Origin of the sequence: Corynebacterium sp. MSK008, from assembly GCF_030232585.1 — a bacterium.
GTDB lineage: Bacteria > Actinomycetota > Actinomycetes > Mycobacteriales > Mycobacteriaceae > Corynebacterium.
In genome coordinates this window covers 228022-284585 of sequence record NZ_JASPJX010000001.1, presented here as the reverse complement: position 1 = coordinate 284585, position 56564 = coordinate 228022, and the positions used below count along the sequence as shown (strand labels likewise).

Genomic DNA, 56564 nt, shown 5'->3' with positions numbered 1-56564 from the left:
GGGAGTGGTGGTCGTGCTGGTGGTCCTTGAGGTGCTCGGTCAGGTTGTTGATGCGCTCGGTCAGCAGCGCAACCTGAGCCTCCGGGGAACCGGTGTCGGTCTCGTGCAGGCCGTAGGCCTTGAGGATCTCAGCCTTCTTCTCAGTGGACAGTGCCATGAGGTACTCCTTGGTTGTTTCAGTTCGCGTTCTACGGAAAAAGTCTTCGCTGCGCCGCAACTGCCGCGAACCACAGTCAATTGGCGCAAGACCTTGGGAGACGTTACACGACCGGGGTCTCGCGGGCCAAACCGGTCAACCGGCGCATGAACTCCTCCAAGAAGCCGGCAGTATCCACCCGCACGGCGACGGCGGCGTGCTTGTCTTGGTCGTTGAGACGGGTCTCGTCGCCGATGGTGCGCCCGCGTGTTTCACCCTCCACATCCACCTTCATGTTGATGCCCAAGGTGTCCACCAGCCCCGGGTTGATCGCCACGGCCACCGCAAGCGGGTCGTGCAGGCCGCAGCCGCCCAGGTGCGGCGAGGTGGTCTTGTACGCGTCGATGTAGTAGTTCGTGATGTCCGCGAGGAAGTTGCCGCCGGTGGTGCCCAGCGCGGACCACTTCGCGGTCTCAGCCGTGGTCAGCAGCGTCTTCAGGGTGACATCCAGGCCGATCATGGTGACGTAGCGCAGGCTGCGGAACATCAGGTCCGTCGCCTCCGGATCCTGGTGGATGTTCGCCTCCGACCACGCCGTGACGTTGCCTGGCACGGTCAGCGCACCGCCCATCATTACAATCTGCGCGCCGTCGCGGAACACGTTGGACGCCTCGATCGCGGCGGCGATTGTGGTGGACGGGCCGGTGGGCACGATCAGCAGATCGTTGCCGTACTGCGCCACCGACTCAACCAAGAAGTCGACGGCGGAGGTCTCCTCCACCTGGCGGGCGGCGTCCGGGATCTCCGCCTCGCCAATACCGTTTTTGCCGTGGATGAACGCGGAGATTTCCTGGACCTCGAAGGAGTCCTTGGCGCGCGCGTGCCCAGGACCTGCAAACACCGGCACATCCGTGCGGCCGAACAGTTCCAGAATTGCCAGGGTGTTGCGCACGGATTGCTCCACCACGACGTTGCCGTAGGTGCAGGTCACGCCGATAAGTTCAACTTCCGGCGAAGCGAGCGCGTACGCGAGAGCCAGGGCATCGTCGATGCCGGTGTCCAAATCCAGGATCAGCTTGGTGGTCATGCCCCGAGAATATCGCGGGTACGAGAAACGTCGCGGGACATGTGTTCCAAAAGCTCGTCCACGGAGTTGAACTTGAGCATGTCGCGGACCTTCTCCACGAACTCCACGCGGGCCATCCGTCCGTAGAGGTCCGCGTCGCGGTCCAGCACGAAAGACTCCACGCTGCGCCGGGCGTCGCCGAACGTGGGGTTGGTGCCCACGGAAATAGCCGCCGGGTAGCGCACGCCGGGTTGCATGTCGCCGTCGATCTCGCCGTCATCGATGATGGTCAGCCACCCCGCGTACACGCCGTCCGCGGGCACCGCGGAGGTGTCGGAGGCGTACTGGTTCGCCGTCGGGTAGCCCAGCTCCTTGCCGCCGCGGCCCGCGCCGCGCTCAATCGGCGCGATGACGGAGAACGGCCGGCCCATAAAATCCGTGGCCAAGGCGACGTCGCCGCCGGAGAGGTGGTCGCGGATGGCAGTCGAGCAAATCCGCACCTCGCCCTCACCCAGCAGCTTGACGATGGTCACGTCCACGCCCGCCTGCTCCCCCAGCTGCGCCATGTCGGTGGCGGTGCCGGCGGCGTCGCGGCCGAAGGTGAAGTTCTCCCCCACCAGCACATGCTTCGCGCCCAGGGTGGAAACCAGCACGTCGTCCATGTACTGCGCGGGCGTCAGGCCCGCCAGCTCTTCGCGGAAGTCGATGACCAGCAGTGCGTCCACGCCGAGGTCGGCGATGTGGCGGGCGCGCTCGTCGAGAGGCATCAGCGCCCTAGGCGCGCGTTCCGGGGCGAAAATGGTTACGGGGTGCGGGTCGAAGGTCATCACCACGCACGGCACGCCGAGCTCGCGCGCGGTCTCCACCGCTTTGGAAATGAGCAGCTGGTGGCCCCGGTGCACTCCGTCGAACACACCGATAGTGACCACCGTGCCGGTTTCCGCGAAGGAATCCGGCGCACTCGAAAGCCCGCGCAGAATATCCACGGCGAACACAGTACGGCATAATCGCGTGGCATGAACGATCCCCTCGCCACTTCCGGAATCGTCGTCGTGGACAAGCCTGCTGGCATGACCAGCCACGACGTTGTCGCACGCCTGCGCCGCTTCTTCGGCACCCGCAAAGTCGGCCACGCGGGCACGCTCGACCCCATGGCGACCGGGGTGCTGGTGGCGGGCATCGAGCGCGGCACGAAGCTGCTAGCCCACCTGGTGGCGGAGGACAAGGTGTACGAAACCACCATCCGTCTGGGCGCGTCGACGACGACGGATGATGCCGAGGGCGCGATCGTCGAAAAGCATGATGCCTCTGGCGTGACTGATGAGGCGATCCGCGCCGAGGTGGCGAAGCTGACCGGCACGATCATGCAGGTGCCGTCGAAGGTGTCCGCGATCAAGATCGGCGGGCGGCGCGCGCACGAGCTGGTGCGCGCCGGCGAGGAGGTGGACATCCCCGCGCGCGAAGTGACCATCCACGCGTTTGAGCTGGGCGAGATCCGCCGCGACGGAGAGTTCGTGGACGTCGATGCGCGCGTGCACTGCTCCTCCGGCACCTACATCCGCTCGCTCGGGCGCGACCTCGGCGCCGCCCTCGGTGTCGGGGGGCATTTGATTGCCTTACGACGCTCACGCGTCGGCTCCTTCTCCCTCACCGACGCACGCACCCTCGACCAGCTCGAGGACGCCGCCGAGCTGTCCCTGAGCCTGGACGAGGCGCTAGTTCGCGCGTGGCCGGTGCTCGACGTGACGACCGAAGAGTACGACGCGCTGGCCATGGGCAAGTGGCTGGAGCCGCGCGGGCTCAAAGGCGTCCACGCGGCGGTGGGCCCGGACGGACGCGCGGTGGCGCTGGTCAAGGAGAAGGGCAAACGCCTGGCCACAGTGTTCGTGGCGCGCCCCTCGACGCTGTAGGGGCGCGGTCTGGGCGGCTGCGCGCCCTCGCTCGGTCTCAATCCCGGTCTCCATCCGGTCCCCCCTCGCTTGGCCCCCAGCCCGCGCCGACCTCCGCGCCCCGATCTCCCGCGCCTGCCCCCCCCAATCCCGCGGATCCAGCTAGTAAGACCCAGCTATCGTCCAAAATATAGCGATTAGCTGGATCCTTGTAGCTGGAAACAGACGCCGGGGCCGGCTGGGGGCAGCGCTCGGGGCTGGCTGGGGCGGTCGGGGCCGGCTGGGGGCAGCGCTCGGGGCTGGCTGGGGCGGTCGGGGCCGGTGCCGAGAGACGCCCCCGCCCCTCCCGCGCTACCGCACGTAGGTGGAGGTGACCACGTAGCCGCAGCGCTCAACCCAGCGGCCCTCGAACAGCGGCACCGGGGCTGGGCGGGCCAAAAGCCGGGAGGTGAAGGACCCGTCGGTGCGCAGCTCGATTTCGGCTTCGTCGAAGTCCAGCCAGCGCCGGGTCATCGGGTACCAGCACTTGTAGGTGGCTTCTTTGGCGCAAAACAGCAGGCGGTCGGCCCATGTGTAGCCGTCGGCCTGGAGGCGCTGCACCATCGATATCTCGGAAGCACTGGCGATGGACCGCAGCACTCCGTCCGGGAGCGGCTCGGCTGGCTCGGCGTCCAGGCCCATGGAGTGCACGTGCCGGGTGGAGGCGGCTACGGCGGCGCGCAACCCGTCGGTGTGCGTGAGGGAGCCGGTGAACCCCTCCGGCCACAGCGGCATGCCCCTCTCCCCTCGCAGGATGGCCCCGGCTGATTCCACGCCGAGTTCGCGCAGCGCTTGGTGCGCGCACCAGCGGGCATCGCCGAATTCGCCTTTGCGCACGTCCACTGCGGCGCTGACCTCGTTGCGCTCGTCGGGGTGGAGGTCCTCGTAGCGGGTCAGGTCGACAGCATCAGTCGAATCACCGGTCAGGTAGAACACGCAGCGTGCCTCGGGAGGGAACAGCGCGACGTCTTGCATCACTGCTCAACCTCCATGACCGGGTACGGGAACGGCTGCGCGGATGGGAATCGCTCCCATTCGCGCGGATAGCCGAGAGACGCTTCGATGTGCTCGATTCCGTCGACAGTTGTCACCCCCGGCATATGCAGGTGACCGTACACGACCGCTTTCGCGTTGTAGCGCTGGGCCCAGGTTCGCGTGTGTCGGGTGCCGCACCACAGTGCGATATCGGACCACTGCATGCGCTGCACCGGTTCCTGCACCAGTGGCCAGTGGTTGATCAGGATTGTGGGTCCGTTGATACGGGAAAGCCGCTTGGTGGTGTACGCCAGCCGGTCCCAGCACCAGGCGCGGATGTCCACGAAGGGGGCGATGGCGACCTCGTCGGTCATCACCACGTTGTTTTCGTGCGCGGCGGCGAGCGCTTCTTCCACGGTGAGGTTGCGGGCGCGGAACGAGTAGTCGTAGAGGGTAAAAAGCGGGCAGATGGTTACCCCGCCGAAGACCGGGTAGCGGTCCTCCGGGGTGATCACACCGATTGCGCGCATGGCCTGCACCAGCATCGTGTACTTCTCGCGGCCCCGGTGCCTGTCCGCGGAACGGCAGAACAGCTCGTGGTTGCCGGGCACCCACACCACGGTGTCGAAGCGGTTGGCCAGCTCTTTCATCACTTGGATGATCAGCTCCGGGCGCTCGGCGACGTCACCCGCGACGATGAGCCAGTCTGAGGGGTCCGTCGGCTGGATTGCGTCTATTTTCGGGCCGTTGCGCTTCACCGCCGCGTGCAGGTCGCTGACGGCCCAGAGCGTGGTGGTCATTCCTCATTTTTACCATCCACACCAGACACGGCCCATCGCATTGAGCGGAATCTCCACACCACGCCAATCAATCGCGCGACGACCTGGGCGAGCTGCCCGACCCAGATGCCGGTCAGCCCCCAGCCGAACGCCCCGGAGGCCAGGATGATCGGCAGCGCCACCCCGAGCAGCGAAAACAGCGTGAGGTTACGCAGGAATGCGGCGTCGGCGGCACCGAGCAGCACGCCATCGAGGGCGAAGACCGCCCCGCCAACCAGGATCATCCCGATGAGCAGGAACCAGGGAACCCGCAGCGTCTCGACGACCTCCGGGTCCGACGTAAAAATGCTCTGGATCGGCACAGCGAACACCGCGAACACGGCTGACAGCGCCACCGCGAACACCATCGAGTACTTCAGCGCCTGCAGGCCCACGGCACGGGCCTGCTGCGCCCCTCCGCGGCCCAGCGCGGAGCCGGTCAGCGTCTGCGCCGCGATCGCCAACGAGTCCAGCACGAGCGTGAGGAAGTTCCACAGCTGCAGCATGAGCTGGTGCGCCGCCAGCGCCACCACCCCGATCCGGCCGGCCACAGCCGCGGCGGCGAGAAGCGAGACCTGGAAAGACAGCGAGCGCAAAATCAGGTCCCGGCCCAGCACCAGCTGGCGCTTGATCACGCTCCACCGTGGCGCCCAGCTGCCGCCGTACCTGGCATTCTCACGCACCAGCACCACCACGAACAGCGCGGCGGTAATCCCCATGCCAATCACGTTGGACACCGCCGAGCCGACGAGCCCGTAGCGCCCCACCAGGATCGGCAGCAGAATCGCGCCTGGGATCAACCCGCACAGTGTCAGGTAAAACGGCAGCTTGGTGTTTTGCACCCCGCGCATCCAGCCGTTGCCGGCCATGATCGCAAGCGTCAACGGCACGGCGAAAACGGCCACGCGCATCCACTGGGCCGCGCGCACGCTCGTCTCATAGTCGCCGGCAAGCGCTTGGGCGAGAGGTTGCGCGAACAGCCCGACGATGACCGCAAGCAGCGTGCCGACGCCTAGCGCCACCCACGTGGCCTGCACCCCCTCCGCCACCGCCTTGTCGCGCTGGCCCGCGCCGAAAAACCGCGAGCTACGCGCTGTGGTGCCGTAGGACAAAAACGTCAGCTGCGTCGTCACCGTGGACTGGATCGCCGCACCCGCCGCAAGCGCTGCGAGCTCGGCGGTGCCGAGCCGGCCCACCACCGCGGTATCCAGAAGCAGATACAGCGGGTTAGCCGCCAGGACGCCGAGCGCGGGCAGGGCGAGCATCAGGATCTCGCGGCCCATCGAACGTGGTTTTGCTGGTTGCCAGTTACTCATCGGGCTCCGGGAACGCGTCGAGAAGCTTGCGGATGACCTCGTTGCGGGTGCCGGTGGCGGAGTAGCCGGCGGCGGCCCAGTGGCCACCGCCGCCGAGCTGCTGCGCGACGGCGGAAACATCCACCACCACCGAGCGCAGCGACATCGCCCAGTGCTTCGGCGCCTGCTCTTTCAGCACCACACCGACGTCGGTGCCCTCCAGCGAGCGGGAGTAATCGATAATCGACTCAACCGCCGTCTGGCTCATACGCGAGTGGATGCCGACTGGGATAGTCAGCACCGCCACGGACAGTCCCTTGGTGGGCACGATCTGGGTTTTCGCCAGCACCTCGCCCATCAGCTGCATGTCCACCGGGCCCATCGTGTCCATCAGGTCGAGCGCGATCTGACGGGTATTCAGCCCGTACTCCATGAGCTCGGCGGCGAAGACGTGCATGCGGGGCGTGCCCCAGCGGAAGCTGCCCGTGTCCGTGACCAGGCCGGCGTACAAGCAGTAGGCGATGTCCGGGTCCAGTTCCGCGTCGAGGCAGCCCAGCAGTTCGCGGACCATCACAGTGGTGGATTCGCTCTCCACGATCAGGTTCATCCCGCCGAAGCCGGGGTTGGTGTTGTGGTGGTCGATCACAATCACCCGCGAGGGGTCTTCCATAATCGCCGGCATGAGCGAGCCGGTGCGGTCGGCGGAGGCGCAGTCCACGGTGACCACGAGGCCGTCGTCAGGCAGTGACGCTCCGTAGTGGATGCGGTCCACGCCCGGGATGGTGCGCATGTTCGCCGAGTGCGGCAACGGCTGGCCGATGTAGACCTGCACATCCTTGCCCAGCTTCTCCAGACCAAACGCCAGCGCGCAGGCGGAGCCGATCGCGTCCGCGTCCGGCTTGATATGCGCGACCACCGAGATTTTCTCGGCTGCGCGCACACGGGAGGCGGCGGCCTCGAACTGCGCCGCCGCCTCCGGGAGGTACACCGGTGCCTGGCTAGACATCGTCACCTGTGCGCTTGTAGGGGTCGCTCTCGCCCGCCGGCTTCGCGTTCGCGCGCAGCTTCGCCAGCTCCTCATCGCGGGCACGGGCCCGGTTGAGCAGCTCCTCCATGTGGGCGGACGACTCCGGGACGGTGTCGCGCTCAAAGGAGATCGTCGGGGTGAAGCGCACGCTGAGCTGGTCGCCCACGATCTTGCGGATCTGGCCGCGGGCGCGGTTAAGCGCCTCGGCGGCCTGGTCGTAATCCGGCTCGTCGTTGATGCCGCGCCCGCGGACGGTGTAGTAAATGGTCGCGTCGTGCAGGTCGCCGGTGACGCGGGTGTCAGTGACGGTGACCAGCTCCAAGCGAGGATCCTTCACTTCCCGCTCGATGGCGGATGCGACGATCGTCTGAATCTGCTTTGCCAGGCGCTGTGCGCGAGGGTTGTCAGCCATGCTCAACTCCTTTGTCCGAAACTTTCAATAGTGTAACCCCCGCCCTGCGCGGGGCTCGCGCGGAACGGGGGTTAGCGTCGATAAGCAATTGCTTTGCGACGTGTATCACGCGGCAGCGCTAGTCGCGCGGCACCTCGACCATCTCGTAGGTCTGAATGATGTCGCCGACCTGAATGTCCGGGTAGGACAGCACCATGCCGCACTCGTAGCCCTTGGCCACCTCGTTGGCGTCGTCCTTCTCTCGGCGCAGCGACTCGATGGTCGCGTCCGGGGTGATGACGTTGCCGTCGCGGAGCAGGCGCAGCTTCGCACCGCGCTTGACCTTGCCCTCGGTGACCATGCAGCCGGCGATGAGGCCGACGGCGGAGGCCTTGAAGATCTGGCGGATCTCCGCCTCGCCCAGGTCGCGCTCCTCGTAGATCGGCTTGAGCATGCCCTTGAGCGCGTTCTCGACTTCCTCGATGGCCTGGTAGATCACCGAGTAGTAGCGGATCTCCACGCCCTCGGCGTTGGCCTCCTCGGTGGCCTTGCCGTCGGCGCGGACGTTGAAGCCGATGATGATCGCGTCCGACGCCGCCGCGAGCGTGACGTTGGTCTGGGTCACAGCGCCGACACCGCGGTCGATGATGTTGACCTGGACCTCGTCGTCGACCTCGATCTTGAGCAGCGCCTCCTCCAGGGCTTCCACCGAACCGGCGTTGTCGCCCTTGAGGATGAGGTTGAGCTGGCTGCGCTCCTTGAGAGCCTGATCCAGGTTCTCCAGGGACACACGCTTCTTCCGGCGCGCCTGCATCGCCGCACGCTGACGGGCGTCGCGCTGGGCCGCAATCTGGCGGGCAACGCGGTCGTCCTCGACCACGAGCAAGTTGTCGCCCGGGCCGGGGACACCGTTGAGGCCCTGGACCTGGACCGGGCGGGACGGGCCCGCCTCTTCCACGTCGTCGCCCCACTCGTCGACCATGCGGCGCACGCGGCCGAAGTTGCCGCCGACGACGATGGAGTCGCCGACGCGCAGGGTACCGCGCTGCACGATGACGGTGGAGACCGGGCCACGGCCGCGGTCCAGGTGGGACTCGATGGCCACGCCCTGGGCGTCCATGTCCGGGTTCGCCGTCAGCTCGAGCGCCGCGTCCGCGGTAAGCAGCACAGCCTCGAGCAGGTCGTCGATGCCGGTGCCCTGCTTCGCGGAGATGTCGATGAACATGGTGTCGCCGCCGTACTCTTCCGGCACGAGGCCGTACTCGGTGAGCTGGCCGCGGATCTTGTCCGGCTGAGCCTCCGGCTTATCCACCTTGTTCACCGCAACCACGATCGGCAGCTCCGCCGCCTTGGCGTGGTTGATCGCCTCGACGGTCTGCGGCATCACGCCGTCGTCCGCCGCCACGACCAGGATGGCCAAGTCGGTGGACTTGGCGCCGCGGGCACGCATGGCGGTAAACGCCTCGTGGCCCGGGGTATCCAGGAACGTGATCTTGCGCGGCTGGTCCTCGAGGGTGACCTCGGTCTGGTACGCGCCGATGCCCTGGGTGATGCCGCCGGCCTCGCCGCGACCCACGTTTGCCTTACGGATCGAATCCAGAAGACGGGTCTTACCGTGGTCGACGTGGCCCATGACGGAGACCACTGGCGGGCGCTGCTCCAGCGCGTCTTCGCCGCCTTCGTCCTCGCCGAACTGCAGGTCGAAGGATTCGAGCAGCTCGCGGTCCTCGTCCTCAGGCGAGACGATCTGCACCTCGTAGTTGATCTCGGCGCCGAGCAGCTGCAGCGTGTCCTCGGACACGGACTGCGTCGCCGTCACCATCTCACCGAGGTTGAACAGCGCCTGCACGAGCGACGACGCCTCAGTGTTGATCTTCTCCGCCAGGTCAGACAGGGTCGCGCCTTGGCGCAGACGGACGGTCTTGCCGCCGCCGTCGGGGAGACGAACGCCACCGATGACGTTCGGCTTGTGCATCTCCTCGTATTCAGCCCTCTTCTGGCCCTTGGACTTACGGCGCTTGCCGGGTGCACCACCCGGACGTCCGAATGCACCTGCGGTGCCGCCGCGACGGCCGCCACGACCGCGGAAACCGCCGCCCGGCCCACCGAAACGGGGACCGCCCGGTCCGCCGCCACGACCACGGCCGCCGCCGCGACCGCGACCGCCCGGGGCGGCCGCCTTCGACGGCATCTGTGTCGGGGACGGACCTGCAGGCATATCTGCCGGGGACGGACGGGAGCCGCCGCCCTGGCGTGCGCCGCCGGGACGCGGGCCACCCTGACCTGATCCGGGACGGCCGCCACCCGAACGCCCACCGCCCGGACGCGGCGGACGCTGGCCGCCACCGGTGTTGGACGAGAACGGGTTGTTCGCCACACGCGGGCGACCTGGCTTCGGCACCGGCCGCGGCATTGCGCCCGGGGTCGGAGCGCCACCCTTGGCACCCGGCTTGGCAGCGGGCTTCGGCGCACCCGGCTTGGCAGCGGGCTTCGGAGCGCCCGGCTTCGGAGCGCCCGGCTTGGCTGCAGCTGGCTTCGGGGTGCCCGGCTTCGCCGCGGGCTTCGGAGCGCCCGGCTTGGCTGCAGCAGGCTTGGGGGCACCCGGCTTCGGAGCGGACTCGCCGCCCGCAGGCTTCGGTGCGCCTGGCTTCGGCGCACCCGGAGCCGGTTTGTCATCCGTCGGCTTCGCCTGAGCGGCCGGCTTCGGGGACGCAGGCTTCGGCGCCGCTGCCTTCGCACGGTTCTGCCCCGGCTTCTTCAGCGGCGGCTTCTTCGGCGCAGACTCGGCCTTCTTGTCATCGGCAGCGTCGTCGCCACCAGCCTGCTTGGCGTAGTGCGCCTTCATCTTCTTCACGACGGGCGGCTCGATAGTCGACGACGCCGTCTTCACAAACTCACCCTGCTCCTTGAGCGTGGCGAGCAGTTCCTTACTTGTTACGCCGAGCTGTTTGGCCAACTCGTGAACGCGTAGCTTTCCGGACACGTATCTCCTCTTCGTTGTTGCTAGGAGCAGTGCCCTTCCGGCTACCTGCCCCTAGACGTGGTCAGTGACATTCATCGCTGATGCTGCTTCATGGTTGCGTACTCATCAGTGTTCAGTCTTTCCTTTTTCGTCTGGGTCGTTTACTTCGCCGCAGTTGCTTTGCGACGACGCAAGGTACGTACGTACATGACCTAGGTCCACCGCAGTGGACAGACGGAGCGCCCGCCCGAAGGCACGGCGTTGTTCCGCCAGCTCGACCGCATCCATAGAGGGCGTGATCCACGCTCCCCGGCCAGGAAGTTTCCTGCCCGGGTCTGCGAGCACACGCCCCGGCGCGTCCGGGTCGGCGACAACCCGCAACAGCTGGGTATCCGGCTGCGCGGTACGGGTGGCGATGCAGGTTCGGGTGCGGATCGGCTGCTTGCGGGCAACACCCATCCGCGTCCCCTTCCTTTCTCGCGTTCATCGTCGCCGCACCTGAACGTGCGGACACAAAAGCCGTATAACACTGTACGCCAAAACCCGCTGGATCTATATTTCCAGCGGGTTTCCTGGTTTCAGCGGTGTTATTTACTCGGCCGCGTCGGCGTCGGAGCGGATGTCGATCTTCCAGCCCGTCAGACGCGCCGCGAGGCGGGCGTTCTGGCCCTCCTTGCCGATGGCCAGCGACAGCTGGTAATCCGGCACGGTCACGCGGGCCGACTGCGCCTCAAGGTCCAGCACCTCCACGGAGACCACCTTCGACGGGGCCAAGGAGTTGCCGACGTACTTGGCGGGGTCCTCACTCCAGTCGATGATGTCGATCTTCTCGCCGCCGAGCTCTGACATGATGTTGGTCACGCGCGCGCCCCGCGGGCCGATGCAGGCGCCCTTGGCATTGACACCCTTGACGGTGGCGCGCACCGCCACCTTGGAGCGGTGGCCAGCCTCGCGGGCGATGCCGACGATCTCCACGGAGCCGTCCGCAACCTCCGGCACCTCGAGCGCGAACAGGCCGCGCACCAGCTCCGGGTGCGTGCGAGACAGGTTCACCTGCACGCGCTTGTCACCCTTGTTCACGCCCACGACATAGGCCTTGATGCGGTCGCCGTGCTTGAGCTTTTCACCCGGGATCTTCTCCGCCGGCAGCAGGATGCCATCCTGCGGGTCCGCCTCAGTGCCCAGCTGGACGATGTTCAGACCGCGGGCTTCCGCCTGCGCGTCGCGCTGCACGATGCCGGAGACCACCTGACCCTCGAAGCCGGCGTACTCGTCGTAGACGCGGCCGGCCTCCGCTTGGCGCAGGCGCCCCTTGATGGCGTCGCGCACGGCGACGGAGCCGATGCGCGAAAAGTTCACCGGAGTGTCGTCGTACTCGGAGACAACCTCCCCCTCAGCGTCCAGTTCGCTGACAATGACGGCCACATCGCCGGTTTCAGTGTCGATGTCAACGCGCGCCTTGGTGCCGTCGTCCACCTTGGCACCGGCGTCCCCCTCCTTGAACTCGCGGTAGGAGAACAGCAGTGCATTAGCGATGGTCGCCAGCAAATCCTCCATGGCGATCCCCTGCTGCTCCTCGATCGCCTTCAGCGCGTTCAAGTCGATATTCACTTGTTTTCCTTCCTCACCGTTGCAGCGGCATCAAGATCTTCAAACGCCCGATCCGCCAACTCCGTCTCGGCTGCCGGCGGGGCATTGAACTCAATTTCTACCACTGCTCCGGACAATTCAGAAACTGGCGAAACGCGAACCTCCTCCCCCTTTTTCGTCGCACGCACCAGCGCCACCTGAGTCTCCTCCGAGTCGAGCGGGCCCACACGCCACTGCTCCCCGCCCACCTTGACCTTGCGTCCGCGGTTGCGGCGGAAGTGCCGCGCCTCGGTCAACGGCAGGTCCACGCCCGGGGTGGTCAGCTCCAGGGTGTAGCCCGCGCCGAAGCTGACCTCACCACGTTCCTCGGCGTCGTCGAAAAGCGTAGAGAGTTCCTTGGACACCTCCTCGAGGTCGTCGAGCGTCGGGTGCTCGTCCGAATCCAGGGCGATGACCACCTGCGACTTCTTGCCCGCCTTGACCGTGCGGATCTTCTCAATATCCAAGCCGTAGGTGCGCACAACCGGTTCAACCATGCGCTCGATTACCTCGTTCGTGGGAAAAGCCATGCCGACCAACCTAGCGTGTAACGTGCAGCGCGTGAAGAAACTCCTCCTGCTGCCCGCCGCCGCGCTTTTGCTCACCAGCTGCACCGTGATGGACGTCGTGGGTCCACGCGCGAACAGCGAGATCATGGCGCTGGCGAAGCAGGCCTCCGCCGACTGGGTTTTCGGGAACCCCGCGCAGGAGCAGTGGCGCGAGATGCGCAAGAAGCAGAGCGAGGAGCTGAAAGGGGAAGCGCTTCGTTTGTGCGGCCTGGACGCGCAGGGGCAAACGCCCGCCTCGTGCGACGTCAGCTACGGCGACACCGACCTGCCCGCCGAAGGTAATGCGGACGCGCTACTCGAGCACAACGTCGCTGCCGCCGACAAGGTGCCGGCGGAGTCCGTGGATCTCATCGTCGCCCAGGCTATCGACGCGCTCACGCTCTCCCCCGTCGACCTCGAGCCTGTCACCGAGACTGTGTCGAACGCCGCGGACACGGAAGCGGCCCGCGACATGCTCGCCCGAGAAAACGCCGTCTACTACGGCCTTGGTCTCGCGCTCTCCTACGCCGATGCCGGCCTGCGCGGACGCGTCGGCGAGCTGCGCGAGGCCTCCCACGAGCGCACCGCAGCACTGACCCGCGTGCTGGATGTCGCCGACGGCGAGGCGTTGGTTCCCGCCGCCGGCTACGAGTTCGCCGAGGGCTACGCCGTGCCCGCGAACGCAGAAGAGGCCGCCCAGCTGGTCAAAACCATGCAGAGCGACCTGGTCACACAGTGGCGCTACGCCGCCGCCCACGCCGAGTCGACGGCGTGGCGCGAGGACGCCATCCGGTTGGCCGCACACGCCCAGCGGGTCTAGCCGAGGCGCTCGGCGACGAGCTCCTGGACCTTCGCCACGATCTCGTCGGCCGGGACCTCCAGCGTCTCGCCGCCGCGGATGCGCAGCTCGACGATGCCGTCGGCGAACGCGCGGCCGAGGATGACAATGAACGGCATGCCCAAAAGCTCGGCGTCCTTGAACTTCACACCCGGGGACACCTTCGGTCGATCGTCGAAAAGCACCTCGAGCCCGGCGTCAGACAGCTCGGCCGCGATGCGATCGCCCGCCTCAAGCGCTGCGGCATCCTTGTTCGCTACCGCCATGTGCACCTGGAACGGGGCGATCTCCACCGGCCAGACCAGGCCCTTGTCGTCGTAGCGCTGCTCCGCGATCACGGCGAGCATGCGGGAGATGCCGATGCCGTAGGAGCCCATCGTGGGCACGGCGCGCTTGCCGTTTTCGTCTAGGATCTGCACGTTCATGGCCTCGGTGTACTTGCGGCCGAGCTGGAAGATGTGGCCCAGCTCGATGCCGCGGGCGAGCTCGACGGTGCCATTGCCACTTGGCGACGGGTCGCCGGCCTTAATCTCGGCGGCCTCGATGAAGCCGTCGACGGTGAAGTCGCGGCCGGCAACCAGGCCCACCACGTGCTTGCCCGGGGCGTCCGCGCCGGTGATCCAGCTGGTGCCGTCGACCACGCGCGGGTCCGCCAGCAGTCGCACGCCGTTGGCCTGCAGCGCGCGCGGGCCGACGTAGCCCTTGACCAAAAAGTCGTTCTTGGCAAAGTCCTCATCGCTGGCCAGCTCGAACGTGGCGGGCTCAAGCGACGCCTCGAGGCGCTTCTCGTCCAGCTCGCGGTCGCCCGGGATGAGCACGCCGACCAGCTGCGCGCCCACCGGCTTGCCGTCCTCATCTACCTGACGCGGGTCGTTGACCTTCACCATCATGCATTTGAGGGTGTCGGCGGCTTCGGCGGAGCGCCCGTCGATAAGCACGCCAGCCCCCTGCGCCCACTCCACGAGCGCCGCGATGGTCTCGGAGGACGGGGTGTCGTGCTCGACCGCCTCCGGCAGGCCCTCAATCGGGCGCGGCTCCGGCGCGACAGTGGTCACGGCCTCGACGTTCGCCGCGTAATCGCCCGCAGTGGAGACGACGAAGGTGTCCTCGCCGTTATCCGAGTACGCCAAAAACTCCTCGGACGCGGAGCCGCCCATAGCGCCGGAGGTGGCCTTGCAGATCTCGTAGCGCAGGCCCACGCGGTCAAAGATGCGCTGGTAGGCGGCGCGGTGGTTGGCGTAAGACTGGTCCAGGCCCTCATCCGACATGTCGAAGGAGTAGCTGTCCTTCATCACAAACTCGCGCCCGCGCAGGATGCCGGCGCGGGGACGCGCCTCGTCGCGGTACTTCGTCTGGATCTGGTACAGCGTGACCGGGAAGTCCTTGTAGGAGGAGTACAGGTCCTTCACCGCGGTGGTGAACATTTCCTCGTGCGTGGGGCCGAGCAGCATGTCCGCGCCCTTGCGGTCCTTCAGGCGGAACAGGTCCTCGCCGTATTCGGTCCAGCGGTTGGTGGCCTCGTACGGCTCTCGCGGCAGCAGCGCCGGGAAGAGCAGTTCCTGGCCGCCCATGGCGTCCATCTCCTCGCGGACCACGCCTTCGATCTTGCGCAGCGCGCGCAGGCCCAGCGGCAGCCAGGAGTACACGCCGGGGGCGGCGCGGCGCACGTAGCCTGCGCGCACCAGCAGCTTGTGGCTGGGCACCTCGGCATCGGCGGGATCTTCGCGCAGCGTGCGCAGGAACAGCGTGGACAGGCGTGTAATCATGGTTTGGCAGTTTACCGCTAGGGTTTTGCGCATGCTGATCGTGCTCCCGCCTTCTGAAACCAAAGCCCCCGGCGGCACCGACACCCCCATGTCGCTGTCGTTTCCTTCCCTCGACCCTGTGCGCACATCGCTTATCGACGTCCTCACGTCCACCGACGTCGACACCATGATGCGCGAGCTGAAAATCCCCGCCGGTAAACGAGCGGAGGCCGAAGAGAACCGAGAGCTGCGCACGGCGCCGGTGATGCCAGCGATCCAGCGCTACACCGGGGTGCTCTACGACGCCTTGGACGCGTCGACCCTTCCAGATGAGGCCCTTTCCCGCCTGGCCGTGGGCTCCGCGCTGTTCGGGGTGGTGCGTGCGGGCGATTTGATCCCCCGCTACCGCGTTTCCGGCGGCTCCAAGGTGGGCGGGAAGACGATGAAGGCGTGGTGGGGCACGTCGGTCACGGACGTGCTCGGTGAGCAGGGGTTCGTGGTGGACATGCGCTCCGGCGCCTACCAGCAGCTCGGGCCGGTGGCGGGGGCGCTGACGGTGCGTGTGGAGCAGGCAGACACCGGCAAGGTGGTCAGCCACTTCAACAAGCAGTACAAAGGCGAGCTGGCCCGCACGCTGGCGCCTCACGACGCCACGCGCGCCGACGACGTCGCCGACATCGCTTCCGCCGCCGGGTTCGACGTTGCGGTCGACGGCACGCTACTCACCATGCGGGTGTAGCCATGGCTTCCAACTACCGCCGCTACGGCCTGGCCACGCTGATCTACGCCGCCGGGTTCGCGTACATCCTGCTGCGCTGGGAAACGATCCCCGACCCGGTGACGGTGCACATCGGCCCCACCGGCGAGGCGGACGGCTTCGCATCAAAGACGCTGCTCAGCACAACCCTGCTGATGATCGTCGGTATCGCACTCTCGGTGGTGATGCCGCTGTTTCTGCCGCCGCGATCGCTTGCCCGGCACACCGTCGAGGTCCCGGCCGAGGGCGCGTTGCCGTTTTCGGAGACGGCGGCCCGGCGCGTCGAGAAGCTTTGCGACGCTTCCGCGGACGTCGTCTCCAAAATAGTCCTCGCGATGGCCGCACTGTTCGCGATGATGAACATCTCCATGGTGGTGCCGGATGTGAAACTGCCGTTTTGGCTGGAGATTGTGCTCTGGATCGGCTTCACCGTCTACGTAGTGGTGATCGCGGTGCGGATGACCTCCGCGAAGGACGGCATCGAACCGGACGCGGAGGAGCAGGTGCGCAACGAGAACCTGCGCTACCAGGGCGGCATGGGCACCTACTCTGCGCCGAACGACCCGATGGTGGCGGCGGTGCTGCCGTCGAACCCGGGCAAGATCGCGGTGAACACCGCGCACGCGCCTGGCAAGCGCTACGTGCGGCGGGTGGTGCTCGGCATAGCTTTGACCCTCGTGGTGTGCGTGGCGCTGCCTTTTGTGGTCTAGCTCGGTCGTGCCGTCGCGGCGGCGCAATTTATCGATTTATCGGTTTATCGGTCGAGCGGAATTTATCGGTTTATCGGTTGCGCTATGCTGACCAGCATGAACAATCCTTTTCGCCCGACCTTCGGCGCAAGTCCGCTTGTGTGGGCGGGCCGCGCGACCGTGCTGACCGATTTCGAGAGAGCCATTTCGGGTTCGGCCGGTAACCCAGACCGGTCGATACTCATCTCCGGGTCAAGGGGTATCGGCAAGACAGTTCTACTTACCGAGCTCGAAGATATCGCAGCACGCCACGGCTGGATCGTGCTCCGCGCATCCGCACGGGAGAAGATCGCAGAATCGCTCATCCAGTCCGCTATCCCCGAAGCGATCAACCGGCTGTCCCCACCACAACGACGCCAGATTACGGGACTTTCCGTCGCCGGCATCGGGTCTGTGCGCACGGAGGTGGAGTCGCGTGATCCCGTGCCGAGGCTGACCACGCAGCTCCGGGAGCTCATCTCTCACCTCCGCGGCACTGGAGTGCTCATCACCATCGATGAGGTGCAGGACGCCTCACCGGAAGACCTCACACAGGTCGCGGTGGCATACCAGGATCTGGTTCGTGACGATCTCCCCGTTGCCGTCGCGATGGCCGGCCTGACCCACGGGATTAATACTCTGCTCGATCTGCCCGGCGCGACGTTTCTCCGCCGCGCCCGCCACTACGAACTCGGCCCGCTCAAGCTGGAGGACGCAAACGTTGCGCTTACTGAGACGGCCCGCGACGGCGGCAGGACTTTCAACGACGCGCAGCGGGCAGCGGAGTTCAGCAAGGGCTACCCCTACCTCGTGCAGCTGCTCGGCTTTTTGTCTTGGGAGGCCGCGGACGAACTCGGGCTCGAGAGCATCGATGCCCACGCGGTTTCAGCGGCGATCCCGCGCACGCTTGAACGGCTGGGCGTCCAAGTCCTCCAGCCAGCGCTCAGAGATCTCCCACCCCGGCAGATGGAGTACCTGCGGGCGATGGCCAAGATCGAGGACGAGACCGGTTCGACCGAGATCGCCACTTCGGCGCTAGCGGAGACCCTCGGCCGCCCAGCCACTTCGCTTTCCGACATTCGTGCGCGCCTAATCGAACGCGACCTGATCACCCCTGCCGGTTGGGGCCTCATCGAGTTCGCTCAGCCGTATCTGGGCCAGTACCTGCTCGACCGCGGACGGCCTCAGCGGATCAGCTAAGACGCTTCGTCTCCCATCTCACGCGGGTACCGTCGCACCTATGACCGCCTCCTCCACCATCGACACCGCCCGCGCCCTTATCGCCGACGCCTCGCACATCGAGGTCTTCACCGGCGCTGGCATGAGCGCCGACAGCGGCATCGCCACCTACCGCGACGCGCAGACCGGCCTGTGGGAGAACGTGGACCCGCAGGACATGGCGTCCATCGACGCGTGGCACGACGACCCGGACACCATGTTCGCCTGGTACCTCTGGCGCGCCCACCTCGCGCAGCAGGCGGAGCCGAACGCGGGCCACGTCGCCGTCGCTAAGTCGCCGAAGACCACGGTGACCACGCAAAACATCGACAATCTCCACGAGCGCGCGGGCAGCAAGGAGGTCGTCCACCTGCACGGTTCGCTTTTCGACTTTCGCTGCTCGCTTTGCGACGAAAACTTCGCCCAGCCCATCGACCTCCCCAAAGAACCCGTGGCAGCAATTACTCCCCCGTCCTGCCCGGTCTGCGGTGGCTCCGTGCGCCCCGGCGTGGTCTGGTTCGGCGAGGCGTTGCCTGAAGCCGAGTGGAAGGAAGCGGAGCGCCGCATGCGCACCGCTGACGCGCTGGTGATCGTGGGCACCTCGGGCGTGGTCTACCCCGCCGCCGGCCTGCCGCTGATGGCGCACGCCCGCGAGATCCCCATCATCGAGGTCACCCCCATGCGCACGGACCTGTCGCACCTGGCCGACGTGGTCATCGAGGACACCGCCGCCAACGCCTTACCGGCCCTTTTGGGCTAACGGGACACTGCTTGGTCATAGGCCCGGATAAACCTACGTGCATTCGCGGGCGTGCCGAGAATGTGGGCAGTTTCCTTCCAGGATCGAAATTCGGCCGCAGGAATCAGCACGGCATCACCGACGCGTGACTGGATCTGTACGTGCTTGCCCGCAACGGTTACCTCCCGCATCAGCTCGTCGAAGTTCTCGCGTGCTTCGTCAACTGTCAGTGCCATCCTGCCTCCTTGCGCATTTCAGCCTAGCGGCTGGCGCGGAGCACCGTGAAGGTTGTATCTCGCGCGACCTGCTCCACGGATGCGAATCTGCGCTCCACCTCGCCGCGGTAGCGCAGGTGCGAGTTGTGCACCAAGTACAGCGCCCCTCCGGGGGCGAGCAGACGCGCGGAGGCGTCGAGGAGGTGCTGCACGAGAGTGGCGTCGACGGTGGTGCCGTCGTGGAACGGCGGGTTCAGCGCGATCGTGTCGAAGGACGCATCCGGCAAGCGTGAGCCCGCGTCGTCCCACGTCGCCTCCAACCCGATGGCGCGTGCGGACAGCACCGCGTCGGCATCCGCGTCCGTGGCAACGCCACCCAAGCCCCGGGTGACGGAGCCGTTGCCGCAGCCCAGGTCGAGCAGGCGGCCGGGCTCGGCGGGCAGGCAGGAGCGAAGCAGCTCCCCGCCCCGATCCGGCTTTGCACCGGAGAAGACTCCGCCGACGGCGACGAGGCCGTCGTAAAGCTTTGGCTCATACGACACCTCGCGTGGGCCCGAGGCGACGAGGCAACGGAACTTGCCGCGGCCGAGCGAGGCAGCAACGTCCTCGAACGACTCCCCCAACGTCGCGTTCATGCTGCGTGCGAGGTGCTTGTTGTTCGCACCGAGTACGACCCGCACGTCGTCGAAACCCGCACCCGCGATGGAGCGCGCCAGGTAGTCGAGCCGGGCGAGCGACTTGGGCATCTCCCCGACCGCGACCGCGGAACCGGTTGCGCCGGCCAGGTATTCGTCCAGCCGCACATCACCCGCGATCTCGGCGCCCATTGCCGAGGCCTCCTGGCTTCGCGCGTAGTCCGAGTCGCAGAACACCACGGGCGCGCCCGCAGCAACCGCCTCGCGGGTGAGATCCAGCGTCGGGTCGTGGCAGATGAGCACCGCCTGCCGGTACCCCTCCCCCAGACCCTGGGAACCGGATCCTGGCATCGGCCGATTTTTGCCAGCTCCCAGGGTTTGGCTCCCAGGGTATGTAGAAGCGGCGGGCCCGACGGAGGCGACTTCCCCGAACGCGACGTCCCAGATCAAGCTATCCAGCGTGCGCAAGGCCTGCGACCTCCCCCACCACGTACACGGCCGGCGCCGCAACGCCTTCGGCCTCCATCACGTCAGCCAAGCTCGCCGCGGTGGCGAAGTACACGCGCTGCGCTTCGGTCTCGCCCTCCTGGATCACGGCGGCGGGAGTGTCCCCGGACAACCCGGCCTCCACCAGCGCCGCCGTGATCGCACGCACGTTGCGCACACCCATGACCACCACGATCGTCCCGCCAACGCGGGCTAGCGCACCCCAGTCCACCAGCGACTTCTCATGCCCTGGCGGCAGGTGCCCGGAGACCACCGTGAACGCGTGCGTGACCCCGCGCTGGGTCACCGGGACCGAAGCGGCGGCCGGCACAGACACCGCCGAGGTCACGCCCGGCACGACCGAGCACTCCAGCCCGGCGGCCGCGCACGCCTGCAGTTCCTCGAAGCCCCGGCCGAACACGTACGGGTCGCCGCCTTTGAGCCGCACCACGCGCTTGCCGGCGCGCCCGAACTCCACCAGCATCTCGTTGATTCGCTCCTGCGCGACCTGCCTCGCGTACGGCAGCTTCGCCACGTCCACGACTTCCTTGCCGGTCAGGTCCAAAAAACTCTCCAGCTCAGCGGAGGGGCCGAGGTGGTCGGCGAGGATGACGTCGGCAGCCTCAAGCGCGCGCAATCCGCGGATGGTCAGCAGGTCCCACGCGCCTGGGCCGCCGCCTACGAGTGTGATGTGGCCGGTAGTCATATCCAATCAGTTTAGGGTGGAGCCATGAATCAACCCCAGCTCGCCCACACGCTCGCAGATGCCCTACCGGAGCTCGCGCATGCAGAGCCCGGCACGAAGTTTGAGAACCCGCAGCTTGTCGCGCTCAACGAGCCGCTTGCGGAGGAGCTCGGGCTCGACGTCGCGTGGCTGAAATCTGAAGACGGCCTGAAGTTCCTCTCCGGCTCGCAAGGCGGCCACGCCATGGCGTACGCTGCCCACCAGTTTGGCCAGTTCGTGCCTTTGCTTGGCGACGGCCGCGCCCTGCTGCTCGGCGACACCGCCGGCCATGAGATCCAGCTCAAGGGCTCAGGCTTGACCGCGTTTTCGCGCCCGGGCACGGACGGGGTAGGTGCGATCGGGCCGATGCTGCGCGAACACCTCGTTTCCACGTTTATGCATGCGGTCGGCGTGCCCACCACACGCTCGCTTGCGGTGCTGTCCACCGGCGGCACCGTGATTCGCCAAAACGGCGCGGTCCCCGGCGGGATCGTGGTGCGCGTGGCTAAGAGCCACCTGCGCGTGGGCACGGTACAGTATGCGGCGACGAAATCGGAGGAGCTGACGCAGAAGGTCGTCGCCGCCGCCGGCTTCGCAGACGCCGAGGAGCTGCTGCGTACCGTCACCCGTCGCCAGTTCGACCTGGTTGCGCACTGGATGCGCCTGGGCTTTGTCCACGGGGTGATGAACACCGACAACGTAGCGCTGTCCGGCGAGACCCTCGATTACGGCCCGTGCGCGTTCACCGAGCGGTTCGACGGCACCGCGAGCTTCTCCTCCATCGACCGGCAGGGCCGCTACGCCTTTGGCAACCAGCCCAACATCATCGCCTGGAACATGGCGCGGCTGGCGGAGGCGCTCTACCCGCTGCTCGGTGCTGAGAAGGTCAACGAGTACGTCACAACGGTTCAAGCCGCCTGGGATGAAGCGTGGGCGAGGTGGATCGGAGCCGACCACGACGGGCTCAACGCGGCCGCCGACATCACCACCTACAACCGCGAGCACGGCATTAACGGCGCGCCGGGGCCCATCTTCATCCCCCGCAACCAGATGCTGCAGGAGGCTATCGACGCTGCCGAGCTCCGCGGCGACTACACCGCGTACGACGAGCTGCTCGCCGCGGTGAGTGACCCGTACAACGAAAAGGCCGGGCCCGAATGGATGGCCCGGCCTGAGGGGCAGCTGCCCTACGTCACCTTCTGTGGGACATAGGAAGCCCTCCCCCTGTAGAGCGACGAAGGAGCTCTACAGCGTGTTTTCGCCCGTGTCCAGCCCCAGTGTCTTCTGGGTCCACGCCCACTGCTCGTCGTAAGCGGCCTCGTCGCGCTTGAGGGACTTGCCGTAGGTGGGGAACATTTCGTGCAGCTTGTCGCCCCAGTCGATCATGCGCTCGCCGAAGCAGCGCTCCAGCAGCTCGATCATGGCGGCCGGGGTGATGGATGCGCCCGGAGATGCGCCGAGCACGCCGGCGATGGTGCCGTTCTGGTCGTTGACCAGGGCGGTGCCGAACTCCAGGGTGCCGAAGCGCGGGGCGGCGGCCGGCTTGATCACCTGCACGCGCTGGCCGGCGACCACCACCTCCCAGTCCTTGCCGTCTGCTGCCGGGTAGTACTCGTGCAGCATGTCCACCTTGCCGTCGAAGTCGCGGAAGACTTCCTGCACCAGGTACTTCACCAGGCCGATGTTGGTGGCGGCCACGCCGAGGTAGGACGGGATGTTGTCCGGGCGGATGGACTTGAACAGGTCCAGGTAGGAGCCTTCCTTCAAGAACTTCGGGCTCCAGCCGCCGTAGGGGCCGAACAGGAGGGATTCCTTGCCGTCGACGACGCGCAGGTCCAGGTGCGGCACGGACATCGGCGGGGCGCCGACTTTGGCCTTGCCGTAGACCTTGGCCTTGTGCTGCTGCACCAGTTCCTGGTTGTCGGTCTTGAGCCACATGCCGGAGATCGGGAAGCCCGCGTAGCCGTGCACCTCGGGCACGCCTGCCTTGCGCAGCAGGTCGAGGGCGTAGCCGCCGGCGCCGACGAAGACGAAGCGGGCGCGCACGACCTGCTTGTCGCCGGTGTGGACGTTTTTGACGGTGACCTTCCAGAAGTTGCCTTCGCGCTTGATGTTGGTCACTTCGCGGCCGTAGCGGATCTCGGTGCCGTTACTCTTGGCGGCGTCGAGGAACTGCTGGGTCAGGGAGCCGTAGTTGATGTCGGTGCCTGCGTCGGTCCAGGAGATGGCCACCGGCTCGGCGTCGAAGTCGCGGCCCTGGGACATCAGCGGCAACTTCTCCGCGAAGGTCTCGCGGTCATCCGCGAACTGCATGTTGGGGAACATGTGGTTTGCGGAGAGCTTGTCGTAGCGCTTGCGCAGGTAGTTGATCTGGTCTTCGCCCTGGGCGAAGGAGACGTGCGGCACGGGGTTGATGAACGCGCGCGGATCGGTCAACACGCCGTTTTCAACCTGGTAGGACCAGAACTGGCGCGACAGCTGGAACTTTTCGTTGATGTTCATCGCCTTGGAGACATCAATGCGGCCCTTCTTTTCGGGCGTGTAGTTCAGCTCGCACAGCGCGGAGTGGCCGGTGCCGGCGTTGTTGAAGGGGTAGGAGGACTCCTCGGCCGGGCCGTCAAGCCGCTCGAAGATCATCTGGGACCATTCGGGTTCCAGTTCGTGCAGCATCGAGCACAGCGTGGCGCTCATGATGCCGGCGCCGACGTGCAGGATGTCCACCTCGTCCGCGTACTTCTTACCACCGTTGTCAGACATGCGTAGTCATCCTTTGATGTTTATCGACTTTTGGGAGTGGTGACTATATTACGTCCCTTTCATAGCCAAGGTGCAAAGGCTTGTCGACGACCACAGGTGCCCACCGTCCGCAGAAAAGTATCATCGGCCGCATGAACAAGCTTGATTGGCAACCTGACCCGCTCGGCGACGGATTCGAGCAGGCAGTACTCCCCCAGGGAAAGGACCCGGATAGTCGAACTCGCGTGGATGCGGTGCTGGTGCGGGACAAGCGCGCGTCGCAAAGCACAAAGCCCCACAAGCCTGCGGTGGTGTGGGTGCACGGCATGTCCGACTACTTTTTCCAGGCCCACGTCGCCGACGAGTTCACCCGGCACGGGTACCCGTTTTACGCGCTGGACCTGCGGCGTTGCGGGCGTGCACTGAAGAAGGGTCAGCGCGCGCACTTCACACTTTCCATGAGCCGGTATTTCCCCGAGCTCACCCAGACGCTAGAGATTCTTGCGGCGGAGCACGGCTCGGTGGTGGTGCTGGCGCATTCCACCGGCGGGCTGATTGTGCCGCTGTGGGCGGACCACTTGCGCCGCGAAGATCCCGCGGAGCATAAAAAGCTTGCCGGCGTCGTTTTGAACAGCCCGTGGCTGGACATGCAGTACCCGAAATGGCAGGTGGCCGTGCTTAAACCGCTGCTCAACTTCTTCGGCACCATCTTTCCTTCGCTGCCGCTGTTGCAGCGCGGCGAAGGCACGTACGGCAAGTCCATCCACCGGGACTTCCACGGCGAGTGGGAGTTCAACACGCAGTGGAAGCCGATTGACGGGCACCGCAAGTACCTGGGTTGGATCCGCGCAGTGATCAAGGGTCAGGAACACATCCACGCCGGAGACGTTGACACTGGTGTGCCGACGCTGACGCTGTGTTCGTCGCATTCATACCTTGGCGAGGAGTACTCCCCCGCCGCCGACACCGCCGACACTGTGCTCGACGTCGACCAGATTCAGCGCTGGGCACCGACGCTTTCTGACAACGCGAGCGTGCAGGTCATCGACGGCGCACGGCACGACATGTTCCTCTCCGAACGCCACGCCCGCGAGGCCGCGTTCAAGGCCGTTTTCCAGTGGTTAGACGGCCAAAATTTCGCCAGGTAACGTCAATACGCAACGCACACATATATATAGAGGAGAAAACCATGCCCGCTCACGACAGCACTTTGCAGGACGCCACACGCTTCGACCTGATCATTGTGGGAACGGGTTCGGGCAACTCCATCCTCACTCCCGACTTCGATGACAAGAACGTCGCGATTGTGGAGAAAGGCGCGTTCGGGGGCACGTGCCTCAACGTCGGCTGCATTCCCACCAAGATGTACGTGCTTGCCGCGGAGCAGGCGTACGCGGCGCGCGAGGCCGGAAAGCTCGGCATCGATCTTGAATACAAGGGCGCAGACTGGCCCGGGATCGTCGAGCGCGTCTTCGACAACCGCATCGACCTGATCGCCAAGGGCGGCGAGGATTACCGCCGCAACGGTTGCCCCAACGTCACCGTCTTCGACGTGGAGGCGTCCTTCGTCGGCCCCAAGACGCTCAAGACCGGACGCGGCGAGACTGAGGAGCTCATCACCGCCGACACGATCATCCTCGCCGCCGGCGCCCGCCCGTTCGTCCCTGACTGGGCGCACGACGTCACCTTCCACACCAACGAGGACATCATGCGGCTGGAGCACCAGCCGAAGTCGCTAACCATCGTCGGCGGGGGCTTCATTGCCATGGAGTTCGCGCACGTCTTTGAGGCACTGGGCACTGAGGTGACCATCATTAGCCGCTCGCAGCTGCTGCGCCATCTGGACAAGGATCTTGCCGAGCCGTTTAACAAGCTCGCTACCGAGCGCTACACCGTCCACATGGGCCGCACGGTCACTTCCGCTACCGAAGACAGCGAGGGCGTCACGCTCACGCTTGACGACGGCACCACGGTCACCACCGAATCCCTCCTCATCGCCACGGGCCGTATCCCCAACAGCGACACCCTCGACGTCGCCGCGGCCGGAATCGAAACGCACGAAGACGGCCGCGTCGCCGTCGACGAGTTCGGCCGCACCTCTGTGGACGGCGTGTGGTCGCTCGGCGACCTTTCCTCCCCGTACCAGCTCAAGCACGTGGCGAACGCGGAGCAGCGCGCGGTGACGCACAACGTGCTTCAAGCTTGGGCCAGCGAAAGTGGCTCGGCCATGGTGCCGATGCCGCACGATCACGTCCCGTCGGCGATCTTCACCCACCCGCAGATCGCCGCGGTGGGAATGACCGAACAGGAAGCTGTGGACGCCGGCTTCGACGTCACTGTGAAGGTGCAGAACTACGGCGACGTGGCCTATGGGTGGGGTTTGGAGGACTCCACCGGCATGGTGAAGCTGGTGGCGGACCGCCGAACCGGCCAACTTCTGGGCGCCCACTACATGGGCCCGCAGGCATCCACGCTCATCCAACAAATGATTACTGTGCTCGCATACGGGCTGGATCTGCGGGACTTCCCCCGCTCGCAGTACTGGATCCACCCGTCCCTGGCAGAGGTGACTGAAAACGCGATCCTCGGCCTCGACTTGACGTTCAAAGAAGTCTAAACCTCGACTTCACCCCCTCTTTCGGGGGACCACATTAAAAGGCAGGACCTTTTCGACACAGCTGGCGAAAAGGGCACGTAAAAGATATTTGGTGCACCCCAATCTTTTCAGCGAACGCCAAGCTTTCCAACCTTTGGTTGAACTTTTGAAAAATTTTAAGCGTCAACTTGCATACGTCTGGAAGTGTTCGGCTATTGTCGGTGCAGACACCGGGACCGAGCCCACCGGGCTTGCTATCGGTCCTAGGAGCTCAATGCCCCTGGGATTCTTTGAATTCCACCCGGACGTCGTGCAAGAACTATCAGAGAAGGATTTCGTTTCATGCGTAATTTCCGTAAGGCAGCCCTCGCCGGCGCAACCGCCGTCGCTGTGGCATTCGGCTCCACCGCAGTCGCAACCGCCGAGACCACTGAGGACAACACCGCGGCAGAGAACACCTACGTCGCACCGTCCCGTCCGGTCGCAGACAAGGACCGCAAGGACGGCGTTGAGCCGGCTTCCTCCAACAAGATCGTCCAGTCCGAGTGGCTCGAGTTCCGCGACAAGGACGGCAACCTGCGCGGCACCGACGGCGAGGCGATCTTCGGCAGCAAGAAGGATAACTTCGGTGAGCAGCCGCGTTACGCTCGTCTCGCGTACGGCGCAACCATCTTCACCGCTGTCTCCGCACTCGTCGGCCTCATCGTTGGCCCGCTGTACAACTTCTTCGTTCACGGCGAATTCAACTTCTAAGACCGCGGACTTCCGCAAACCAATTCCACTCACATTTCGAAAGAAGGAAAACGATGCGTAACTTCCGCACCGCTGCAGTTGCTTCCGCAACCGCTCTGACCGTCCTCGCTGGCGGCACCGCAATCGCGTCCGCTGAGGATGCTCAGAACGAGACCACCTCCAACGACAAGGCTGTTGTCTTCGTCGGCAAGCAGGAGGGCGACAAGGACTTCGGTAAGGTCGTCAGCGACGGCACCGAGGGCCTCTTCGGCGGCAAGGGTTCTTCCCAGTACTTTGATGACAAGGACAAGCCGTTCTACCCGACCGACGCTTTCGGCAACACCACCAACGCTGAGGACGTCCCGCAGTGGGCTCGCTACTGGATCGACGGCTCCATCGTCGCTGCCATCGGCGCCCTGGTTGGCCTCGTCATCGCTGGCTTCAACTTCGCCTTCTACAACGGCTGGATCCAGCACCCGCTCAGCAAGTAAACCTTGCGGCTAAGCCACGACACCCCATTGCGCGTAGCAGTGGGGTTTCGTTGTGTTTGGAGTTAGTTCGCAAGCGAAACGGGCCGGTACGGAGTTGCTCCGTACCGGCCCGTTTTGCAGTTTCGGGTCCTACTCCCCCAGCATGTGCTGCCCGGCGGCGACGTCCGCGTCCGGGATGGTGAGGATCTCATTGCCGTCGTCGGTGATGACGATGGTGTGCTCGAATTGGGCGGTGTACTCGCCGTCGATGTTCTGCACCGTCCAGCCGTCGTCCCATATGCGGTACGGCAGCTCGCCGAGGTTGATCATCGGTTCAATGGTCAGCGTCATGCCCGGCTCGAGGACGTCCGTGTAAGCGTCGGAATCGTAGTGCAGCACCACCAGGCCGTTGTGGAATGTGGTGCCCACGCCGTGGCCCGTGAAGTCGGTGACCACGTTGTACCCGAAGCGCTTTGCGTAAGACTCGATCACTCGGCCGATCACGTTGATCTGGCGGCCGGGTTTGGCGGCCTTAATGCCGCGCATCATCGCCTGGTAAGTGCGGTCCACAAGATCCTTGTGCTCCTGTGTCACCTCACCGGCGAAGAAGGTGGCGTTCGTGTCGCCGTGCACGCCGTTCTTGTAGGCGGTGACGTCGATATTGACGATGTCCCCCTCCTGGATCACTGTGGTGTCCGGGATGCCGTGGCAGACAATTTCGTTCAGCGAGATGCAGGAGGACTTCGGGTACCCACGGTAGCCCAGCGTCGACGGGTACGCGCCGTGCTCCACCAAGTAGTCGTGGACGATGCCGTCGATCTCGTCGGTGGTCTTGCCCGGCGCTACAGCGGCACCTGCAAGCGCGAGCGCGTTCGCCGCGATCTTGGAGGCCTCGCGCATTGCCTCGATGGTCTCCGGGGTCTGGATGACCGGCTCGCCGACGTTCTCCTGGACCTCGTCTTTCCATGCGTACTCGGGGCGCTCAATGGACTTTGGCACCTTGCGCTCTGGGGTGGGTTTTCCTGGGGTGAGTAGACCTCGGTTATTCATGTCCCCAATGGTAGACCTGCGGTCAAACAGGCCCGTATACCCCACCAGGGGACCTACTGGGCGGGCGCGTCGAGGTTCAGCAGCATCCGGTCCGAAAGCGCCACGGCGGCCTCAGAACCGCCGCCGAGTACAACCAAGGTGGCAAAGGCGATGTCGTCGTCCGCACGGTAGCCGGTGAACCACGAGTGGGATCCTTCGTTGATCTCGGCCTCACCTGTTTTGCCGCGGATATCCCCGCCCGCGGTGAACGCGCTCGCTGTACCGCCGGGCCCGGTCACCGCGGCCATCATCTGGCGCAGTTCCTCAGCCGCCTGCGGGTCCATCGGCGGGGCCTCTTCGCTGAGCTTCGTTTCCTCGCCCTCCACCAGGTACGGCACTGGCAACGAGCCGCGCGCAGCCGCGGCGGAGACCAGGGCCATGCCGAAGGGGCTGGCCAGATCCAGGCCCTGGCCGTAGCCGGCTTCGGTGCGGTCCAGCGGCTCCTCGCCCTCTGGGATTGAACCTGTGATGGTCTCCACCCCGGGGATCTCCATGTCCAAGCCCAGACCGAACTGTTTGCCAATATCCTGCAGCTCTCCCGGCGCCAGCTTCGTGGAAATATCCGCGAACGTGGTGTTGCAGGAGCGCGCGAATGCGGTCTCCAGCGGCACTGTTCCCATGCCGAAGCCGGCGTAGTTGGTCACGGTGCGCCCGAAGATGTTCATCGTGCCCGGGCACGGCACCGGTGAACCCGGGATCAGGCCCTGTTTGGTCAGTCCGGCGAATGCGGTGAGGATCTTGAACGTCGAGCCCGGCGGGTACTGGCCCATTGTGGCCAGGTTGCCGCCGGCGTCCGCGGCCGGCGTTTGCGCAATGGCCAGGATCCCGCCTGTGGACGGCCGAATGGCCACAATCATGGCTTGCTGGCCCGCAACAGGCTCCAAGGCCGTCTCCGCGGCGCGCTGAATGCGGTGGTCCAGGCTGATATGGACCGCAGGCGCGGGAGCGGCGTCCTGGCGCTTAATCTCTTCGTAGGAGGCGCCGTTTTCGTTGACCACATCAACGCTCCAACCGGTATCGCCCTGTAAATCGTCGCGCACCAGCTCGCCCACGCGCGCCATGATGTCGGGGGCGAAATCGGGCTGCGCGTTGACCATCGCGGCCTCCTCGTTCAACCGCACACCGGGCTCGCCAGCAAGCGCGGACTCGAACGCGTCGCGGGCGGGCGCAGGAACCACGGCAACGGAGTATGTACCAGTGGCGTCCTGTAGCTCTTTGGCAATGTCCTCTGCGTCGCGCAGGGGCGCCCCGCGGTCCACCTCGTGCGCCTTCGCTAGCGCCGCACTAATTCCCGCGGCTGCTGCCCCGGCGCTGCGCATCTCATCCGTGTCCACCAACACCCGGTAGGCGGTGCCGGGCTTCAGCAACTCCACCCCGTCGGAGGAGACCACACTCGCCTGCGACGGCGCCACCGCGCGCAACTCCAAATGCTGGTTCGCACCCAGCCGCGGGTGCAGCATGGACGGCTGCCAGCGCACGTTCCACGTATCGCCGCTCTGCGTCAGCGTCATCTGCGCCTGGTACGTCAGATCACGATCGCGGGGCAGGTCCCAGCGCAGCTCGTAAGTGGCGGTGGCCAGGTTGTCGTCCTGGTTGACGTCGATAAGCGATGCGCTCAGGCTCTCCGCCTGCAACCCGCCCCACGTCTCATTCAGCGAGGTTTCGGCGGCGGAGGCGTTGTCAATCAGCGCCGAATTCACCTCGCGCTTTTCCAGCGCGCTGAGGAAATCGGAGGCGGCAGGTTCGGCGTCGTTGGGGCGCGGGGTGCAACTGCTTATCGACGCCGCCAGCGCCACCACCGCAATCCCCGCGACACGGCGACGCAGCATGTTAGCGAGTGACCTTGACCTCGGCCTTAGCGCCGGCGACCTCCTCGAGGCCTTCCTCCTCGGCGATGCGGTGCGCGTAATCAATGAGCGTTTCCACGATCTTGGACTCCGGCACGGTCTCCACGACCTCGCCCTTGACAAAGATCTGGCCCTTGCCGTTGCCGGACGCCACACCAAGATCGGCGTCGCGCGCCTCGCCCGGGCCGTTGACAACGCATCCCATCACGGCCACGCGCAGCGGGAACTCCATGCCGTCCAGGCCGGCGGTGACCTCCTCGGCGAGCTTGTACACGTCCACCTGGGCGCGACCGCACGACGGGCAGGAGACGATCTCCAGCTTGCGCGGGCGCAGGTTCATCGACTGCAGGATCTGGTCGCCGACCTTGATCTCCTCCACCGGGTCCGCGGACAGGGACACGCGGATCGTGTCGCCGATGCCCTGCGACAAAAGCGCGCCGAACGCCACGGAGGACTTGATGGTGCCCATGAACTTCGGGCCTGCCTCAGTCACGCCGAGGTGCAGCGGGTAGTCGGTCTTCTCCGCGAGCTGACGGTAGGCCTCCACCATCAGCACCGGGTCGGAGTGCTTCACCGAGATGGCGATGTCGCCGTAGCCGTACTCCTCGAACAGTCCGGCCTCGTAGATCGCGGACTCCACGAGCGCCTCCGGGGTGGCCTTGCCGTACTTCTCCAGCAGGCGCTTGTCCAGGGAGCCGCCATTGACGCCGATGCGGATCGGGATACCCGCGTCCCCCGCAGCCTTGGCCACCTCCTTAACGCGGCCGTCGAACTCCTTGATGTTGCCCGGGTTCACGCGCACGGCCGCGCAGCCGGCATCGATGGCCGCGAAGATGTACTTCGGCTGGAAGTGGATGTCCGCGATCACCGGGATCGGCGACTTCGCGGCAATCGCCGGCAGGGCCTCCGCATCCACGGTCTTCGGACAGGCCACGCGCACGATGTCGCAGCCTGCGGTGGTGAGCTGCGCGATCTGCTGCAGCGTGGCGTTGATGTCGTGCGTCTTCGTCGTGGTCATGGACTGCACAGAAATCGGGTGATCCGAACCGACACCGACATCGCCCACCATCAGCTGACGGGTAGTGCGGCGCGGAGCCAAAGTCGGTGCCGGGCCTTCGGGCATGCCTAATCCGATGGGGGTGTTCATGGTGGCTAACTCTAGCACCGTCAGCCAAAAATTCGGACGGGGTTGACCACGTCCGCGGCCATGACCAACACACCGACGCCGAGCAGCAGCGCTGCCATGGCGTACGTCAAGGGCATGAGCTTTTCGTAGTTCGTGGGAGCGCCCGGGCCGAGGCCACGGAGGCGTCGTAAAGCATCGCGAATCTTTTCGTACAGCACCACCGCAATGTGCCCGCCGTCCAGCGGCGGCAGCGGCACAAGGTTGAACAGGGCGAGGAAGAAGTTCAGGCTGGCCAGCATCATCCAGAACGCGGACCACATGTCCTGCTCCACCAGCTCGCCGCCGGCGCGCGAGGCGCCGATGACACTGACCGGGCCTTCGATGTCGCGCTCCGCGCCGAAAATGGAGGCCACAACGCCGGGGATTTTCGCCGGGAACGACGCGATGCCGTCCACTGTCGCGCGCAACATCCGGCCGGTGAAGTGCAAGGTTGCGGGCACAGCCTCGGCGGGCCCGTACTGCTTCACCGCGTCGGGCACAGGCGCGGGGGCGATGCCCACCGCGCCCTGGGTGACGCGCTCGCCGGTGGCCGGGTCGATGCGCTCCACCTCGGCGACGGGGACGTCGATAGTGATAGTTTCACCGCCGCGCAGCACCTCGAGGGCCACCGTTTCGCCGGGCTGCTTCGCGACGGCATCGCGCAACTGCCCGAACTGCTCAATCTTCTGCCCATTCAGCGCCACCAACGTGTCGCCTGCTTGGACACCGGCCTGGCCAGCCGGACCCGCGCCGGAGCACTCCCCCAGCGTCTCCGCATCCACTTGGTCCGCCACGCACACCGTCTTGCCCACACGCGGGGTAAAATCCGCGTCCGGGTTCGGAATGCCGGAGAACACCGCCACGAAGTAGGTGATTATCACGCCGATGAGCAGGTTCATCACAATGCCGCCTGCGAGCACCGCGATGCGCTGCCACGCCGGCTTGTTCACCATCGCGTGCGGCTCCTCCTCGGGCGTGAGGGGATCCATGGCGGTCATGCCCGCGATGTCGCAGAACCCGCCGAACGGCAGCGCGGCGACGCCGTACTCGGTGTGGCCCTTCGTGGTCGACCACACCGTGGGCCCGAAACCGATGAAGTAGCGACGCACGCGCATGCCGAAGGCGCGGGCAGTGAACATGTGCCCGGCCTCGTGCAGCGCAATGGACGCGGCGATCGCAAGCGCGAACGCCAGAATGCCTAGCGCACCCACAAAACCCCTTGCGCGCTACGCGCTGGCGATGCGCTCGACAACAGCCTCCGCGCGCTCGCGGGCGCGGGACTCGGTGCGCAGGACCGCGTTGACGTCAGCAGGCGCCTCCGCGAAATCGCTTGCGCCGTCGAGGACCTCGGCGATGATGTCCACGATGTGCGGGAACTTGATGCGGCCTTCCACGAACGCGTCCACAGCAACTTCGTTGGCCGCATTGTAAATCGCCGGGTACGGCTCACCCTTCTCCGCGGCCTGGCGGGCAAGTTTCACCGCCGGGAACGCATCTTCATCCAGCGGCTCGAAGGTCCACTCGAAGGACTGCGAGAAGTCCAGGGCAGGCTGCGCCTCCGGGATACGGTTGGGCCAATTCAGCGCGTGGGAGATCGGCAGCATCATCGACGGCGGAGACGCCTGGGCGATGGTCGCGCCGTCGGTGAACGTCACCATGGAGTGGACGATGGACTGCGCATGGACGGTCACATCGATGTCGTCCGGGTCCACGTCGAACAGCAGCGATGTCTCGATGAGCTCGAGGCCTTTGTTCACCATCGTCGCGGAGTTCAGCGAGTTCATCGACCCCATAGACCACGTCGGGTGGTCCACGGCCTGCTCGTAGGTGACCTCCATGAGCTCCTCGCGGGACTTGCCACGGAACGGACCACCGGAGGCAGTGAGGACGAAGCGGGACACATCCCCGCGGTCACCGGAGCGCAGCGCCTGCGCCATCGCGGAGTGCTCGGAGTCCACCGGGACAATCTGTCCGGGTTTCGCCGCCTCTAGCACGAAGCGGCCGCCAGCGACAAGCGACTCCTTGTTCGCCAGCGCCAGCGTCGCACCCGACTTCAGCGCGGCGAGGGTGGCCGGCAGGCCAGCAGAGCCGACCAGTGCGTTGAGCACCAGGTCCGCCTCCTGCGACTCCACCAGCGCGGCCGCGCAGGTGTCGCCGGTAATGACGAAGCCGCCGAGCGCCTTCGACACCTTCTTGGCTCCTTCCAGATCGCGCACGGCAATCTGGTCGGCGCTGAGGCCGAATTCGCGGGCTTGCTCAATCGCCCGGTCAGGGTTGGTTCCGCCGGTGGCGATGCCGACCACGTTGAACTGGTCTCTATGTTTGCGGATGACATCAATCGCCTGAGAACCGATAGAACCTGTCGAGCCCAAGATGATTACATTCTTCACGTGCCTATTGTGACATGAAACAGCACATTCTGGCACTGTGCGGGCCTAATCCCGTGGACTGTGGTGCGAAAGTTTGAACACATTGGGGGTTGGAAGTCCCCTCTGCCCCACCCGGTGTGCGATGATAGGCGCTGAAAGTTTTACCAATCTTGGCAACCGCTAACCAGGCTTTGAAGGAGCATTCCAGTGGCCCACGCGAAGGAAAACGCACCCCAGGTGTACAACGGTGTTTCTGAGGCGGACGTTCCGTCTGCCCGTTTCGGCTGGAGCGCGTTCACTGACCGCACCATCCAGATCGCCGGTTGGATCTCCGTCCTGTTCCTCATTGCCTACAACTTTGGCAACCACCAGGGCCACGTCGAGACCATCTGGCTCATCTCCCTGGCTGTGCTGATCGCACTCGGCCTGATCCTGCACGCGACCAAGCCGAAGCTGAACCAGGTGCGCACCGTCACGTCCCACAACAAGCCTGTGGGCCACCAGGAGCCGGACTGGATCTACAACCAGGCCACCCTCTCCGGTGATGTGTACGAAAACCTCTCCGACTCCCAGCTGCGCGCCCTGAACATCGAGCCGGGCCGCGTCGCCCACCTGCGTCCGGCACGCGGCCAGGAGCGCGTGGTCGAGCGCAGCGCTTCCCGCCCGGTCGATGCGGCGCACCAGCGCGAGGACGTTGAGGTCATCACCGTCGAGTCCCGCGGCAAGCACGAGCGCATCTAAGCTTCTCGACGGCACCGTCACCGCCAGCCCCGCCGCTGGCGGTTTTTTCGTGCCCGTTTGCTCGCCTTGCACCCCACTCGCCACCTCCCCTTTCCGCCTTGGCCCGAATCCGCAGACCCAGAGCAAGAGACCCCTAGTATGGCCCTATTTTGGGCATACTAGGGGTCCTGTACTGGGGGTCTGTGCGCGGAGGCGTGCTCGGGAGGGTTGTAAGCTCGGCAGAAGCTAAGCGGCTAGCTGGCGTCCTCGTCGGCGGCGAGCTGGCCGCAGGCGGCTGCGATTTCCTGGCCCTTGGTGTCGCGCACTGTACACGGCACGCCCTGGGCGGCCACGCGGCGGACGAACTCGTCCTGGCGGGCCTTCGGCGAGGCGTCCCACTTCGAGCCCGGGGTGGGGTTGAGCGGGATCACGTTGACGTGCACGCGCGATCCCAGCGCCGAGTGCAGCTTCTTTCCCAGCAGGTCCGCGCGCCAGTCGTGGTCGTTCATGTCGCGGATCAGGGCGTACTCGATGGACACGCGGCGGCCGGTCTCGTCCGCATAGTAGCGGGCGGCGTCCAGTACTTCGGACACTGCGAAGCGGTTGTTGACGGGGACGAGTTCGTCGCGGAGCTCGTCGTCAGGCGTGTGCAGGCTCACCGCCAGGGTGCAGGACAGCCCCTCGTCCGCGAGCATGCGGATCTGCGGGGCAAGCCCCACCGTGGAGACGGTGACGTTGCGTTGGGAGATGCCAAAGCCGTCCGGGGACGGCTGCGTGATCTGGCGCACCGCCTCCACAACGCGCTTGTAGTTGGCCAACGGCTCCCCCATGCCCATGAACACGATGTTGGACAGGCGCGAGCCCTCCGCGGCCATCATCGCCGCGGCCGCGCGGACCTGGTCGACGATCTCTGCCACGGACAGGTTGCGGTCCAGCCCGCCCTGGCCGGTGGCGCAGAACGGGCAGGCCATGCCGCAACCGGCCTGCGAGGAGATGCACAGGGTGGCGCGGCCCGGGTAGCGCATGAGGACGGATTCCAGCAGGGTGCCGTCGTGAAGCCGCCACAGCGTCTTCGTCGTGTCGCCCTCATCGGTCTCTACCGTGCGCACCGGCGCCAAAAGCGTGGGAAACAGCGCGTCCTTGACAGTTTGGCGCTGTGCCTCCGGCAGGTCCGTCATGGTCAACGGGTCAGCTTCGAACTTGCCGTAGTAGTGGCGCGCGATCTGGTCGGCGCGGAACTTGGGCAGGCCGAGTTCCTTGAGCGCGTCGATGCGCTCGTCTTTGCTCAAGTCCGCGAAGTGCTTCGGCGGCATGCCGCGCTTCGGCGCGAGCAGCTGGATCTGGGGGAAATCGCTCATAGTGCGCCCCATCTTGGCACGTCGCGCCGCGAATTTCGAGTCTGGCGCGGGCTGAGAACCGGCCGGCTAACCGTTCATCAGCGCGATGGTGGTGAGCAGGATGTACGTCGCCGCCGCGGCGGGCAGCATGCCGTCGAGGCGGTCCATGATGCCGCCGTGGCCCGGCAGCAGGTCCGACATGTCCTTGATGCCCAGCTCGCGTTTGAACTGGCTTTCCACCAAATCGCCCATGGTCGCGCAAATAACCAGGGCGATGCCGAGCACGATGCCCATCCACCACGGGCCGTGGATGAGGAAGGTCACCACCAGCACGCCGGTGATGATGCCCGCGGTCATGGATCCGGCGAAGCCTTCCCAGGACTTGTTCGGGCTGACCGCCGGGGCCATCGGGTGGGAGCCGAACATCACTCCCGCGGCGTATCCGCCGACATCGTTGGCCACGACGCACAGCATGAACGCCACGATGTAGGCGGAGCCGTCAACCCCGGCCTCGGTGATCCGGGAAATCATGGCCGCGAATGTGCCGAACAGCGGGATCCACGCGAGCACGAAAATCGCAACTGCGGTGTCCCGCAGGTAGTTCTCGGGCTGGTGGTGCCTGCCCTGGTGGAACATGCCCCAGAACATCACCACCAGCACTGTGAAGGCGAATCCAGCCACTAGGCCAGTAGTGCCGTATGGCACGGACAGCCAGAGCATGGCCTGGCCCAAGATGATCATCAGCGTGCGCGGCTGGACGTAGCCGGCCTCGCGCAGGCGCGTCATCACCTCCCACATGGCCAGCGCCACGGCGACGGCGACCAGCGGGTACCAGGCAACCGGCCCGATCCACACCGCCGCGATCACCAGCGCGCCGAGCACCACGCCGGTCGCGATCGCCGCCGGCAGGTTGCGCCCCGCCTTGTTCTTCGGCTTCGGGGCGCGGCTGGGCCAGCGGCTCGGGGTGGCCTCAGGTGCCTCCGGAGCATCGCTCACGGCCGCACCCATCTCGGTGGTTTCCGTCTGCGCCTTCGACACGTCGGCTTAGACCTCCAGCAGCTCGTTTTCCTTGCGCTGCACGATCTCGTCGATCTGCCCGACGTAGCCCTGGGTGGTCTTGTCCAGCGCCTTTTCTGCGGTCTGCACCTCGTCCTCGCCTGCGTCGCCGTCCTTCTGAATCTTCTTCAGCGCTTCCATGCCCTGACGGCGCACGTTGCGGATGGCGATCTTGCCGTCCTCGCCCTTCTGCTTGGCCTGCTTGACCAGCTCCTTGCGGCGCTCCTCAGTCAGCTGCGGGATGGTCACGCGGATGACCTGGCCGTCGTCGGTCGGGTTCACGCCGAGGTCGGAGTTGCGGATGGCGTTTTCAATCTCGCCCATGGTGGACATGTCGTACGGCTTGATCAAAAGCATGCGCGGCTCCGGCACCGAGATGGTGGCCATCTGGTTGATCGGGGTGGGCGCGCCGTAGAAGTCCGCCATCACGCCGTTGAACATCGCCGGGTTGGCGCGGCCGGTGCGGATGGTGGCCAGCTCGTTTCGGGTGTGTTCAACGGAGGCGGTCATGCGCTCTTCGGCGTCCAGCAAAACGTCATCAATCATGGTTCTTACCCCTATCGTTTCTCGGGTTTGCGTCCCCCTTAACTTACCAGCGCTTGCCGCGTGCCTAGACTGTCGCCATGCCGCACCCAGCCTTCACGTTCGTCGCGCCGCCTGGCGCTGCGCTCACGGGCCCGCCCGGCGGGCGTCTTTCTGGCTGGAGCGTCCCGATCAAAGACGGCACCGATGTCGCAGGCATGCCCACCACGCACGGCAACCCCGCCCGCACCTACATCGCGCGGGAGACGGATCCGTTCGCGCAGATGCTTATCGACGCCGGAGCGCGCGTCCACGCCAAAACCCTGACTTCCGAGCTCGGCGCCACCTGCTACGCGGAGCGCCCCGGCGTGGCCGTGCTAGAATCGCCCGCCTTCCCCGGCTGCACCCCCGGCGGCTCCTCCGCGGGCGCCGCAGTCGTGGTGGCGGACGGCACGGTGCGCGCCGCCCACGGCACCGACGCCGGCGGCTCGATCCGCGTGCCGGCCGCGGCCTGCGGGGTGGTGGGGCTGAAGCTTGCTAGCCACGAGCTGTCCGCCCACGGGTTTTTCACCCGCGACGTCGCGGATCTGTTCACGCTCACCGGTTGGACACCACCCGCAGCAAGAAGGCTGCGCATCGGTGTGCTCACCCGGGGCGTGTTCGCGGACCCTGAGGTGTCGGAGGGGCGCGGAGCTGACGTCGAGAAGCTTGCTGCTGCCCTTGGACGCGCCCACGATGTGGTGGAGATTTCCCCGTACGCCGAGTCGCGCGAAACGTACGCGCACTTCAGCACCACAATCACGCGCTCGTTCAAGAATGTTGACCCGCTGGACAGCGGCTACATCGCGTGGCTGAAGGAGGAAGCGCACCGCCTGCGGCCAGAGCAGATCGCCGCGGCGAAAGCGCACACGCGCGAGCTGCCCGCGCTGCTTGCGGCGCAGTGGGGCGTGGATGTGGTGCTCTGCCCCACCATCGCGTTCGATCCGCCCCCGCTCGGCTACTTCCCCGCGCTGTCTCCCGAGGATAGCTTCCACGCGCAGACCGAGTGGTCGCCGTGGTGTTCGGTGTTCAATATGCTGCGCACCCCCGCAATCGCTCTTGCGGGGGTGCATCTGGGCAGCCTGACACTTAGCGGCCCGGAGTTGCTCGGCTTGGCGGCGCACGCCGAGCTGTTGCGCGCTTAGGCCACCAGCGTGCCCACCTGCTCGCCGGACACGGCGCGGGCGATGTTGCCCTCCTCCAGCAGGTTGAACACCAAAATGGGCATGTTGTTGTCCATGCAGAGGCTGAACGCGGTGGCGTCGGCGACTTTCAGTCCGTTTTCGATGACCTCGCGCGGGGAGATCTCGGAGTACAGCTTCGCGTCCGGGTTCTCGCGCGGGTCGGAGTCGTACACGCCGTCGACGCCCTTGGCCATCAGCAGCACCTCGCAACCGATCTCGAGCGCGCGTTGGGCGGCGGTGGTGTCCGTGGAGAAGTACGGCATGCCCATGCCGGCGCCGAAGATGACCACGCGGCCCTTCTCCAGGTGGCGGGCGGCGCGCAGCGGCAGGTACGGCTCGGCGATCTGGGCCATGTTGATGGAGGTTTGCACGCGGCAGTCCACGCCCATCTGCTGCAGGAAGTCCTGCAGCGCCAGGCAGTTCATCACCGTGCCCAGCATGCCCATGTAGTCGGAGCGGGCGCGGTCCATGCCGCGCTGCTGCAGCTCGGCGCCGCGGAAGAAATTGCCGCCGCCGATGACCACGGCGACCTCGGTGCCTGCGCGTGCCACGTCTGCGATCTGGCGGGCGACGGACTCGACCACATCCGGGTCGATGCCGACCTTGCCTCCGCCGAACATTTCACCGCCCAACTTCAGCATCACTCGCTTGAAACCTGTGCGGCTGGGATTGAGGTCAGTCACCGAAATTCGCTCCTTTTGCGCGGCGGGATGTGCAGATGTTCGCAGACGATTCTAGACGCGCTTTCGCGCGGGTACCGAAACGTGCGCTTCGGGCACTTTTTGCTCGACGACGAAGCCCCGCACACGCCACCGGCCCAACTGGGCGGAAGCGGTGCGGGGCTTGCAGTTAGCGCAACTTTGCGCTGAAAAGCTTAAGCCTGGCCGACCTCGAAGCGGACGAAGTCGGTGACCTCGATGCCGTTCTCCTCGGCGAACTGCTTAACGGTCTTCTTGGAATCCGCCAGGGACGGCTGATCCAGCAGGACAACGTCCTTGAAGAAGCCGCCCATGCGGCCCTCGACGATCTTGGCGATGGCAGCTTCCGGCTTGCCCTCGTTGCGGGTGATCTCTTCCTGGACCGCGCGCTCCTTCTCAATGACGTCGGCCGGGACCGACTCCTGGTTGAGGTAGCGGGCCTTCATCGCGGCGATCTGCAGAGCGACCTGGTGCGCGGCCTCAGCGTTGTCGCCGGTGTAGGACACGAGCACGCCGACTGCCGGCGGCAGGTCTGCGGCCTTCTGGTGCAGGTACTTCGCCACCTGCTCGCCCTCGATGGTGGCGGCGCGGCGCAGCTCGAGCTTCTCGCCGATCTTGGCGGAGAGAGCTTCCAGGACGTCGTGCGCGGTCTGGCCGTTCACGTCTGCGTTCGCGAGCTCCTCCTGGGAGTTCGCCTTCACTGCGGCGGCAGCGTCAGCGATCTGGGCGGCGATGTCCTTGAACTCCTGGTTCTTGGCCACGAAGTCGGTCTCAGAGTTGATCTCGACGATGGTGTTGCCGGAGACGGCGACCAGGCCCTCGAGGGCGTTGCGCTCTGCGCGCTTGCCCACGTCCTTCGCGCCCTTGATGCGGAGGTTTTCGACGGCCTTATCGAAGTCGCCGCCGGTCTCCTCGAGTGCCTTCTTGCAGTCGAGCATGCCGGAGCCGGTGGTCTCGCGGAGCTTCTTGACGTCAGCAGCAGTGTAGTTCGCCATAGTGGGCGATCCTCCTCGTGAAAGTGTTGCTAAAAGTGTTCAAACCGTTTCAAGCGTAGCCGACAGTACTCACTGTGGCACGGCTTGGAGCGGGGGCGCACACAAAACACCCCGCGCCCGCACTGTCCCGGGCGTGAAAGCCGGCGGGCGTGAGCGGAACGCGGGGTGCGCGTGCAGGTGGCGTGCAGGTGGCGTGAGCCGTAAAGCTTACGCCTGGGTTGCAGACCCGTCGCCGGACTCGTTCGCCTTGGTCTCAGCCTGCTCAGCTGCGCGGACAGCGTGCGGCTGCTCAACCTCCGCGACCTCCTGCGGAGCCGCGGACTCAGCTGCGACGGCAGCCTTCGCTGCGTCGGCTGCGGAAACCTCCTCGGAAGCGGCGGCCTGCGCAGCTGCCTCGGCAGCCTCAGCCTGACGCTTCGCGTCATTGTCACCTGCAGCGTCGCGTGCGGAAGCGAGCTGGCGCTCCTCGCGCTGCTGCTTACCGGCGATGACAGCCTCACCCACGATGTGGGTGAGCAGCTTCACGGCGCCGATGGCGTCGTCGTTGCCCGGGATCGGGAAGTCGACAACGTCCGGGTCGCAGTTGGTGTCCAGGATGGCAACCACCGGGATGCGCAGCTTCTGCGCCTCGTTGACGGCAATGTGCTCCTTGTTGGTGTCCACGATCCACAGCGCGGACGGCGCCTTGGTCATGTCGGCGATGCCGCCCAGCACACGCTCGAGCTTGACGCGCTCACGGGTGAGCATGAGGACTTCCTTCTTGCCGCGGCCTGCGTAGCCGTCCTCGGCTGCGTCCATGGCCTGCAGTTCCTTCATGCGGCCGATGCGCTTGGACACGGTCTGGAAGTTGGTGAGCATGCCGCCCAGCCAGCGGTGCGTCACGTACGGCATGCCGACGCGCTGCGCCTCTTCCTGGATCGGCTCCTGTGCCTGCTTCTTGGTGCCGACGAACAGGATGGTGCCGCCGTGTGCGACGGTTTCCTTGACAAACTCGTAGGCCTCATCGATGTAGGTCAGCGTCTGCTGCAGATCGATGATGTAGATGCCGTTACGGTCGGTGAAGATGAAGCGGCGCATCTTCGGGTTCCAGCGACGCGTCTGGTGGCCGAAGTGCACACCGGCGTCGAGGAGTTCACGCATGGTTACAACTGCCATGGTTTTGTCTCCTTCGGAGAAAGTAGTTCGGTTACTTGCATGTCTCACGTGCGGGTTTTTATCCCGCACCCTGGCACCGTGCTCGCCCTGCACCCTGTGAGAGGGACCGTCGCTGAGCAGGCATTATCCGGCGCGCGTAGTCAGCCCATAAAAGCTGCCCGTGCAACACTACCCGCCCGCGCCCACGAAACCTAATCTCAACAGCGCCTTCTGTGGATAACGCCGCGGCGGGCGGCGGGTTATCCACAGATTTCCGTCACCGGTCTAGTTTTCTTGCCCTCGGCGTGCTCGTATTCACTCATGCGCCTATCGACGATCCTCCGGTCCACCACCGCCCTCATCCTCGCCACCGCCACCTGCGCCGCCCCGGCAGCCGCCTGGGTCGATCCCGCCGCCGGCACCCCGCACCCGGCGGCGGTGTCGCGGCCCGCGGACATCCCGGAGCAGAACTGGAAGCCCGGCCACCGCGGCGTGGACTTGCCGCTGCGCCTCGGCGCTGACGTGCTTGCCGCAGGCGACGGCGTGGTGGCGTTTGTTGGCGTGGTGGCCGGCACCCCGGTGGTCTCCGTCGACCACGCCGGCGGGATCCGCACCACGTATCAGCCGGTGCGCTCCCCGCTCGCCGCCGGCGACACGGTGCGAGAAGGCGAGCCGATCGGCACTCTCGCGCACGCGCCCGCGGGGTTTACCGGCTCCCACGACGGGCTGCACTGGGGTGCCCTTGTGGGTAAGGACTCCTACATCGACCCGCTCACGTTATTAGAGGCGCCGCGGATCCGGCTCAAACCCATGGACGGTTCTTCTACGCGCGCGGGTGCGCCTGGTCGTAGACGCGCTTGAGCCGCTGCGCGGAGACGTGGGTGTAGATCTGCGTGGTTTGCAGGCTGGTGTGGCCGAGCATCTCTTGCACCACGCGCAGGTCCGCCCCGCCTTCGAGCATGTGGGTGGCGGTGGTGTGGCGCAGCGTGTGCGGGCTGACGTGCTCTACCCCGGCGCGCTGCCCGGCGCGCTCGACGATGCGGCGCACCTGGCGCTGGTCGATGCGCCCGCCGCGGGAGCCGACGAACATCGCCTGCGTGTCGGAAGCGAGTTCCGCGCGGCCGAACTCCAGCCACTCGGATACGGCCGCCGCGGCTTCGTCGCCGAACGGCACGACGCGTTGCTTGTTGCCCTTACCGGTGACGTGCGCGAGACCGCGGGCCAAGTCCACGTCGCCGAGGTTTAAGCCCGTCAGCTCCCCGACGCGGATGCCGGTGGCGTAGAGCAGCTCGAGCATGGCGCGGTCACGCAGGTACTCGGCCGGGTGGGCGTCGTCGGCCGTGCCCGCCTCCACGAGCTCCCCGGCGCGCTCGCCTTTGACCACCGTGGGCAGCGGGCGGCTGACCTTGGGTGCCTTCAGCCGTGCGGCGGCGTCGGTGGAGATGTAGCCCTGCCGGTAGGCCCAGGTGGAAAAGGCGCGGGCGGCGGCGGTGCGGCGCGCCAGCGTGGCCCGGCTCTTGCCAGCGCTCATGGCATCGGCCAGCCAGCGCCGCAGCGCGTCGAGGGTGAACGCCTCAAAAGTGTCCGCGTAGCCCGCGAGCCCTTTCAGGTCCGCGGCGTAGCCCTTGACTGTGTTTGGGGAGCGGCCGAGGACAAGTTCGGCGTATTCGGCGAAGTCGTCCACCGCCGCCTGGACTTGCCCCAGCTGTTCACTCATGTCACGGCAGTGTACTCGCTCCCCTTACTCGGGCTGTTCCACCCGCGACCAGAGGCGCTTGTCGCGCTCCACCAGCCCGCGCTTGGATAGGTCCATCAGGATGTGCACCGTCAGCGCGATGGAAAGCCCCGAATCCGCCGCCACTGCCTCGGCTTCCCGGCCGGTGCGGCCGGCGGGCGGCAGGGCGTCGTAAATGCGCAGCTCGTTGCGGGAGAGCTGCTGGGTCACGCTCGGCGGGTACTGCATCTCCATCTGTTCCTCGGCGCTGTATTCGCCGACGGCGGAGAGCTGCTCGTGGATCTGGCCGGCGTTGAGCACCATCTCAGCCTCGTTGCTCTGGATGGCCAGATTCGCGCCGAGGGATTGGGCGTCCGTGACCGGCCCCGGCACCGCCATGGCGGTGCGGTTGAACACGTTGACCCATTTCAGGGTGTTTAAGGCCCCGGAGCGAAACGGCGCTTCCACCAGCACGGTGCCCAGCGTCAGCGCCGCCACGAGGCGGTTTCTGGTGAGGAAGCGGTGCCTGTCTGGCGTGACAGAGGGCGGATATTCGGTGACCAACGCGCCGCCTGTGGCCACCACGCGCTCGAAGAGCGCCTTGTTGGAGCGCGGGTAGTGCTCGCCAGGCCCGCAGGCCGCCACCACCACGGTCGGGGTGTTCACATCCATGGCCGTCGTGTGGGCAACTGTGTCGATGCCCAGCGCACCGCCGGAGACAACCGTGTAGTTGTGCCCGCCCAGCCCGGCAACAAGATCTTTGGTTGCCATATGGCCGTACTTGGTGGCGTGGCGTGTGCCCACCACGCCGACGGACTGGGCGAACAGCCCCGGCAGGTTGGTGTTTCCCGCAACCCACAGCGCGTGCGGCGCTATGCCGTCCGGCTGGTGACTGGCCTTGTTCGCCGCCCCCGTTTGCTGGCGGCCGAACGAGCACGCAATCGCCTCCGCCGGCCACTGCGGCGACTCCGGCGTGAGCAGCGTGTAGCCGAGCTCCGCGGCGAACTCGAGGTCCTCGGCCGGGCGGTCCCAGGTGTAGCGGTTCTCGGTCTGGGACAGCAGGCCACCGATCCAGGTGGCGCGGGTGCGCACGCCGTCGGCGATCTCGTCTGCGGTCTTGCCCACACGCAACATCGCTTGAATGTGGTACGACGGCCCTTCTACCACTCGCGAAAGGTAGGCCCAAGATTCCAGGGAAGACATCTACGCCACCTCCTGCTGCAGCTGGTGCTCACGCATCTCCACGGCACGGCAGACATGGTGGATGTCCGGCTGGTCCATCTCTTCTAAGTCCGCGAGCGTCCAAGCCAACTTCAGGCATTTATCCACCCCGCGCTGCGTGATCTTGCCTTCCATCAACGCGGCCTGCAGCATCGCCATCGCCGATTCCTTGGCGGGGAAATGCCTCCGGATTAAGGTCGCCGGCACACGCCCGTTGACGGTCTCGTTACAGCCCGCCTTCGCCCACCGGGCCGCGGCGCGCTCGCGGGAGGAAGCCACGCGCTGCGCGATGCTAATCGACGGCTCCGCGTCCCTCGGGCTGAGCACCGCCGCGTCACCAGCAGTGGTGATGAAGACGTCCAGGCGGTCCTTCAACGGGCCGGAGACGTTGCTCAAGTGCCGCGCACGCTGCGGAGACTTGCACGTGCACTGCCCCTTGATCCGCTGGCAGGCGCACGGGTTCGCCGCCAGCACCAGTTGGAAATCCGCCGGGTAGACCACTTCCCTTCGCGCCCGAGTCAGCCGCACCTCCCGCTTTTCCAGCGGGATGCGCAGCGCGTCGAGGACGGGCGCCGGGATCTCGGAGGCCTCGTCCAAAAACAGCACCCCGCGGTGCGCCTGGCTCACCACGCCTGGGGTCGGCGTGCCACCTCCCCCGCCGATCAGCGCCGCACGCGTCAGCGAGGGGTGCGGGGCGATAAACGGCCGAGTTTCCACTACCCCGCCGCCGGAAACCCCGGCCGCGGAGTGGATGGCGGTGACCTCAACCATCTCCTGCACATCCATCGGCGGCAGAATCGACGGGATTCGCTCCGCCAGCATGGACTTGCCCGAGCCCGGCGGGCCGATCATCATCACGTGGTGGCCGCCGGCCGCGGCCACCTCGAGTGCCTCGCGCTCCTCGGACATCCCCGCCAGGTCCTGGAAATCCGGCACCGCCCGCTGCAGCGCGGCCGCTTCCGGCGCTGTGGCAGGTTCCAGCTCCGCTTCGCCGGTGATCCACTGCCACACCTGCGCAAGCGAATCCGCCACCAGCACCTCCCGGCGGCCCAGCAGCGCAGCCTCTTCGGCGTTGGCCCTGGGCACGACGACGGTGCGGATTGGGCCTGCCGCGTCGAATGCTGCGATGAGCATCGGCAGCACGCCTTCGGCCCGTCGCAAAGTCCCGTCCAGGGCCAGCTCCCCGCAGAACATGGTGGATGCGAGCCTGCGCTCCACCCGCGGGTCCAGACTTCCCAGCACCGCCAGCGCGATGGGTAGGTCGAAGTGCGAACCGGCCTTGGGCAGATGCGCGGGTGACAGCGACACCATGATCTTCGTGCGCGGCCACGGCAGGGCAGAATTCGAAATCGCGGTGCGGATGCGATCGCGCGACTCTTTCACCGCAGCGTCCCCCAGGCCCACCATGTGCATGCCGGGCAACCCGGCGCCGACGTTAGCCTCCACCGTGACCAAGCGGGCGGTGACCCCCTCCACGGTCGCACTCATCGTGCTAGCAAGCGCCATCTTCCACCCCCGGGAACCGGCGCAGGATGTAGTCCTCGCCGTCGAAGACCACCTCCACCACGTCGAGGCGGATCGGGCGGTACTGGCCCTGCGCATGCTTGTCCAGCCACTGCGCCGCGCACCGGCGCATGGTGTTGAGCTTCTTGGTTGTCACCGCTTCCGCGGCGCCGAACGCGGTGCCGCGGCGCGACTTCACCTCCACGAAGACGACGGTGCCGTCCTCGTCCTCAACGACGGCGTCGATCTCGCCCGCCCGCATGCGTTGCCGCTGGCCCAACAGCGTGTAGCCCTCGTCCTCGTACCACCTGATGGCTGCGTGCTCGCCAGCCCTGCCCAGCTCCCACTGGTCCTGATAGTTCACCTGCACGGTGCCTCCCCGTTTCATAGAGTTGCCAAAAATGTTGGTCCTCTATCAGACGCAAAAGGCCCCGCCGCGGTTCCATGGCGCGGGCAGTTTTGCAAAACTCGGCGACCGCACCGGTATTTGGCCAGGTAAATGCCTGACGCAACGCGCGACACGCCGAGTTTTACAAACGGCTCGCTACAGCCCTACTCCGGGAAGGTCAGATCGGGCTTGTCCAGCTCCTCGATGTTGACGTCCTTGTAGGTGATCACGCGCACATAGCGCACGAAGCGCACCGCGCGGTACATGTCCCACACCCACGCGTCCGACATCAGCACCTCATAGTAGACGTCGCCGCCGTCGGTGTGCGGGATGAGCTTGACGCCGTTGGCCAGGTAGAACCGGCGCTCCGTTTCCACCACGTAGGAGAACTGGCTGGCCACGTCCCGGTACTCGCGGTAGAGGGAAAGCTCGACGTCAGCCTCGTAGTTGTCAAGATCCTCGGCGCTCATGCCTGCCCCTTCTTGCTGGACTGCCAATAGAAGTCGTCAGCGTCCCTGACGTTCGCATAACTATAACGGTGCTCAGGGCTCGCACCGTGGCGGCGCACCGCGTCCATGTGCACCTTCGTGGAATACCCCTTGTGGCCCTCCAACCCATACTGGGGAAACTTCTGGGCCATCTCGCACACCAGCCGGTCCCGGCTCACCTTCGCCAGCACGCTCGCCGCGGCGATGCAGCGGGCCGTGTAGTCGCCTCCCACCACCGGCAGTTGGGGTGAGGGCAGGCCCGGGATACGGAATGCGTCGATAAGCACATAACCCGGCTTAACCGAAAGCCCGGCGATGGCGCGGCGCGCGCCGTCGAGGTTGGCGCGCTGGATACCGCGCCGGTCAATCTCGGCCGCGGGGATGTGCACCACCGAATACGCCACCGCAATTTCTTGCACAGCGTCGAACAACATGTCGCGCTTGCGGGCGGTGAGCTTCTTGGAATCCGTGAGCTCCTCCAGCGCCGGCTGAGGTTGTGTCGGCAGCACGCACGCGGCGATGGTGATGGGGCCGAAACACGCGCCGCGGCCGGCCTCGTCCACCCCCGCCACCGGGCCGAAGCCGGCCTTGTCCAGGGCGACCTCGTAGGTGCGCAGCTGCTTTAAGCGCCGCACGGGCCTACTGCTGGATGTCCGGGTCGCCCACGCCTTGCATGCGGTTGAGAGGGAAGACCACAGCCTTGACCTTGCCGCGAATGTTCTCTTCCGGGATGGTGCCCTGGAACTGGTCGCCCATGTGTGCGCGCGAATCCAGGGAGTTGGTGCGGTTGTCGCCCATCATGAAGTAGTTGCCCTCCGGCACCGTCACCGGGCCGAAGAACGGACCACCGCAGGCGTCGGAGCCCGTGGATTCATCCACCGGGTAGAAGTTCGGCTGCAGGGTGTAGGACTGGTCGATCGGCTTGCCATCCACCATGATCGCCGGGTCCCCCGCCTGGCAGGACACCGTCTGCCCGCCGGTGGCGATGATGCGCTTGACCAGAGTGTTCTCGTCCTTCGGCACCAACCCCACCCAGGAACCGACCTCCTGCATGCCACGGATGACCGGGTTGGAGGAACGGTTGGAGTCAAAGCCCGTGTTCCACGAGTCGGTGCCGGCGAAGACGATCACGTCGCCCGGCTCCGGCTCGGAGAAGTAGTAGCTGACCTTCTCCACGAAGATGCGGTCACCGGAACCGGATTCTCCGTGCAGCGTGGGCTCCATAGAAGCGGACGGGATGACGTAGAGGCGGCCGATGAACGTCTGGATCACAAACATGATCAGCAGCGTCAGCACCACCACGACCGGGATCTCCACGTACCAGGGAAGCTCCTTTTTCTCCTCTGGCTCGTCCGCGGCCGGGCGCTGCGCCACCGGGGCCGCGTCACGGCGCGGCTCGGCGGCGTAGGGGTTGTGGGGCTGTGCAGGCTTCGGCGCGGAAGGCTCGCCTGCGGGTCCGTTCACGTTGGTCACCCGGGATACGTTAGCACCGCGGGAGGCGTCGACAAGCAAAGTGCCCCGCCCGAGCGAACTCGGACGGGGCACTCTAGCGCGCTGAAACTAGCGGCGCTCCTTGATGCGGGCAGCCTTGCCGCGCAGGTCGCGCATGTAGTACAGCTTGGCGCGGCGGACGTCGCCCTTGCGCACAACCTCGATCTTCTCGATGTTCGGGGAGTGCACCGGGAAGGTACGCTCAACCGCGATACCGAAGGAAACCTTGCGCACGGTGAAGGTCTCGCGGATGCCGTCGCCCTGGCGGCGGACCACAAAGCCGGTGAAGACCTGCGTACGGGTCACAGAACCCTCGATAACCTTGACGTGGACGTCGAGGGTGTCGCCCGGGCGGAAGTCCGGGATGTCGTCGCGCAGCTGGCCTGCGTCAACAAGATCAATGATGCCGTTGCTCATGAAAGCAATCCTTTACGTGTTCGGACAGAGGACCCTGGCGGCACTTCCCCATCTGGGGCGCTCGGCCGGTTCATGTCGATTACAAGAACCTGCAGCATTTTACATATGCGCCGGTCACTTCCCAAATCCGGCACGCTTCAGCGCGTCGGCCATGGAGCCGGATGCTTCTCGACGTCCCTCCGGTTTACCCCGCTTCCGGCTGCGCTGCTTGCGCGGTTTGTTCTGCGCCGGCTGGCCCGGCTCGTCCTCAAGCCGCAAGCTCAGGCCGATGCGGTTGCGGGCCACGTCGACGTCCATGACCTTGACTTTCACCACCTCGCCGGAGCGCACCACCTCGTGCGGGTCCGAGACGAACGTGTGGCTCATGGCAGAGACGTGGACCAGGCCGTCCTGGTGCACGCCCACGTCCACGAACGCTCCGAAGGCGGCGACGTTGGTCACCGTGCCCTCCAGGATCATGCCGGGTTTTAAGTCCTTGACCTCGTTGACGCCTTCCTTAAACTCGGCTGTCTTGAACTCCGGGCGCGGGTCTCGGCCCGGCTTGTCCAGCTCCGCGAGGATGTCGGTGACGGTGGGCACGCCGAACTGCTCGTCGGCGAAATCAGCCGGCGCGAGCTTGGTCAGCACCGCCGTGTTGCCGATGAGCTGCTCGGTGCTCAGGCCCGTGGCCTGGGCGACGCGCTCGACTACCGGGTAGGCCTCCGGGTGCACCGCGGAGCCGTCGAGCGGGTTGGCCCCGCCCTGGATGCGCAGGAAGCCTGCGGCCTGCTCGAACGCCTTCGGGCCCAGGCGCGGCACCTTGCCCAGCTCCTTGCGGGTGGTGAACCGGCCGTTTTCGTCGCGGTAGGCCACGATGTTTTTCGCCACCGTGCCCGACAGGCCAGCCACGCGCTCGAGCAGCGGCGCCGAGGCGGTGTTGACGTCCACGCCGACGGAGTTCACCGCGTCCTCCACCACCGCGTCCAGAGTCTGGGCGAGCGCGGTCTGGTTCACGTCGTGCTGGTACTGGCCCACGCCGATGGACTTCGGGTCCACCTTGACCAGCTCCGCCAGCGGATCCTGCAGGCGGCGCGCGATGGACACCGCCGAGCGCAGGGAGACGTCCATGTCCGGGAACTCCTCCGCCGCGATCTGGCTGGCGGAGTACACCGACGCGCCGGATTCGGACACCACCACCGGGGTCGGCCGCTTCCCGCCGGCCTGGGCGATCAGGTCCGCCACCTCGCCCGCGAGTTTTTCCGACTCGCGCGAGGCGGTGCCGTTGCCCACTGCGATGAGCTCCACGCCGTGCTGCGCGGCCAGCGACGCCAGCTCCGCGCGCGAGGCATCCCAGCGATTCTGCGGCTGGTGCGGGTAAACAATCGTGGTGGCCAGCACCTTGCCGGTCTCGTCCACCACAGCGCACTTCACGCCGTTGCGGTAGCCCGGGTCCAGCGCCAGTGTGGCGCGCTGGCCGGCGGGCGCGGCTAGCAGCACGTCGCGCAGGTTGGTCTTGAACACCTGCAGCGCGCCCTCCTCCGCCTTCTCCTTCAACCGCATGCGGGTATCCAGGTTCGCGGAGACCTGCAGCTTGGTGCGCCAACCCCAGCGCACCGCCTTGGCCAGCCACTCAGAGTCTTTGACCGGCAGGTCGAAGCGCTCCGCGATCATGCCCTCGTACACAGCCTCATCGCCCGGGTCCATATCCAGTGTGAGCACACCCTCGGCCTCGCCGCGCAGCAGCGCCAAGATGCGGTGGCTGGGCAGTTTCTCAAACGGCTCGGAGAACTCGAAGTAGTCCGCGAACTTCGCGCCCTCGGTCTCCTTGCCCTCCACCACGGAGGAGCGCATGGTGCCTTGGGTGTACACGCGGTCACGCACCTCGCCGACCAGGTCCGCGTCCGTGGCGAAGCGGTCCACCAGGATCGCGCGGGCACCCTCGAGCGCAGACTTCGCATCCGGGAAGCCTTCCGAGAAGTAGGCCTCGGCCAAGGTTTCGGGGTTGGCCGAAGGGTCGTCGATAAGCTGCTGCTCCAACGCCTCAAGCCCCGCCTCGCGCGCGATGTCAGCCTTGGTCTTACGGCGCTTCTTATACGGCAGGTAGAGGTCCTCCACACGCGCCTTCGTGTCGGCGGCGAGGATCGCCTGCTTCAGCTCGTCGGTAAGTTTTCCCTGCTCTTCGATGCTTTCCAGCACGGCTTGCTTGCGCTCGGCGAGCTCGAGCAGGTACGTGTTGCGCTCCTCGATGTGGCGCAACTGCGCGTCGTCGAGGCCGCCCGTGGCCTCCTTGCGGTAGCGGGCGATGAACGGGACGGTGTTGCCCTCCGCGAGCAGTTTCAGCGCCTGCTCGACCTGGTTGTCCCGCACATTGATTTCGTTCGCGATGGTGGCTGCGATTGATGTCATTCGGGCGAGTCTAGTCGCGCCATTTTGGCGGCAGCTTTACAGCAGCACCTGCGCCAGAAGCGAGCCCACCACGCACGAGGTGAACACCGAAATCGCGCCCGGGATGAGGAACGAGTGGTTGACCACGAACTTGCCAATGCGCGTGGTGCCGGTGCGGTCGAAGCCGATGCAGGCCAAATCGGACGGGTAGGTGGGCAGGATCCAGTAGCCGTAGGCTGCGCCGTAAAAGCCGACGATGACCTTCGGGTCGATGCCCAGCGCCAGGCCGATCGGGGCGATGGCGACCAGCGCGGCGGCCTGCGAGTTGACCAGCTTGGACACGATGAGCAGCACGATCGCGTACGCCCACGGCGCGGCCTCCACAACGGAGCCCAGGCTGGACTCGAGCTGGTCGATGTGAGCGCTAAAGAACGTGTCCGCCATCCAGGCCACGCCGAAGACGGAGAACACCGCCGTCATGCCGGCCTTGAACACCGGAGTCGAGGCGATTTTCTTGTGGTCCACCTTGCAAAACAGCAGAATGATCGCACCGGCGAAGAGCATCACCATCTGGATGGCCAGGTTCATCGACAGCGGCTTGACGCCGCCGTCGCCGTCGTCGAACGCGGGCCGCAGGCCCTCGAACGCGCCGAGCACCACCACGAACGCGATGGCACCGAGGAAGACCCAGACGGCGTTGCGGGCGGACTTGGGAAAGACCTCGTCCAGCAGCGAGTGGCTGGACTTGTTAATGGATTCAGCGAACGCCGGATCCTGCATGCGCTCCTGGAACACCGGGTCCTTGTCCAGGTCCTTGCCGCGGCGCAGCGACCAGAGCGCGGCAAGGACAACGCCGGACAGCGACGCCGGGATGGCCACCATGAGGATCTGCGGGATGGAGTACGCCTTGTCAATCACGCCGGCGTTTTCCGCCAGGATCGACGCGAGCGAGACCGTGGCCACCGACACCGGCGAGGCGGTGATTCCCATCTGCGCGGACGTGGACGCCACGGCCATGGGGCGCTCCGGGCGGATGCCCTTTTTCACCGCGATGTCCTCGATGATGGGGAACATGGTGTAAACCACGTGCCCGGTGCCGCACAGCACCGTCAGGAACCAGGTGGTTAGCGGCGCGAGGATGGTGATTCGCTCTGGGTGGGCGCGCAGCAGTTTCTCCGCCTGCTGCATCATTACCTCGAGGCCGCGCGATTGCTGCAGCGTGGCCGCACATCCGATCACGGCGATGATGGTGAGCATCACGCCGACGGGCGGTTCGCCCGGCTCGAGGCCGAAGACGAACACCATGAGCATCAAACCGATGCCGGAGATCAGGCCGAGGCCGAGCCCGCCGTAGCGGGTGCCCAGCAGCAGGGCGCTGAGGATGATCAGGATTTGCAGGACGATGGCGACCGCGGACGTTGGGTCGAGCACTGACGCGAGCATGGGTGTCCTTTCTTACGCGTGTAACGCACCCAAGTGTATTGCCCGATTGGTCAGACCTTTAAATTTTCATAGGGTGATGTTGCCCACCAGATAGGTTAAACCTCTATCGTCCCGCCCGACTGATAAGCCCCAGTTGGCAGCGCCTTTTCCACCGCCCGCGTCGCCTCATCGAGCGCGAGCGCGGTACGCCCGGCGACGGTGAGCGTATCCCCCTCGAGCGTGATCTCAGGGTCGCGGTAGCCAGCCTTTTTCAGGGCTCTGCGCAATTGCTTCACGACGATCCGCGTCGCCCCGTCCACTCTCACCGTCGTGAGCACGTCGCGTGCGTCCAACATGAACCGGTCGTCCTCGCTGAGCGGTGTTTTTTCCAGCAGCTCGGGGCGGACCTCGCGGGTGCGCTTCAAGGACTGCTCCCTGCGCCAGGCCTCCACCTTGGCGTGGTCGCCGGAGGTGAGCACCGCCGGCGCCTCGAGGCCGCGCCAAACACGCGGCTTGGTGTAGCTCGGGCCCTCGAGCAGACCGTCGGAGAAGCTGTCGTCCTCATGGCTTTCGGTGTTGCCCAGCACGCCCGGGATCAGGCGCGTCACTGCTTCAGCGATGACCAGGACAGCAACCTCGCCGCCGATGAGCACATAGTCGCCTATGGACACCTCACGCACCCGGTAGCGCTTCGCCGCGTCATCGAAGACGCGCTGGTCGATGCCCTCGTAGCGCCCGCAGGCGAACACGATGTGCTCCTCGCGCGACCACGCCTGCGCGTCCTGCTGGGTGAAGGGCTTGCCGGCGGGGGTGGGCACGAGCAGCAGCGGTTTGCTGTCGTCCTCACCGCCTTCGTACGGGCGGGGTGCGACCTCGTGCACGTCGTCGTGGCGTAGCTTGTCGTTGCGGTGCGCCGCGGCGGTCTCAAGCGATGTTCCGGGGCGGCCTTTGGCGACGTCGTCAAGCGCGGGGCCCCACACCTCCGGCTTCATCACCATGCCCGGTCCCCCGCCCAGCGGCGGGGCGTCCACAGACTTGTGGTTGCCAGTGGCCCAATCGCGCAAGTCGTGCACGCCCACCGACAGGATCCCCTGCTCGATCGCCTTGCCCAGCAGCGCGTGGCGCAGCGGGTCGAGGTATTCGGGGAAAATGGTGACGACGTCTAAGCGCAAGTTAGACATCAAGCAGGCCCTCGGGCGGGGTGATGGTGAGATAGCCCGCATCCGTATCGAGCTCCGGGACGAAGTCCATCACGAACGGGACCATGACGTCCTTGCCGTTGTAGTCGATCTCCAAGATCTTCCGGTTCGGCGCGTCCATCACGCCGGTGACCTCGCCGACCTCGTCGCCGTCGTGCCGCACCTTCAGGCCGATGAGCTCGTGGTTGTAGTACTCGTCCGAGCCTTCCTCGCGCTCCAGCGGCTCGGCGAAGAACTTCATGCCGCGCAAACTGTCGGCGGCGGTGCGGTCCGGCACCTCCTCGAAGCTGACCAGCAGGCGCTTCTGATGCGGGCGCACCGTCTTCACGGTCAGCTCCCGCTCCTTGCCCGCCTGGCGGCCGGTGAGCACAGCGCCGACGACGATGTGCTCCTCCGACTCGTCCGCCAGCAACTCGACGGCAACCTCACCTTTCACGCCGTGGGACTTGACCACGCGGCCGATCTGCAGCTCCATGGGAGATCACGGTAGCAGGCCGCCGGTTCGCCGAACGTTCCTGGCTGCGCCAGCTCCCTCTGCGCCGCCTAGACAGACCCTGGGAGGCTCATCCTGGGAATGGCCGAATTTTGCGCGAACCCAGGCTGTGGATCCCAGGGTTTGCGAAAGTGGCAGGGTGGACGGCCCGGTGACAAAAGGACTCCCCCCCGCCAACGCGAAACCCCCGTTCCGCGCGCGGTGTGCGGGAACGGGGGTTCGTCGATAAGCGAAGAGTGCTTAGTTCTCCTCGGCTTCAGCGTCCTCGGACTCAGCCTCGGCGGACTCGCCCTCAGCCTCAGCAGCCTCAGCCTCGGCAGCAGCGGCGGCCTCAGCGGCCTCCTTCGCCTCAGCCTCTTCCTTGGCCTTCTTGCGCTTCTCGGTGATGGCCTCAGCGGTCGGGCCGTTCTTGGCCTCCTCCAGCGCCTGGTTGAACAGGTCGAGCTTGGACGGCTTCTCCTCGGCCACCTTCAGGGTGCCCTCGGCGCCGTCGATGCCCTTGTGCTTCTGCCAGTCGCCGGTCACCTTCAACAGTGCCATCACCGGCTCGGTCGGCTGCGCGCCGACGCCCAGCCAGTACTGAGCGCGCTCGGAATCGATGCGGATGAGCGACGGCTCTTCCTTCGGGTGGTAGATACCGATGTTCTCGATGACGGCACCGTCGCGACGGGTGCGGGCGTCAGCGATGACGACGCGGTACTGCGCGTTGCGGATCTTGCCAACGCGCTGCAGCTTGATCTTTACAGCCATGGTGTACTTCCTTTTAGGTCACTGGGCAGTGCAGACACTCGCCACTTATCGACGAGCCGGTTCAACCCTTCTTATTTACCCTGCGCGTGCCTGGCCGGGCGACCTCCCTTGTTTGGAAGCAAGGGCAAGACGGATCCGGCGCGTACGCAGTTATGGACTTGTCGTGCCAGGCGCACATACACGCCGGACAACCCGTGATACCTTACGCGCGCTTCGCCCCGGTTCCAAAACACGCGTCCGCTTTTGCCCGGTCATGCCCGCGCGAGTCCGGTTCGGTCCAGCGCGTCAGGGACGGTATTGTCCTTAACCGCTTGTGACGATAGTCGGCACATCACAGAACCACACACGACATGACGGGTTGGAGAAACGGTTGAGTACGACGGCAGGGCACCCACCGCAGCCGACGAAGGGCTCCACCGCCTACCGCGTCGACCTGGACGGTTTACGCGGGTTCGCCATCGCGCTCGTGGTAATCTTCCACGTGTTCGTCGGCCGCGTCTCCGGCGGCGTGGACGTTTTCCTGCTGCTGTCCGGCTACTTTTTCCTCGGCGGCCAGCTGCGCTACGCGCTGCGCCCGAATCCGAACCTGAATCCGTGGTGGCCGTTGTGGCGCACCATCCGCAGGCTGGTGCCGGCGCTGGCGCTGGTGGTGGTCGTGGTCGTCGGTCTTGTGCTGGCGTTTACCCCGGAACTAATGGGCGTGGAGCTGTCCCGCCAGGTCACCGCGTCGATGCTGTACTTCCAAAACTGGGAGCTGATGTCGCAGAACGCGGATTACGCCGCGGCCAGCCAGGAGACCTCCCCCCTGCAGCACCTGTGGTCCATGTCCGTGCAGGGGCAGTTCTACGTCTTCGGCATTCTGCTGGGCTGGGTCGTAGCCGTGGCCGTCGCGAAGCTGCACGCGAAGCCTGAACACGCCCGCCGCGCCGCCATCGCGCTGCTGGCTGTGATCACCGTGGCATCGTTCGCCTGGGCTTCCCGCTTCGGGCTGGAGGGCACAGGCGAGAACTACTACTCCACGTTCTCCCGCGCGTGGGAGCTCTCCCTCGGCGCGCTGCTGGCGTTCGTGCCGGCGAACCGGTTCCTGCCACAGGCCACCGCGTGGCTCACCGCGCTGTTGGGCGTGGCACTCATCGCCATCACGGGTTTCATCGTGCCCACCTCGCTGGCGTTCCCCGGCCCCGTCGCCCTGATCCCGCTGACCGGCGCAGCGCTGGTGATCCTCTCGGGCAACGCCAACGGCGTGTCCAAGGTGCTCGCCTCCGCCCCGATGACCTGGCTCGGCAGCGTGGCCTACTCGCTGTACCTGTGGCACTGGCCGCTACTGATCATCGTCACCGTCATCGGCGGCTACGACACCCCGCCGGCCTGGCTGGGCGCACTTGTCATCGTGGTGTCGCTGTGCCTGGCGCACGTCACGCACACGCTCGTGGAGGACCCGCTGCGCCAGCACCGCCCCCGCCCGCGTGGCGACGACGACCCAGTGGCGGCCGCGAAGGCGTCGCTACGCACCTTGCCCGGCGCCGCGCGTGCAGTCGGCGGAGTGCTCGCCGCAGCACTGTTCG

At 66.1% G+C, this 56564-nt stretch carries 55 protein-coding genes and 1 pseudogene (2 of these 56 only partly in view); 15 read left to right on the top strand and 41 right to left on the bottom strand.

The genetic code is table 11. The features are described 5' to 3' along the window. The 3 genes from rpsO to QP996_RS01335 all read right to left on the bottom strand — a co-directional run. Window positions 1-157, bottom strand: partial view of a 30S ribosomal protein S15 gene (gene rpsO, locus QP996_RS01345; RefSeq protein WP_070474158.1) — the 5' portion only. The gene continues 113 nt to the left of window position 1, outside the view; the window shows 157 of its 270 coding nt (coding positions 1-157); it begins with the start codon at window positions 155-157; its stop codon lies off the left edge, out of view. A 103-nt stretch (window positions 158-260) separates the two neighbouring features. Next, window positions 261-1223, bottom strand: coding sequence for a nucleoside hydrolase (locus QP996_RS01340; RefSeq protein ID WP_284870839.1), 963 nt, complete (start codon window positions 1221-1223; stop codon window positions 261-263). After that, entirely contained in the window at window positions 1220-2188 is a 969-nt protein-coding gene (locus tag QP996_RS01335) for a bifunctional riboflavin kinase/FAD synthetase (protein WP_284870838.1), read from the bottom strand. The genes QP996_RS01340 and QP996_RS01335 overlap by 4 nt, the downstream gene beginning before the upstream one ends. A 30-nt stretch (window positions 2189-2218) precedes the next feature. On the opposite strand from QP996_RS01335, the gene truB reads away from it, so the two are divergent. Continuing rightward, a complete protein-coding gene (truB, locus tag QP996_RS01330; RefSeq protein ID WP_284870837.1) occupies window positions 2219-3112 on the top strand; it encodes a tRNA pseudouridine(55) synthase TruB in 894 nt (297 codons plus the stop codon). 330 nt (window positions 3113-3442) lie between these two features. Here truB and QP996_RS01325 read toward each other — a convergent pair whose 3' ends face one another. The 9 genes from QP996_RS01325 to rimP all read right to left on the bottom strand — a co-directional run bounded on the left by QP996_RS01325 (window position 3443) and on the right by rimP (window position 12757). Continuing rightward, the gene (locus QP996_RS01325; RefSeq protein WP_284870912.1) at window positions 3443-4105 is read right to left on the bottom strand and encodes a 4'-phosphopantetheinyl transferase family protein; all 663 of its coding nucleotides are present in this window, start codon (window positions 4103-4105) and stop codon (window positions 3443-3445) included. Further along, a complete protein-coding gene (locus tag QP996_RS01320; RefSeq protein WP_284870835.1) occupies window positions 4105-4905 on the bottom strand; it encodes a metallophosphoesterase family protein in 801 nt (266 codons plus the stop codon). The genes QP996_RS01325 and QP996_RS01320 overlap by 1 nt, the downstream gene beginning before the upstream one ends. Further along, window positions 4902-6206, bottom strand: coding sequence for an MATE family efflux transporter (locus QP996_RS01315; RefSeq protein WP_284870834.1), 1305 nt, complete (start codon window positions 6204-6206; stop codon window positions 4902-4904). Before QP996_RS01315 ends, QP996_RS01320 begins: the two co-directional genes overlap by 4 nt. Window positions 6207-6231: 25 nt before the next feature. Continuing rightward, window positions 6232-7224 carry a DHH family phosphoesterase gene (locus QP996_RS01310; protein WP_284870833.1) on the bottom strand — a complete coding sequence of 331 codons (993 nt, stop codon included), beginning with the start codon at window positions 7222-7224 and terminating at the stop codon, window positions 6232-6234. After that, window positions 7217-7657 (bottom strand): 30S ribosome-binding factor RbfA, encoded by a 441-nt coding sequence (gene rbfA / locus QP996_RS01305; RefSeq protein ID WP_284870832.1) that lies wholly within the window; start codon window positions 7655-7657, stop codon window positions 7217-7219. Before rbfA ends, QP996_RS01310 begins: the two co-directional genes overlap by 8 nt. Window positions 7658-7775: 118 nt before the next feature. After that, window positions 7776-10619 carry a translation initiation factor IF-2 gene (infB, locus tag QP996_RS01300; protein ID WP_284870831.1) on the bottom strand — a complete coding sequence of 948 codons (2844 nt, stop codon included), beginning with the start codon at window positions 10617-10619 and terminating at the stop codon, window positions 7776-7778. A 105-nt stretch (window positions 10620-10724) separates the two neighbouring features. Beyond that, window positions 10725-11057 (bottom strand): YlxR family protein, encoded by a 333-nt coding sequence (locus QP996_RS01295; protein WP_284870829.1) that lies wholly within the window; start codon window positions 11055-11057, stop codon window positions 10725-10727. Between the two features lie 132 nt (window positions 11058-11189). Next, window positions 11190-12209 (bottom strand): transcription termination factor NusA, encoded by a 1020-nt coding sequence (nusA, locus tag QP996_RS01290; protein ID WP_284870828.1) that lies wholly within the window; start codon window positions 12207-12209, stop codon window positions 11190-11192. Continuing rightward, a complete protein-coding gene (gene rimP / locus QP996_RS01285; protein WP_284870827.1) occupies window positions 12206-12757 on the bottom strand; it encodes a ribosome maturation factor RimP in 552 nt (183 codons plus the stop codon). Before rimP ends, nusA begins: the two co-directional genes overlap by 4 nt. Window positions 12758-12788: 31 nt before the next feature. On the opposite strand from rimP, the gene QP996_RS01280 reads away from it, so the two are divergent. Beyond that, window positions 12789-13595: a ferritin family protein gene (locus tag QP996_RS01280; protein WP_284870825.1), complete on the top strand. Its 807-nt coding sequence runs from the start codon at window positions 12789-12791 to the stop codon at window positions 13593-13595. Here the strand turns inward: QP996_RS01280 and QP996_RS01275 are convergent. Continuing rightward, window positions 13592-15379 carry a proline--tRNA ligase gene (locus QP996_RS01275; RefSeq protein ID WP_284870824.1) on the bottom strand — a complete coding sequence of 596 codons (1788 nt, stop codon included), beginning with the start codon at window positions 15377-15379 and terminating at the stop codon, window positions 13592-13594. The two genes, QP996_RS01280 and QP996_RS01275, sit on opposite strands and share 4 nt — an antisense overlap. 31 nt (window positions 15380-15410) lie before the next feature. Here QP996_RS01275 and QP996_RS01270 point away from each other — a divergent pair, with 31 nt between their 5' ends. The 4 genes from QP996_RS01270 to QP996_RS01255 all read left to right on the top strand — a co-directional run bounded on the left by QP996_RS01270 (window position 15411) and on the right by QP996_RS01255 (window position 18821). Further along, window positions 15411-16097 (top strand): YaaA family protein, encoded by a 687-nt coding sequence (locus QP996_RS01270; RefSeq protein WP_284870823.1) that lies wholly within the window; start codon window positions 15411-15413, stop codon window positions 16095-16097. Window positions 16098-16099: 2 nt separating this feature from the next. Further along, the gene (locus tag QP996_RS01265) at window positions 16100-16825 is read left to right on the top strand and encodes a DUF1648 domain-containing protein (protein WP_284870821.1); all 726 of its coding nucleotides are present in this window, start codon (window positions 16100-16102) and stop codon (window positions 16823-16825) included. A 96-nt stretch (window positions 16826-16921) separates the two neighbouring features. Then, window positions 16922-18043: an ATP-binding protein gene (locus QP996_RS01260; protein WP_284870820.1), complete on the top strand. Its 1122-nt coding sequence runs from the start codon at window positions 16922-16924 to the stop codon at window positions 18041-18043. Between the two features lie 40 nt (window positions 18044-18083). Further along, window positions 18084-18821 (top strand): NAD-dependent deacylase, encoded by a 738-nt coding sequence (locus QP996_RS01255; RefSeq protein WP_284870819.1) that lies wholly within the window; start codon window positions 18084-18086, stop codon window positions 18819-18821. Here the strand turns inward: QP996_RS01255 and QP996_RS01250 are convergent. The 3 genes from QP996_RS01250 to cobA all read right to left on the bottom strand — a co-directional run bounded on the left by QP996_RS01250 (window position 18818) and on the right by cobA (window position 20842). Then, a complete protein-coding gene (locus QP996_RS01250; protein WP_284870817.1) occupies window positions 18818-19036 on the bottom strand; it encodes a type II toxin-antitoxin system Phd/YefM family antitoxin in 219 nt (72 codons plus the stop codon). The two genes, QP996_RS01255 and QP996_RS01250, sit on opposite strands and share 4 nt — an antisense overlap. 23 nt (window positions 19037-19059) lie before the next feature. Further along, window positions 19060-20001, bottom strand: coding sequence for a class I SAM-dependent methyltransferase (locus tag QP996_RS01245; RefSeq protein ID WP_284870816.1), 942 nt, complete (start codon window positions 19999-20001; stop codon window positions 19060-19062). 100 nt (window positions 20002-20101) lie between these two features. Beyond that, a complete protein-coding gene (cobA, locus tag QP996_RS01240; RefSeq protein ID WP_284870815.1) occupies window positions 20102-20842 on the bottom strand; it encodes a uroporphyrinogen-III C-methyltransferase in 741 nt (246 codons plus the stop codon). Window positions 20843-20866: 24 nt separating this feature from the next. On the opposite strand from cobA, the gene QP996_RS01235 reads away from it, so the two are divergent. Further along, window positions 20867-22072, top strand: a complete 1206-nt coding sequence (locus QP996_RS01235) for a protein adenylyltransferase SelO family protein (RefSeq protein WP_284870814.1) — start codon at window positions 20867-20869, stop codon at window positions 22070-22072. Window positions 22073-22105: 33 nt separating this feature from the next. On the opposite strand, the gene mqo is transcribed toward QP996_RS01235, so the two are convergent. After that, on the bottom strand, window positions 22106-23617 hold the full coding sequence (gene mqo, locus QP996_RS01230; RefSeq protein ID WP_284870813.1) for a malate dehydrogenase (quinone): 1512 nt from the start codon (window positions 23615-23617) through the stop codon (window positions 22106-22108). Window positions 23618-23748: 131 nt separating this feature from the next. On the opposite strand from mqo, the gene QP996_RS01225 reads away from it, so the two are divergent. From QP996_RS01225 to QP996_RS01210, 4 genes are all read left to right on the top strand, one after another. Next, window positions 23749-24744, top strand: a complete 996-nt coding sequence (locus QP996_RS01225; protein ID WP_284870811.1) for an alpha/beta hydrolase — start codon at window positions 23749-23751, stop codon at window positions 24742-24744. A gap of 41 nt (window positions 24745-24785) precedes the next feature. Next, window positions 24786-26213 carry a mycothione reductase gene (gene mtr, locus QP996_RS01220; RefSeq protein WP_284870810.1) on the top strand — a complete coding sequence of 476 codons (1428 nt, stop codon included), beginning with the start codon at window positions 24786-24788 and terminating at the stop codon, window positions 26211-26213. A gap of 321 nt (window positions 26214-26534) precedes the next feature. Beyond that, a complete protein-coding gene (locus QP996_RS01215) occupies window positions 26535-26945 on the top strand; it encodes a hypothetical protein (RefSeq protein ID WP_284870808.1) in 411 nt (136 codons plus the stop codon). A 53-nt stretch (window positions 26946-26998) separates the two neighbouring features. Beyond that, the gene (locus QP996_RS01210; protein WP_284870807.1) at window positions 26999-27415 is read left to right on the top strand and encodes a hypothetical protein; all 417 of its coding nucleotides are present in this window, start codon (window positions 26999-27001) and stop codon (window positions 27413-27415) included. A 129-nt stretch (window positions 27416-27544) separates the two neighbouring features. On the opposite strand, the gene map is transcribed toward QP996_RS01210, so the two are convergent. The 5 genes from map to dxr are packed head-to-tail and all read right to left on the bottom strand — an operon-like array spanning window position 27545 to window position 33885. Continuing rightward, window positions 27545-28444: a type I methionyl aminopeptidase gene (map, locus tag QP996_RS01205; protein ID WP_284870805.1), complete on the bottom strand. Its 900-nt coding sequence runs from the start codon at window positions 28442-28444 to the stop codon at window positions 27545-27547. Window positions 28445-28497: 53 nt separating this feature from the next. Then, window positions 28498-30312, bottom strand: coding sequence for a penicillin-binding transpeptidase domain-containing protein (locus tag QP996_RS01200; protein WP_284870803.1), 1815 nt, complete (start codon window positions 30310-30312; stop codon window positions 28498-28500). Between the two features lies 1 nt (window position 30313). After that, entirely contained in the window at window positions 30314-31477 is a 1164-nt protein-coding gene (gene ispG, locus QP996_RS01195; RefSeq protein ID WP_284870802.1) for a flavodoxin-dependent (E)-4-hydroxy-3-methylbut-2-enyl-diphosphate synthase, read from the bottom strand. A gap of 20 nt (window positions 31478-31497) precedes the next feature. After that, a complete protein-coding gene (locus QP996_RS01190) occupies window positions 31498-32706 on the bottom strand; it encodes a M50 family metallopeptidase (RefSeq protein ID WP_284870801.1) in 1209 nt (402 codons plus the stop codon). A gap of 15 nt (window positions 32707-32721) precedes the next feature. After that, window positions 32722-33885: a 1-deoxy-D-xylulose-5-phosphate reductoisomerase gene (gene dxr, locus QP996_RS01185; RefSeq protein ID WP_284870799.1), complete on the bottom strand. Its 1164-nt coding sequence runs from the start codon at window positions 33883-33885 to the stop codon at window positions 32722-32724. Window positions 33886-34071: 186 nt separating this feature from the next. Here dxr and QP996_RS01180 point away from each other — a divergent pair, with 186 nt between their 5' ends. After that, window positions 34072-34605 carry a DUF2631 domain-containing protein gene (locus tag QP996_RS01180; protein ID WP_502870087.1) on the top strand — a complete coding sequence of 178 codons (534 nt, stop codon included), beginning with the start codon at window positions 34072-34074 and terminating at the stop codon, window positions 34603-34605. 233 nt (window positions 34606-34838) lie between these two features. Here the strand turns inward: QP996_RS01180 and rlmN are convergent, their stop codons facing one another. The 3 genes from rlmN to frr form a co-directional block, all read right to left on the bottom strand. Continuing rightward, window positions 34839-35942, bottom strand: coding sequence for a dual-specificity RNA methyltransferase RlmN (gene rlmN / locus QP996_RS01175; protein WP_284870798.1), 1104 nt, complete (start codon window positions 35940-35942; stop codon window positions 34839-34841). 66 nt (window positions 35943-36008) lie between these two features. Further along, on the bottom strand, window positions 36009-36959 hold the full coding sequence (locus QP996_RS01170) for a phosphatidate cytidylyltransferase (protein ID WP_284870796.1): 951 nt from the start codon (window positions 36957-36959) through the stop codon (window positions 36009-36011). Between the two features lie 6 nt (window positions 36960-36965). Further along, a complete protein-coding gene (frr, locus tag QP996_RS01165) occupies window positions 36966-37523 on the bottom strand; it encodes a ribosome recycling factor (protein ID WP_284870794.1) in 558 nt (185 codons plus the stop codon). A 77-nt stretch (window positions 37524-37600) separates the two neighbouring features. Here frr and QP996_RS01160 point away from each other — a divergent pair, with 77 nt between their 5' ends. Further along, window positions 37601-38683 carry an amidase family protein gene (locus QP996_RS01160; protein ID WP_284870793.1) on the top strand — a complete coding sequence of 361 codons (1083 nt, stop codon included), beginning with the start codon at window positions 37601-37603 and terminating at the stop codon, window positions 38681-38683. On the opposite strand, the gene pyrH is transcribed toward QP996_RS01160, so the two are convergent. The 3 genes from pyrH to rpsB all read right to left on the bottom strand — a co-directional run bounded on the left by pyrH (window position 38680) and on the right by rpsB (window position 41570). Next, window positions 38680-39363 (bottom strand): UMP kinase, encoded by a 684-nt coding sequence (pyrH, locus tag QP996_RS01155; protein ID WP_284870910.1) that lies wholly within the window; start codon window positions 39361-39363, stop codon window positions 38680-38682. The genes QP996_RS01160 and pyrH overlap by 4 nt on opposite strands. A gap of 233 nt (window positions 39364-39596) precedes the next feature. Next, window positions 39597-40415 carry a translation elongation factor Ts gene (gene tsf / locus QP996_RS01150; RefSeq protein WP_284870792.1) on the bottom strand — a complete coding sequence of 273 codons (819 nt, stop codon included), beginning with the start codon at window positions 40413-40415 and terminating at the stop codon, window positions 39597-39599. A 207-nt stretch (window positions 40416-40622) separates the two neighbouring features. Then, the gene (gene rpsB / locus QP996_RS01145) at window positions 40623-41570 is read right to left on the bottom strand and encodes a 30S ribosomal protein S2 (RefSeq protein ID WP_284870791.1); all 948 of its coding nucleotides are present in this window, start codon (window positions 41568-41570) and stop codon (window positions 40623-40625) included. Window positions 41571-41870: 300 nt separating this feature from the next. On the opposite strand from rpsB, the gene QP996_RS01140 reads away from it, so the two are divergent. Then, window positions 41871-42410 (top strand): M23 family metallopeptidase, encoded by a 540-nt coding sequence (locus QP996_RS01140; RefSeq protein WP_284870790.1) that lies wholly within the window; start codon window positions 41871-41873, stop codon window positions 42408-42410. Here QP996_RS01140 and QP996_RS01135 read toward each other — a convergent pair. From QP996_RS01135 to rpsP, 13 genes and pseudogenes are all read right to left on the bottom strand, one after another. Next, window positions 42373-43266, bottom strand: coding sequence for a tyrosine recombinase XerC (locus QP996_RS01135; protein ID WP_284870789.1), 894 nt, complete (start codon window positions 43264-43266; stop codon window positions 42373-42375). The two genes, QP996_RS01140 and QP996_RS01135, sit on opposite strands and share 38 nt — an antisense overlap. 24 nt (window positions 43267-43290) lie before the next feature. Then, window positions 43291-44466, bottom strand: a complete 1176-nt coding sequence (locus QP996_RS01130; protein WP_284870787.1) for a DNA-processing protein DprA — start codon at window positions 44464-44466, stop codon at window positions 43291-43293. Further along, window positions 44467-45990 (bottom strand): YifB family Mg chelatase-like AAA ATPase, encoded by a 1524-nt coding sequence (locus QP996_RS01125; RefSeq protein ID WP_284870786.1) that lies wholly within the window; start codon window positions 45988-45990, stop codon window positions 44467-44469. It lies immediately after the preceding gene. Further along, complete coding sequence (locus tag QP996_RS01120; RefSeq protein WP_284870785.1) at window positions 45977-46357, bottom strand: YraN family protein; 381 nt, start codon at window positions 46355-46357, stop codon at window positions 45977-45979. Before QP996_RS01120 ends, QP996_RS01125 begins: the two co-directional genes overlap by 14 nt. Window positions 46358-46539: 182 nt before the next feature. Then, a complete protein-coding gene (locus QP996_RS01115) occupies window positions 46540-46845 on the bottom strand; it encodes a DUF2469 domain-containing protein (protein WP_034998651.1) in 306 nt (101 codons plus the stop codon). After that, window positions 46842-47498, bottom strand: a complete 657-nt coding sequence (locus QP996_RS01110) for a ribonuclease HII (RefSeq protein ID WP_284870784.1) — start codon at window positions 47496-47498, stop codon at window positions 46842-46844. Before QP996_RS01110 ends, QP996_RS01115 begins: the two co-directional genes overlap by 4 nt. A 4-nt stretch (window positions 47499-47502) precedes the next feature. Further along, window positions 47503-48237 carry a signal peptidase I gene (gene lepB, locus QP996_RS01105; protein ID WP_284870909.1) on the bottom strand — a complete coding sequence of 245 codons (735 nt, stop codon included), beginning with the start codon at window positions 48235-48237 and terminating at the stop codon, window positions 47503-47505. Window positions 48238-48423: 186 nt separating this feature from the next. Beyond that, the gene (rplS, locus tag QP996_RS01100) at window positions 48424-48771 is read right to left on the bottom strand and encodes a 50S ribosomal protein L19 (protein WP_194559489.1); all 348 of its coding nucleotides are present in this window, start codon (window positions 48769-48771) and stop codon (window positions 48424-48426) included. A 114-nt stretch (window positions 48772-48885) separates the two neighbouring features. Beyond that, complete coding sequence (locus QP996_RS01095) at window positions 48886-51156, bottom strand: Tex family protein (protein WP_284870781.1); 2271 nt, start codon at window positions 51154-51156, stop codon at window positions 48886-48888. A 36-nt stretch (window positions 51157-51192) separates the two neighbouring features. Beyond that, window positions 51193-52578: an anaerobic C4-dicarboxylate transporter gene (locus QP996_RS01090; RefSeq protein WP_284870780.1), complete on the bottom strand. Its 1386-nt coding sequence runs from the start codon at window positions 52576-52578 to the stop codon at window positions 51193-51195. A gap of 329 nt (window positions 52579-52907) precedes the next feature. Beyond that, window positions 52908-53729 (bottom strand): annotated as a pseudogene (gene trmD / locus QP996_RS01085) (tRNA (guanosine(37)-N1)-methyltransferase TrmD); the annotation flags it as partial. A 1-nt stretch (window position 53730) separates the two neighbouring features. After that, a complete protein-coding gene (gene rimM, locus QP996_RS01080; protein ID WP_284870779.1) occupies window positions 53731-54231 on the bottom strand; it encodes a ribosome maturation factor RimM in 501 nt (166 codons plus the stop codon). A 258-nt stretch (window positions 54232-54489) separates the two neighbouring features. Continuing rightward, window positions 54490-54999 carry a 30S ribosomal protein S16 gene (gene rpsP / locus QP996_RS01075; protein WP_284870778.1) on the bottom strand — a complete coding sequence of 170 codons (510 nt, stop codon included), beginning with the start codon at window positions 54997-54999 and terminating at the stop codon, window positions 54490-54492. A gap of 370 nt (window positions 55000-55369) precedes the next feature. On the opposite strand from rpsP, the gene QP996_RS01070 reads away from it, so the two are divergent. Then, on the top strand, window positions 55370-56564 hold the 5' portion of the coding sequence (locus QP996_RS01070; protein WP_284870777.1) for an acyltransferase family protein. 959 nt of this gene lie beyond the right edge of the window; only the first 1195 of its 2154 coding nucleotides appear in the window; its start codon is at window positions 55370-55372; the stop codon falls past the right edge of the window.

Bases quoted from the DNA above. Each gene is read 5' to 3' on its own strand.
- pyrH (WP_284870910.1), bottom strand. From the start codon at position 39,363: ATGCTGAAGTTGGGCGGTGAAATGTTCGGCGGAGGCAAGGTCGGCATC.
- QP996_RS01115 (WP_034998651.1), bottom strand. From the start codon at position 46,845: ATGAGCGCCGAGGATCTTGACAACTACGAGGCTGACGTCGAGCTTTCC.
- QP996_RS01095 (WP_284870781.1), bottom strand. From the start codon at position 51,156: ATGACATCAATCGCAGCCACCATCGCGAACGAAATCAATGTGCGGGAC.
- cobA (WP_284870815.1), bottom strand. From the start codon at position 20,842: ATGACTACCGGCCACATCACACTCGTAGGCGGCGGCCCAGGCGCGTGG.
- truB (WP_284870837.1), top strand. From the start codon at position 2,219: ATGAACGATCCCCTCGCCACTTCCGGAATCGTCGTCGTGGACAAGCCT.
- mtr (WP_284870810.1), top strand. From the start codon at position 24,786: ATGCCCGCTCACGACAGCACTTTGCAGGACGCCACACGCTTCGACCTG.
- rimP (WP_284870827.1), bottom strand. From the start codon at position 12,757: ATGGCTTTTCCCACGAACGAGGTAATCGAGCGCATGGTTGAACCGGTT.
- QP996_RS01265 (WP_284870821.1), top strand. From the start codon at position 16,100: ATGGCTTCCAACTACCGCCGCTACGGCCTGGCCACGCTGATCTACGCC.
- QP996_RS01250 (WP_284870817.1), bottom strand. From the start codon at position 19,036: ATGGCACTGACAGTTGACGAAGCACGCGAGAACTTCGACGAGCTGATG.
- rplS (WP_194559489.1), bottom strand. From the start codon at position 48,771: ATGAGCAACGGCATCATTGATCTTGTTGACGCAGGCCAGCTGCGCGAC.
- rpsP (WP_284870778.1), bottom strand. From the start codon at position 54,999: ATGGCTGTAAAGATCAAGCTGCAGCGCGTTGGCAAGATCCGCAACGCG.
- QP996_RS01255 (WP_284870819.1), top strand. From the start codon at position 18,084: ATGACCGCCTCCTCCACCATCGACACCGCCCGCGCCCTTATCGCCGAC.
- QP996_RS01135 (WP_284870789.1), bottom strand. From the start codon at position 43,266: ATGAGTGAACAGCTGGGGCAAGTCCAGGCGGCGGTGGACGACTTCGCC.
- QP996_RS01340 (WP_284870839.1), bottom strand. From the start codon at position 1,223: ATGACCACCAAGCTGATCCTGGATTTGGACACCGGCATCGACGATGCC.
- QP996_RS01315 (WP_284870834.1), bottom strand. From the start codon at position 6,206: ATGGGCCGCGAGATCCTGATGCTCGCCCTGCCCGCGCTCGGCGTCCTG.
- QP996_RS01125 (WP_284870786.1), bottom strand. From the start codon at position 45,990: ATGGCGCTTGCTAGCACGATGAGTGCGACCGTGGAGGGGGTCACCGCC.
- tsf (WP_284870792.1), bottom strand. From the start codon at position 40,415: ATGGCGAACTACACTGCTGCTGACGTCAAGAAGCTCCGCGAGACCACC.
- QP996_RS01200 (WP_284870803.1), bottom strand. From the start codon at position 30,312: ATGCTGCGTCGCCGTGTCGCGGGGATTGCGGTGGTGGCGCTGGCGGCG.
- QP996_RS01260 (WP_284870820.1), top strand. From the start codon at position 16,922: ATGAACAATCCTTTTCGCCCGACCTTCGGCGCAAGTCCGCTTGTGTGG.
- QP996_RS01140 (WP_284870790.1), top strand. From the start codon at position 41,871: ATGCGCCTATCGACGATCCTCCGGTCCACCACCGCCCTCATCCTCGCC.
- QP996_RS01295 (WP_284870829.1), bottom strand. From the start codon at position 11,057: ATGGGTGTTGCCCGCAAGCAGCCGATCCGCACCCGAACCTGCATCGCC.
- QP996_RS01160 (WP_284870793.1), top strand. From the start codon at position 37,601: ATGCCGCACCCAGCCTTCACGTTCGTCGCGCCGCCTGGCGCTGCGCTC.
- QP996_RS01310 (WP_284870833.1), bottom strand. From the start codon at position 7,224: ATGTCTAGCCAGGCACCGGTGTACCTCCCGGAGGCGGCGGCGCAGTTC.
- QP996_RS01245 (WP_284870816.1), bottom strand. From the start codon at position 20,001: ATGCCAGGATCCGGTTCCCAGGGTCTGGGGGAGGGGTACCGGCAGGCG.
- rimM (WP_284870779.1), bottom strand. From the start codon at position 54,231: ATGGAGCTGCAGATCGGCCGCGTGGTCAAGTCCCACGGCGTGAAAGGT.
- ispG (WP_284870802.1), bottom strand. From the start codon at position 31,477: ATGAACACCCCCATCGGATTAGGCATGCCCGAAGGCCCGGCACCGACT.
- QP996_RS01320 (WP_284870835.1), bottom strand. From the start codon at position 4,905: ATGACCACCACGCTCTGGGCCGTCAGCGACCTGCACGCGGCGGTGAAG.
- QP996_RS01130 (WP_284870787.1), bottom strand. From the start codon at position 44,466: ATGTCTTCCCTGGAATCTTGGGCCTACCTTTCGCGAGTGGTAGAAGGG.
- QP996_RS01090 (WP_284870780.1), bottom strand. From the start codon at position 52,578: ATGCTCGCGTCAGTGCTCGACCCAACGTCCGCGGTCGCCATCGTCCTG.
- frr (WP_284870794.1), bottom strand. From the start codon at position 37,523: ATGATTGATGACGTTTTGCTGGACGCCGAAGAGCGCATGACCGCCTCC.
- rlmN (WP_284870798.1), bottom strand. From the start codon at position 35,942: ATGAGCGATTTCCCCCAGATCCAGCTGCTCGCGCCGAAGCGCGGCATG.
- QP996_RS01275 (WP_284870824.1), bottom strand. From the start codon at position 15,379: ATGATTACACGCCTGTCCACGCTGTTCCTGCGCACGCTGCGCGAAGAT.
- QP996_RS01215 (WP_284870808.1), top strand. From the start codon at position 26,535: ATGCGTAATTTCCGTAAGGCAGCCCTCGCCGGCGCAACCGCCGTCGCT.
- map (WP_284870805.1), bottom strand. From the start codon at position 28,444: ATGAATAACCGAGGTCTACTCACCCCAGGAAAACCCACCCCAGAGCGC.
- mqo (WP_284870813.1), bottom strand. From the start codon at position 23,617: ATGTCTGACAACGGTGGTAAGAAGTACGCGGACGAGGTGGACATCCTG.
- QP996_RS01210 (WP_284870807.1), top strand. From the start codon at position 26,999: ATGCGTAACTTCCGCACCGCTGCAGTTGCTTCCGCAACCGCTCTGACC.
- rbfA (WP_284870832.1), bottom strand. From the start codon at position 7,657: ATGGCTGACAACCCTCGCGCACAGCGCCTGGCAAAGCAGATTCAGACG.
- QP996_RS01270 (WP_284870823.1), top strand. From the start codon at position 15,411: ATGCTGATCGTGCTCCCGCCTTCTGAAACCAAAGCCCCCGGCGGCACC.
- rpsB (WP_284870791.1), bottom strand. From the start codon at position 41,570: ATGGCAGTTGTAACCATGCGTGAACTCCTCGACGCCGGTGTGCACTTC.
- QP996_RS01225 (WP_284870811.1), top strand. From the start codon at position 23,749: ATGAACAAGCTTGATTGGCAACCTGACCCGCTCGGCGACGGATTCGAG.
- QP996_RS01325 (WP_284870912.1), bottom strand. From the start codon at position 4,105: ATGCAAGACGTCGCGCTGTTCCCTCCCGAGGCACGCTGCGTGTTCTAC.
- QP996_RS01235 (WP_284870814.1), top strand. From the start codon at position 20,867: ATGAATCAACCCCAGCTCGCCCACACGCTCGCAGATGCCCTACCGGAG.